54 protein-coding genes, 1 riboswitch and 1 other annotated feature (2 of these 56 only partly in view) are annotated in these 57,671 nt (G+C 48.4%); of the genes, 38 read left to right on the forward strand and 16 right to left on the reverse strand.

Features of this window, described 5'->3' with window-relative positions; translation table 11 throughout:
• On the forward strand, positions 1 to 22 hold the end of the coding sequence (locus C7R56_RS02145; protein WP_107994946.1) for a FecCD family ABC transporter permease. It extends 980 nt beyond the left edge of the window; 22 of the gene's 1,002 nt are visible here — the last part of the coding sequence; its start codon lies beyond the left edge, outside the window; its stop codon occupies positions 20 to 22.
• A 28-nt stretch (positions 23 to 50) separates the two neighbouring features.
• Positions 51 to 1,022 carry a FecCD family ABC transporter permease gene (locus tag C7R56_RS02150; protein WP_107994947.1) on the forward strand — a complete coding sequence of 324 codons (972 nt, stop codon included), beginning with the start codon at positions 51 to 53 and terminating at the stop codon, positions 1,020 to 1,022.
• A 221-nt stretch (positions 1,023 to 1,243) separates the two neighbouring features.
• Here the strand turns inward: C7R56_RS02150 and C7R56_RS02155 are convergent, their stop codons facing one another.
• The 3 genes from C7R56_RS02155 to C7R56_RS02165 are packed head-to-tail and all read right to left on the reverse strand — an operon-like array spanning position 1,244 to position 3,125.
• Positions 1,244 to 2,008 (reverse strand): ABC transporter permease, encoded by a 765-nt coding sequence (locus tag C7R56_RS02155; RefSeq protein ID WP_107994948.1) that lies wholly within the window; start codon positions 2,006 to 2,008, stop codon positions 1,244 to 1,246.
• Entirely contained in the window at positions 2,005 to 2,922 is a 918-nt protein-coding gene (locus tag C7R56_RS02160) for an ABC transporter ATP-binding protein (RefSeq protein ID WP_107994949.1), read from the reverse strand. The genes C7R56_RS02155 and C7R56_RS02160 overlap by 4 nt, the downstream gene beginning before the upstream one ends.
• Positions 2,922 to 3,125 (reverse strand): PLDc N-terminal domain-containing protein, encoded by a 204-nt coding sequence (locus tag C7R56_RS02165; protein WP_107994950.1) that lies wholly within the window; start codon positions 3,123 to 3,125, stop codon positions 2,922 to 2,924. Before C7R56_RS02165 ends, C7R56_RS02160 begins: the two co-directional genes overlap by 1 nt.
• A 266-nt stretch (positions 3,126 to 3,391) precedes the next feature.
• On the opposite strand from C7R56_RS02165, the gene C7R56_RS02170 reads away from it, so the two are divergent.
• From C7R56_RS02170 to C7R56_RS02180, 3 genes are read left to right on the forward strand one after another with little or no spacing between them, the layout of a single operon-like run.
• The gene (locus C7R56_RS02170) at positions 3,392 to 4,312 is read left to right on the forward strand and encodes an alpha/beta hydrolase (protein ID WP_107994951.1); all 921 of its coding nucleotides are present in this window, start codon (positions 3,392 to 3,394) and stop codon (positions 4,310 to 4,312) included.
• A 45-nt stretch (positions 4,313 to 4,357) separates the two neighbouring features.
• A complete protein-coding gene (locus C7R56_RS02175) occupies positions 4,358 to 5,743 on the forward strand; it encodes an alcohol acetyltransferase (RefSeq protein ID WP_234402545.1) in 1,386 nt (461 codons plus the stop codon).
• Positions 5,740 to 6,405 carry a DUF6320 domain-containing protein gene (locus C7R56_RS02180; protein WP_107994952.1) on the forward strand — a complete coding sequence of 222 codons (666 nt, stop codon included), beginning with the start codon at positions 5,740 to 5,742 and terminating at the stop codon, positions 6,403 to 6,405. The genes C7R56_RS02175 and C7R56_RS02180 overlap by 4 nt, the downstream gene beginning before the upstream one ends.
• A 146-nt stretch (positions 6,406 to 6,551) precedes the next feature.
• On the opposite strand, the gene C7R56_RS02185 is transcribed toward C7R56_RS02180, so the two are convergent.
• Complete coding sequence (locus tag C7R56_RS02185) at positions 6,552 to 7,193, reverse strand: fasciclin domain-containing protein (protein WP_107994953.1); 642 nt, start codon at positions 7,191 to 7,193, stop codon at positions 6,552 to 6,554.
• A gap of 127 nt (positions 7,194 to 7,320) precedes the next feature.
• On the opposite strand from C7R56_RS02185, the gene srtB reads away from it, so the two are divergent.
• Complete coding sequence (gene srtB / locus C7R56_RS02190) at positions 7,321 to 8,061, forward strand: class B sortase (RefSeq protein ID WP_159072126.1); 741 nt, start codon at positions 7,321 to 7,323, stop codon at positions 8,059 to 8,061.
• Positions 8,062 to 8,172: 111 nt separating this feature from the next.
• Here srtB and C7R56_RS02195 read toward each other — a convergent pair whose 3' ends face one another.
• Positions 8,173 to 8,514, reverse strand: a complete 342-nt coding sequence (locus C7R56_RS02195) for a YjgN family protein (RefSeq protein ID WP_107994955.1) — start codon at positions 8,512 to 8,514, stop codon at positions 8,173 to 8,175.
• Between the two features lie 167 nt (positions 8,515 to 8,681).
• Here C7R56_RS02195 and C7R56_RS02200 point away from each other — a divergent pair, with 167 nt between their 5' ends.
• Positions 8,682 to 9,446 carry an SDR family NAD(P)-dependent oxidoreductase gene (locus C7R56_RS02200; RefSeq protein WP_107994956.1) on the forward strand — a complete coding sequence of 255 codons (765 nt, stop codon included), beginning with the start codon at positions 8,682 to 8,684 and terminating at the stop codon, positions 9,444 to 9,446.
• Positions 9,447 to 9,710: 264 nt separating this feature from the next.
• On the opposite strand, the gene dapA is transcribed toward C7R56_RS02200, so the two are convergent.
• Complete coding sequence (gene dapA / locus C7R56_RS02210; RefSeq protein WP_107994958.1) at positions 9,711 to 10,598, reverse strand: 4-hydroxy-tetrahydrodipicolinate synthase; 888 nt, start codon at positions 10,596 to 10,598, stop codon at positions 9,711 to 9,713.
• A gap of 140 nt (positions 10,599 to 10,738) precedes the next feature.
• Positions 10,739 to 10,885, reverse strand: a riboswitch (Lysine riboswitch).
• Between the two features lie 486 nt (positions 10,886 to 11,371).
• Here dapA and C7R56_RS02215 point away from each other — a divergent pair.
• The 4 genes from C7R56_RS02215 (at position 11,372) to helD (ending at position 16,331) form a co-directional block, all read left to right on the forward strand.
• Positions 11,372 to 11,755 carry a VOC family protein gene (locus C7R56_RS02215; protein ID WP_107994959.1) on the forward strand — a complete coding sequence of 128 codons (384 nt, stop codon included), beginning with the start codon at positions 11,372 to 11,374 and terminating at the stop codon, positions 11,753 to 11,755.
• Positions 11,756 to 11,793: 38 nt separating this feature from the next.
• Entirely contained in the window at positions 11,794 to 12,456 is a 663-nt protein-coding gene (locus tag C7R56_RS02220) for a DUF1345 domain-containing protein (protein ID WP_234402546.1), read from the forward strand.
• A gap of 41 nt (positions 12,457 to 12,497) precedes the next feature.
• Positions 12,498 to 13,862 (forward strand): MBL fold metallo-hydrolase, encoded by a 1,365-nt coding sequence (locus C7R56_RS02225; protein ID WP_107994960.1) that lies wholly within the window; start codon positions 12,498 to 12,500, stop codon positions 13,860 to 13,862.
• Between the two features lie 225 nt (positions 13,863 to 14,087).
• A complete protein-coding gene (gene helD, locus C7R56_RS02230; RefSeq protein ID WP_234402547.1) occupies positions 14,088 to 16,331 on the forward strand; it encodes an RNA polymerase recycling motor HelD in 2,244 nt (747 codons plus the stop codon).
• Between the two features lie 80 nt (positions 16,332 to 16,411).
• On the opposite strand, the gene C7R56_RS02235 is transcribed toward helD, so the two are convergent.
• On the reverse strand, positions 16,412 to 17,845 hold the full coding sequence (locus C7R56_RS02235; RefSeq protein WP_107994962.1) for a bifunctional metallophosphatase/5'-nucleotidase: 1,434 nt from the start codon (positions 17,843 to 17,845) through the stop codon (positions 16,412 to 16,414).
• Positions 17,846 to 18,078: 233 nt separating this feature from the next.
• Between C7R56_RS02235 and C7R56_RS02240 the strand changes: the two genes are divergently transcribed.
• The gene (locus C7R56_RS02240; RefSeq protein ID WP_107994963.1) at positions 18,079 to 18,975 is read left to right on the forward strand and encodes an AEC family transporter; all 897 of its coding nucleotides are present in this window, start codon (positions 18,079 to 18,081) and stop codon (positions 18,973 to 18,975) included.
• A gap of 88 nt (positions 18,976 to 19,063) precedes the next feature.
• Here the strand turns inward: C7R56_RS02240 and C7R56_RS02245 are convergent, their stop codons facing one another.
• On the reverse strand, positions 19,064 to 19,561 hold the full coding sequence (locus tag C7R56_RS02245; protein ID WP_107994964.1) for an ECF transporter S component: 498 nt from the start codon (positions 19,559 to 19,561) through the stop codon (positions 19,064 to 19,066).
• A gap of 170 nt (positions 19,562 to 19,731) precedes the next feature.
• On the opposite strand from C7R56_RS02245, the gene C7R56_RS02250 reads away from it, so the two are divergent.
• The 9 genes from C7R56_RS02250 to C7R56_RS02295 all read left to right on the forward strand — a co-directional run bounded on the left by C7R56_RS02250 (position 19,732) and on the right by C7R56_RS02295 (position 28,495).
• On the forward strand, positions 19,732 to 20,595 hold the full coding sequence (locus C7R56_RS02250) for a pyridoxamine kinase (protein WP_107994965.1): 864 nt from the start codon (positions 19,732 to 19,734) through the stop codon (positions 20,593 to 20,595).
• Positions 20,596 to 20,636: 41 nt separating this feature from the next.
• Positions 20,637 to 21,554, forward strand: coding sequence for a ketopantoate reductase family protein (locus tag C7R56_RS02255; protein WP_107994966.1), 918 nt, complete (start codon positions 20,637 to 20,639; stop codon positions 21,552 to 21,554).
• A gap of 395 nt (positions 21,555 to 21,949) precedes the next feature.
• Entirely contained in the window at positions 21,950 to 23,758 is a 1,809-nt protein-coding gene (gene pepF / locus C7R56_RS02265; protein ID WP_107994968.1) for an oligoendopeptidase F, read from the forward strand.
• 13 nt (positions 23,759 to 23,771) lie between these two features.
• The gene (locus tag C7R56_RS02270; RefSeq protein ID WP_086626980.1) at positions 23,772 to 23,975 is read left to right on the forward strand and encodes a YwbE family protein; all 204 of its coding nucleotides are present in this window, start codon (positions 23,772 to 23,774) and stop codon (positions 23,973 to 23,975) included.
• A gap of 141 nt (positions 23,976 to 24,116) precedes the next feature.
• Positions 24,117 to 24,347, forward strand: a binding site (T-box leader).
• 73 nt (positions 24,348 to 24,420) lie between these two features.
• Positions 24,421 to 25,071 carry an amino acid ABC transporter permease gene (locus C7R56_RS02275; RefSeq protein ID WP_086987378.1) on the forward strand — a complete coding sequence of 217 codons (651 nt, stop codon included), beginning with the start codon at positions 24,421 to 24,423 and terminating at the stop codon, positions 25,069 to 25,071.
• Positions 25,064 to 25,786: an amino acid ABC transporter ATP-binding protein gene (locus tag C7R56_RS02280; RefSeq protein ID WP_107994969.1), complete on the forward strand. Its 723-nt coding sequence runs from the start codon at positions 25,064 to 25,066 to the stop codon at positions 25,784 to 25,786. The genes C7R56_RS02275 and C7R56_RS02280 overlap by 8 nt, the downstream gene beginning before the upstream one ends.
• 28 nt (positions 25,787 to 25,814) lie before the next feature.
• Positions 25,815 to 26,663 carry a transporter substrate-binding domain-containing protein gene (locus C7R56_RS02285; protein WP_159072128.1) on the forward strand — a complete coding sequence of 283 codons (849 nt, stop codon included), beginning with the start codon at positions 25,815 to 25,817 and terminating at the stop codon, positions 26,661 to 26,663.
• A gap of 78 nt (positions 26,664 to 26,741) precedes the next feature.
• Positions 26,742 to 27,578: a transporter substrate-binding domain-containing protein gene (locus C7R56_RS02290; protein WP_107994971.1), complete on the forward strand. Its 837-nt coding sequence runs from the start codon at positions 26,742 to 26,744 to the stop codon at positions 27,576 to 27,578.
• Between the two features lie 257 nt (positions 27,579 to 27,835).
• Positions 27,836 to 28,495, forward strand: coding sequence for an undecaprenyl diphosphate synthase family protein (locus C7R56_RS02295; protein ID WP_107994972.1), 660 nt, complete (start codon positions 27,836 to 27,838; stop codon positions 28,493 to 28,495).
• 127 nt (positions 28,496 to 28,622) lie between these two features.
• Here C7R56_RS02295 and C7R56_RS02300 read toward each other — a convergent pair whose 3' ends face one another.
• Both C7R56_RS02300 and C7R56_RS02305 read right to left on the reverse strand, forming a co-directional pair.
• Positions 28,623 to 29,603, reverse strand: a complete 981-nt coding sequence (locus C7R56_RS02300) for a hypothetical protein (protein WP_107994973.1) — start codon at positions 29,601 to 29,603, stop codon at positions 28,623 to 28,625.
• A 241-nt stretch (positions 29,604 to 29,844) separates the two neighbouring features.
• On the reverse strand, positions 29,845 to 30,285 hold the full coding sequence (locus tag C7R56_RS02305; RefSeq protein ID WP_107994974.1) for a hypothetical protein: 441 nt from the start codon (positions 30,283 to 30,285) through the stop codon (positions 29,845 to 29,847).
• Between the two features lie 544 nt (positions 30,286 to 30,829).
• On the opposite strand from C7R56_RS02305, the gene C7R56_RS02310 reads away from it, so the two are divergent.
• The 3 genes from C7R56_RS02310 to C7R56_RS02320 are packed head-to-tail and all read left to right on the forward strand — an operon-like array spanning position 30,830 to position 36,085.
• Entirely contained in the window at positions 30,830 to 32,689 is a 1,860-nt protein-coding gene (locus tag C7R56_RS02310; protein WP_159072129.1) for a tellurite resistance TerB C-terminal domain-containing protein, read from the forward strand.
• Positions 32,682 to 34,010: a BREX system ATP-binding domain-containing protein gene (locus C7R56_RS02315; protein ID WP_107994976.1), complete on the forward strand. Its 1,329-nt coding sequence runs from the start codon at positions 32,682 to 32,684 to the stop codon at positions 34,008 to 34,010. Before C7R56_RS02310 ends, C7R56_RS02315 begins: the two co-directional genes overlap by 8 nt.
• Entirely contained in the window at positions 34,010 to 36,085 is a 2,076-nt protein-coding gene (locus tag C7R56_RS02320) for a DEAD/DEAH box helicase (protein WP_107994977.1), read from the forward strand. The genes C7R56_RS02315 and C7R56_RS02320 overlap by 1 nt, the downstream gene beginning before the upstream one ends.
• Before the next feature lie 295 nt (positions 36,086 to 36,380).
• On the opposite strand, the gene C7R56_RS02325 is transcribed toward C7R56_RS02320, so the two are convergent.
• A complete protein-coding gene (locus tag C7R56_RS02325; RefSeq protein WP_107994978.1) occupies positions 36,381 to 37,316 on the reverse strand; it encodes an acetylxylan esterase in 936 nt (311 codons plus the stop codon).
• A 180-nt stretch (positions 37,317 to 37,496) separates the two neighbouring features.
• Here C7R56_RS02325 and C7R56_RS02330 point away from each other — a divergent pair, with 180 nt between their 5' ends.
• The 9 genes from C7R56_RS02330 to C7R56_RS02370 all read left to right on the forward strand — a co-directional run bounded on the left by C7R56_RS02330 (position 37,497) and on the right by C7R56_RS02370 (position 47,799).
• A complete protein-coding gene (locus C7R56_RS02330; RefSeq protein WP_107994979.1) occupies positions 37,497 to 38,426 on the forward strand; it encodes a glycoside hydrolase family 113 in 930 nt (309 codons plus the stop codon).
• Between the two features lie 87 nt (positions 38,427 to 38,513).
• Entirely contained in the window at positions 38,514 to 39,827 is a 1,314-nt protein-coding gene (locus C7R56_RS02335) for an ABC transporter substrate-binding protein (protein WP_107994980.1), read from the forward strand.
• Between the two features lie 59 nt (positions 39,828 to 39,886).
• Positions 39,887 to 40,765: a carbohydrate ABC transporter permease gene (locus C7R56_RS02340; RefSeq protein ID WP_107994981.1), complete on the forward strand. Its 879-nt coding sequence runs from the start codon at positions 39,887 to 39,889 to the stop codon at positions 40,763 to 40,765.
• A gap of 33 nt (positions 40,766 to 40,798) precedes the next feature.
• Positions 40,799 to 41,635, forward strand: coding sequence for a carbohydrate ABC transporter permease (locus C7R56_RS02345; protein WP_107995084.1), 837 nt, complete (start codon positions 40,799 to 40,801; stop codon positions 41,633 to 41,635).
• Positions 41,636 to 41,654: 19 nt separating this feature from the next.
• Positions 41,655 to 42,251: a hypothetical protein gene (locus C7R56_RS02350; RefSeq protein ID WP_107994982.1), complete on the forward strand. Its 597-nt coding sequence runs from the start codon at positions 41,655 to 41,657 to the stop codon at positions 42,249 to 42,251.
• Positions 42,252 to 42,297: 46 nt separating this feature from the next.
• Positions 42,298 to 44,550, forward strand: a complete 2,253-nt coding sequence (locus tag C7R56_RS02355; protein WP_234402548.1) for an alpha-galactosidase — start codon at positions 42,298 to 42,300, stop codon at positions 44,548 to 44,550.
• Complete coding sequence (locus C7R56_RS02360; RefSeq protein WP_107994983.1) at positions 44,550 to 46,010, forward strand: glycoside hydrolase family 1 protein; 1,461 nt, start codon at positions 44,550 to 44,552, stop codon at positions 46,008 to 46,010. The genes C7R56_RS02355 and C7R56_RS02360 overlap by 1 nt, the downstream gene beginning before the upstream one ends.
• Positions 46,011 to 46,136: 126 nt before the next feature.
• The gene (locus C7R56_RS02365) at positions 46,137 to 46,850 is read left to right on the forward strand and encodes a GntR family transcriptional regulator (protein WP_107994984.1); all 714 of its coding nucleotides are present in this window, start codon (positions 46,137 to 46,139) and stop codon (positions 46,848 to 46,850) included.
• A 70-nt stretch (positions 46,851 to 46,920) separates the two neighbouring features.
• Positions 46,921 to 47,799, forward strand: a complete 879-nt coding sequence (locus tag C7R56_RS02370; RefSeq protein WP_107994985.1) for an ROK family protein — start codon at positions 46,921 to 46,923, stop codon at positions 47,797 to 47,799.
• A 141-nt stretch (positions 47,800 to 47,940) separates the two neighbouring features.
• Here the strand turns inward: C7R56_RS02370 and C7R56_RS02375 are convergent, their stop codons facing one another.
• Together C7R56_RS02375 and C7R56_RS02380 are read right to left on the reverse strand one after the other, a co-directional pair.
• Positions 47,941 to 48,357, reverse strand: coding sequence for a bis(5'-nucleosyl)-tetraphosphatase (locus tag C7R56_RS02375; RefSeq protein WP_107994986.1), 417 nt, complete (start codon positions 48,355 to 48,357; stop codon positions 47,941 to 47,943).
• A gap of 28 nt (positions 48,358 to 48,385) precedes the next feature.
• Complete coding sequence (locus C7R56_RS02380; RefSeq protein WP_107994987.1) at positions 48,386 to 49,276, reverse strand: DegV family protein; 891 nt, start codon at positions 49,274 to 49,276, stop codon at positions 48,386 to 48,388.
• Between the two features lie 486 nt (positions 49,277 to 49,762).
• On the opposite strand from C7R56_RS02380, the gene C7R56_RS02385 reads away from it, so the two are divergent.
• A complete protein-coding gene (locus tag C7R56_RS02385; protein ID WP_107994988.1) occupies positions 49,763 to 51,076 on the forward strand; it encodes a uracil-xanthine permease family protein in 1,314 nt (437 codons plus the stop codon).
• Positions 51,077 to 51,207: 131 nt separating this feature from the next.
• Here C7R56_RS02385 and gloA read toward each other — a convergent pair whose 3' ends face one another.
• The 3 genes from gloA to guaD form a co-directional block, all read right to left on the reverse strand.
• A complete protein-coding gene (gloA, locus tag C7R56_RS02390) occupies positions 51,208 to 51,588 on the reverse strand; it encodes a lactoylglutathione lyase (RefSeq protein WP_106448868.1) in 381 nt (126 codons plus the stop codon).
• A gap of 132 nt (positions 51,589 to 51,720) precedes the next feature.
• Positions 51,721 to 51,993 carry a hypothetical protein gene (locus tag C7R56_RS09005; RefSeq protein WP_159072130.1) on the reverse strand — a complete coding sequence of 91 codons (273 nt, stop codon included), beginning with the start codon at positions 51,991 to 51,993 and terminating at the stop codon, positions 51,721 to 51,723.
• Positions 51,994 to 52,015: 22 nt separating this feature from the next.
• Positions 52,016 to 53,386 (reverse strand): guanine deaminase, encoded by a 1,371-nt coding sequence (gene guaD, locus C7R56_RS02395; protein WP_107994989.1) that lies wholly within the window; start codon positions 53,384 to 53,386, stop codon positions 52,016 to 52,018.
• Positions 53,387 to 53,517: 131 nt separating this feature from the next.
• Between guaD and C7R56_RS02400 the strand changes: the two genes are divergently transcribed.
• The 4 genes from C7R56_RS02400 to C7R56_RS02415 form a co-directional block, all read left to right on the forward strand.
• Positions 53,518 to 54,168: a pentapeptide repeat-containing protein gene (locus C7R56_RS02400; RefSeq protein ID WP_107994990.1), complete on the forward strand. Its 651-nt coding sequence runs from the start codon at positions 53,518 to 53,520 to the stop codon at positions 54,166 to 54,168.
• A gap of 31 nt (positions 54,169 to 54,199) precedes the next feature.
• Complete coding sequence (locus C7R56_RS02405; RefSeq protein WP_107994991.1) at positions 54,200 to 54,856, forward strand: YczE/YyaS/YitT family protein; 657 nt, start codon at positions 54,200 to 54,202, stop codon at positions 54,854 to 54,856.
• 460 nt (positions 54,857 to 55,316) lie between these two features.
• The gene (gene licT / locus C7R56_RS02410) at positions 55,317 to 56,156 is read left to right on the forward strand and encodes a BglG family transcription antiterminator LicT (RefSeq protein ID WP_107994992.1); all 840 of its coding nucleotides are present in this window, start codon (positions 55,317 to 55,319) and stop codon (positions 56,154 to 56,156) included.
• A 131-nt stretch (positions 56,157 to 56,287) separates the two neighbouring features.
• A protein-coding gene (locus C7R56_RS02415) for a beta-glucoside-specific PTS transporter subunit IIABC (protein WP_107994993.1) crosses the window boundary here: on the forward strand, positions 56,288 to 57,671 show its 5' portion. Its footprint extends 575 nt past the window's final position; only the first 1,384 of its 1,959 coding nucleotides appear in the window; the start codon lies at positions 56,288 to 56,290; the stop codon falls past the right edge of the window.

Consider the following 57,671-nt stretch of genomic DNA (forward strand, 5'->3'; position numbering starts at 1 on the left):
AGGGGGGATCAAAGCTGTTTAATGAATGGAATCCGACTTATCGGAAAAAATTGTGGCTATTCGTCTTTTTATTCGTGGCGGCTTTCATCGCGGCCTTGTCCATGGGTTATGCCTCGCTTCCGTTGGACCGCATCCTACAGGTGCTGTCCGGGAACGGGGCTTTTAGGGAAAACTACGTCTTTTACCAGATCCGCTTGCCCCGGGCTTTGATATTGGCGATGGCCGGCGCCTGCCTGGCTAGTGCGGGCATCATACTGCAGACCTTGAGCAACAACGACCTAGCCGATTCGGGTCTCCTGGGCATCAATTCCGGTGCCGGTCTCGGCGTGACGATCTTCTATCTGTTCGCAGGCGACAGCATACTGAAGTTTTCGGCGGCATTGCCGCTTATCGCCTTCATCAGCGCGCTGGTGGCCGCCTCCGCTGTTTATCTGCTCAGTTACAGCCGCAGCCATAAGCAGCATGCGATGCAATTGGTGGTCATCGGAGCGGGAATCTCCTCGGCCTTTTCGGGGTTGATCATCCTGCTGATGTCCTCCTCCGACCGGACCGACGTCAGCTTCATCACGGCTTGGATGTCGGGAAACATCTGGGGTTCGACCTGGCCGTTCGTGTTGACGATCCTGCCCGGGTGGCTGTTGGCAATGGGGATCCTCTTCCTGAAGGCCCCGACACTGAACATTTTGGCTCTGGGGGAGGAGACCGCTGCTGCATTGGGTTTGAAGCTCCGGAATGAAAAACTGCTCCTGCTGCTCTGCGCGGTCGCCATCGCTTCAGCGGCCATCTCTTTGACCGGCAACATCGGCTTCATCGGTCTGATGTCACCGCATATCGCCAGAAAACTGGTCGGCAAACGGCATGAACGCTACAGTTGGATTGCGCTGCTGATCGGCAGCATCATCCTGTTGAGCGCCGATGCGATCGGCCGCAAGGTGATGGATACCGCTTTTCCGACCGGCATCGTCGTTTCGCTGATCGGGGCGCCTTATTTCCTCTATTTGTTGTTAGGGCGGATGCGCTGAGGCTCGGTGCTGCTGTAGCTGCCGGACCGAACAATTGCTCTCCTCCTGCCAAGCGGTCGCCGCGGGAGCAGACGGTCTGGATCCGGCGGCACCTCCCGGGAAGGCTCTCTTGACCGGAGCTGAAGAAAAATAGCAAAAATCGATATTACCGAAAACTTCAAAAAACGCGCCATCAGCCGGGAAGGAGAACTCTTTCCCGGCTGATGGCGCGTTTTTTGAGGTCATAATGCAGTTTTGTTGAATATTCTTACAGCCGCGACAAGAGCTGTAGCGATCATCAGTCCCGTCGTCAGCAGCGGATTCCAAAGTTCCTCCAGCAGCAGTGTCCCCTGTAGCATATCCATGTTACGCGAAGCCAGCACCAACGGATTCCACTCAGTCGCTTCCGGGAACAGGTTCCACAAAAACAGCACCATCAGGAACGCACCGGTCAACAGCAACGGCCCGTAGGCATTTTTGAACAAGACAGCTCCGAGCAGCAGGATGGCAATCAACAGCACTCCGAACAGATAGAGACTGATGACGGACAGGACCAAGTTTTCGGTCGTGCCTTCAGGGAAGTAGTAAAGCGTATACCCCAAAGTGATGAAAAAGCAGAGCCAATAGCTGATTGTCCAAAGCAGCAAGGCGCCTGTGAATTTTGAAAAAAGAATGGTCCGGCGCGGCAGGCCTTTCGTGATCATATTGATGAGCGTGCCTTTTTCGTATTCTTTTGCCATCATACCACTCAATAAGATGACGATGATGAACAGGCCAATCTGGGTGCCGTTCTTGAAGAATTGGGTCCAGGAATCGAGGTTCGTCGGTTCCGCAATCAGGATCGTGATCCCTTCCGGCATGAAATTCCCCAACAAATCGGGCATAAATTTGGCTGTCAACGGATTCATGATGCCCAACAGCGCAAACAAGGTAATCGCCAGGAACAACTTGAAGTTGCGGGTATATTCGGTCAGTTCTTTTTTTGTGAAGGCAAGATACGCTCTCATCGGACCACCTCCAGGAAGATATCTTCCAGTTTGGGTTCGGCAGTTTCCAAACGGAGCGGTACCAACCCAGTTTCGCCCAGAATCTGGATGATCTGTGCCATGGTCTGTTCAGGGTCAGCGGATTGGATGCTAATGGAATGGCCTTTTGCACCCACCGAGGTGTTCAACAACGTGACCCGCGTATCGGCCTGGAACACAGCAGCATCCGTCGGCGTCCGGAAGGTGACCGTACAGGAATGTCTGGCGTGCGTGTTTTTCAGTTCCGAGACCGATCCGCTCAGGACGATTTTTCCTCCGTCAAGGATGCCCACCCAATCACAGATGGCTTCCACATCGGTCAGGACATGCGTTGAAAAGAGCACGGTTGTCTTCTCCTTCACTTTCAGAAGGATATCCAGGATTTCCTTGCGGCCGATTGGATCCAAGGCGGAAGTCGGTTCGTCGCAGATCAGTAGTCGCGGTTCGTTCAGCAAAGCCTGAGCGATGCCCAGCCGCTGCTTCATGCCGCGGGAAAACGTTCCGATGCGCTTTTTCACATCGGCCAACCCAACCAGCTCCAGGAGCTCTTCGGATTTGGTTTGGATGAGCGCGGCAGGCATGCCGGTGATTTCGCCGCACAGCTGCAGATATTCCTTTGCGATCATGAAACCGTAGAATTCGGGGACATCCGGCAGATAGCCGATGAAGCGGTTCGTCCGGGTATCGCCGTAATGCACTTTTTCGCCGCAGACGCTGATTTCGCCAAAGTCCGCCTGCAGCAAGCCCAAAACGATCTTCATTGTCGTCGTCTTTCCGGAGCCATTTTTGCCGATGAAACCATAAATTGAGCCTTCAGGGACGGAGAAGGACAATCCATCGAGTACGCCTTGGTTCCCAAAGGATTTCCCCAATCCGGCGATTGTGAGGATATCCATCACTCATCGCCCCTTCCAATCAGAAAATACAGGACCGGACCGACGATGTTCAGGAATATGATGATGAAGATCCAAAGATTTTTGCTGCCTATTTTTACTTGGGGATGCTTGTTCAGGTGGAGCAGGGCCGTGATCAACAGTATGATCTGGATCACGACCAAAGGGATCAGGATGGGTAAGTATGGCTGCAAATCAGCTATCATAAAAGCTCGCCTTCTTTCTTTTTTACACCTATTTTCTCATATCTTCATCTTACTTGTCCGATTGGTTTTCCATAACCCTAAACCTCCTGTTCGTTATATAACAAGTATAACACTGGTAGCGGAATTTGCAAGTCGGATGAGAGGCAAGACCCATCACGCAAGGAGGACTCGCAAAGGTTCACGTCTATATGGGACTGGTGCTGTCCTGTGCTATAATGAAGCAAAGATACCAGAACAGCCAACGCTGTCAGAGGAAGGACAGAAGGATGAATCCATTTTTTAAATTGATGCTTAAGTTGATGTCGTCACCAAAAATCAACATGCAGGAAGACTACGCCCGTGTCCGCAAAGTGCAGCAGATACTGGCTCCCAAGCCAAAAAAGGGCTATATCATCATGGACCACAAAATATATTCGGAAGACCGTTCCCATGACATTCCCGTGCGCGTCTTCCATCCGAGAGAGCGCCTGTATAAAGAACCGCTGCTGTTTTTCCATGGCGGCGGGTGGGTCATCGGTGACATCGAAACCTACACGAATGCCTGCATCCATATGGCGGATTTGACCGGCAGGACGGTCTATTCCGTCGATTATCGTTTGGCTCCGGAGCATCCGTATCCAGCCGGCCTCTATGATTGTTACCGGGTGGCGGAAGTATTGCTGAAGCATCTGGAAATGAGCGGCTTATCGGATGAAAAAGATTTGATTCTGATCGGCGATTCGGCGGGCGGAAACTTGGCTGCAGCCGTGTCTTTGCTGCTCCGCGATAGAGGCCAAGCGATTCCAATCAAACAGATTTTGCTGTATCCAGTCACTTATTGGGATCATTCGGAAGCATCTCCGTTTGAATCGATCCGCACGAATGGTCATGATTACGGCCTGACTGCAAAAAAAATGGAAGAATACATGGCGTTGTACCAACCCGATACCCAGCTGCGCAAGAATGGCTACGTTGCGCCTTTGATGGCGGAAGACCTGTCGAATCAACCGGAAACGTTGGTGATCACGGCCGAATTCGATCCATTGCGGGATGAAGGCGAAGCATACGCGGAAGCATTGCGGAATGCCGGCAACAAGGTACAAGCCCATCGCGTGAATGGCATCGTCCATGGCTTCATAACCTATCCGAAGACAGCTGAATCGGTTGTCGAAGCTTACGAAGTAATCAATGCGTTTCTGAATGCATAAGCCGAACGGGCTGTTCAATAGAATGATCGGAAAGGGGGAAAAGTAGTGAACCGAAAAAAGTGGGTACGTTTGGACAATGCCTCCAATATATTTTTGGCGGCCATGACGAGCAGCGATACGAAGGTCTTCCGTATGAGTGCGGAATTGACGGATGCGGTGGATCCGCACTTGCTGCAGCAGGCGCTTGATGAAGTCTACGAGAATTATGTGCTGTACCACAGTGTGCTCAGGCGTGGATTTTTCTGGTATTATCTGGAAGAAAGCGACCTGAAGCCGAAAGTGACGGCCGACGTGTTGCCGCCTTGTGCGCAGATCTATCATTTTGACCGGAGAGAACTCTTATTCCGGGTCTTTTATAATCAAAACCGGATTCACTTGGAACTCTTCCATGCCCTGTCCGATGGCACCGGTGCGTTATGGTTTTTCGAGGATCTGCTGAAGGCGTACATCATGCTGCGTCATCCCGAAGCGTTTGAAGGCCTTGATGCCGCCGCGCACGATCGTTTGAACCACCAACTGGAAGACAGTTTCGCGCATTATTTCCGCAAGGACAAGAAACAGAACTTTACGGATGCGGCTCAATCCGCCATCCGCTCCGTCGCGAAAGTCAGTCAATTGACAGGGAAAAGCCATACGCAAAAGAGTGCCTTGCCTGAGGAAAATAAACAAAAGCGCAAACGCCGCGTGCACCAGTTCCGCGGTAAAAAGACGCCGGACAATCGGCCGCACGTCATCGAATTGGAGATGCCGGTCAAGGATGTGCTTGCCTTGGCTCGGGAGCAACAGACTTCTTTGACCTTGTATCTGACCGCTGTGTACATGCTGGCCGTGCGCAAGGCCGGTCCCGATTTTCAACCCGGATCGGCTATGGCGGTTTCTGTTCCGGTAAACTTGCGCCAGTTTTTCCCTTCCAATTCTGCCAGGAATTTTTTCAGCACGACCCGCCTGATCTATACTACAGAAGAGAATGGAGAAGGGGATGACATTGCCGCAATCGGTCGCACGCTGAAAGAGCAGTTCCAGCAGCAGATTACGCCGGAAAGTCTGGAGGAAAAGTTGCGGACGTTGATCGCCTTCGAATACAGCCCCTTCACGCGGATGGTTTTTCGGCCGATCAAAGACTTCATTCTGAAGCTGGTCAATTACATCAGCAACCGGAATTTGACGATTGCGATCTCGAATTTGGGCAAGGTCACCTTTCCTGATCCGATCGACGGCTACATCGAAAAAATGTATTTCCATACTTCGGCCGTCCGTCCGCAATTTTGCGCCATCAGCCATGGGGAACATCTGACGGTCAGTTTCACTTCCCCCTTTGTCGAATCATCGGTCGAGGAGCAGTTTGTCAGGATTTTGACCGACGCGGGCGTGGCCGTAACCGTCGCAGCGAACAAGGTTTCGAGTGAAGATTTGGAAGGTGAGTTATCATGAGACACTGCAACCATTGCAACGCGACCATCAAGGGAGAGTGGGAACAATGCCCTTTGTGCCAAACGACCTTGAGTCAGGCCACCGATCCGATGCTGCCGGATCCCTATCCGAAGATTCCGTTACGGTTCAACAAGGAAATCGTCACGAAATACTTGACCTTGATTTCCTTTGTGCTAATCATCGCCTTTCTGCTGATCGAACTGATCTGGATCGGAAGGATGGAGAATGTGCAACTCGCCCTCTTCGGGATCTTGAGCATGTGGCTTTCCGTTTTGATCCTGATCCGGAAACGACGGAACATCGCAAAGGGCATCGTTTATCTGATCGTCTCCCTGTCGCTCCTATGCATTTATTTGGATTATCTATCTGGGTGGAGCGGCTGGTCCACCACCTATGCTGTGCCGATCATCTGCAGTTTTGCGATCGTATCCTTATACATTGCGGTGCGCCTTGTCAAATTGAGTGTCAGAGACTACGTGTTGTATCTTTTGACGGCTGCCATGCTGGGGCTGCTACCGGCGCTATTCCTGACCTTGGATTGGGTCACGACGTCTTTGCCTTCAAGCCTGTCGGTGATGATGAGCGCAGTCACCTTGGTCATCATCCTGCTCTATCATGGTGGAGAGATATGGCGCGAGTTGGAGAAACGGATGCATGTTTAAACCGGGGTATCTCAAAAATTTCGAAGGCAGTCAAAAAATTAGAAACCCGAAATAGCTGTATCTGGCTAAACAAAAAAGCTTTGAGAAATTTAAATTCTCAAAGCTTTTTATTTGTTTAATCGTTCAAAAGCATATGAAGTAAAACCTTAAACTGCTTTCTTCTTGAAGACAACGAGAAGGAGCAGGGTGCCTGTAACCAGGATGGAAACAAGGAGAAGGTTATTCCCTTCAACGCCTGTCTGAGCCACTTGGTCCGCCTCTAAGTCTGCTGCTTCCAACTTGAAGTTTGAAGGTACCATGACTGTATCGATGACATGGATGACCCCGTTGGTGGCTTCAATGTCGGTAGAGGTAATGTTGGATTTATTGACCATCGGCGCATCTGAAAGATCGAAAGTAAGATTTTCTCCGTTGAGGGTGTCTGCTTTCATTCCATCCGAGAGATCAGCCGCCAACACTTTCCCAGAAACGACATGGTAAGTAAGGACTTTCGCCAAGTCCGGCTGTGCAAGGAGCTCTTCCGCGGTAATGTCCAACTCGGCCAGCAACTTTTCAAAAGCGGCATTGGTAGGAGCGAACACTGTAAAAGGACCATCCCCTTGGAGATCATCCACAAGTTCTGCTTTTTGGAGTGCCGAAACAAGGATACTGAAATCTTCATTCCCGAGTGCAATGCCTACAATATCGTCGGAAGGTTCGCCGGTTGCAGCGGAAGCCAGAGGGGCGATAGTGAATGAGAGAAAAAGTAATGTAGCAAGTGAAAGTAAGCGGCGTATTAATTTTTTCATTTTACCCTACTCCTTTCAATAATGGAAAATCTTTTGTAATCTCTACTACAGGGTTTATAATAGCATCATGATGTAAGCGTTGTCAATTATGGGGATTCTTGTGGGAAAAAGAGGGGAGGAAGAATTCATGCGAAAAAATATATGGGTGCTGATCCTCTCCAGGGTACTCTTTCTGCAGATTATCCACTATGGAGTTCAAGAAATAGAGCAAAGAAAGGACGTGGTGGTACCCGAAAAGGCTTCTTCCACGGACTTCCGTTCGGAAACCATCTCTGCAGCGGATGTAGCGGTTCCTTTGGAAGAACTAACTTTTACTATTAATCCATCCACGAAATATTATCAGATTAATCCGGATTATGTAGGCTGGCTTTCTGTTAATGGCACCGTTATTGATTACCCGGTCGTCCGGGGGCAGGATAATGAAACGTATCTCACTCAGAATTTCTATCGGGCACCGGATATTTTCGGAGCCATTTTCATGGATTATCGGAATATCGGCATGGGAGTAGACAGGCATACTATCATTTATGGCCACTATACCCAGAATGGCCAGATGTTTGGGGAATTGGATAAATTCCTGAACGAAGATTTCCTGAAAGAGAATTTGGAGTTTACATTCGCTGATGCCTATGCGGAAAGACGTTACAGGATTTTTTCCGTCCATGTGGCTCCAGCTGATACACTTTTTCTGGATATTGATTTTGAGGGGAATGAGTACACTGAATTTCTGACCATGCTCAAGGACCTTTCCGTTTTTCCATCAGAAATCGAGGTGACAGAGGGAGATAACATTCTCACATTGATGACGTGTAACGATTCTGCAGAAAATGGCCGGCTCTTTATTCATGCTGTTGAAGTAACAGAATAGCAACAGCAAATGCTCAGCCGCACATCCCTCAATAGTCGACTTCAAAAAGCGCTGAAGTATCCCGGTGACAGAATGCCGAGGTACTTCAGCGCTTTTTGAACGGATAGATTTTCATTCGGTTCCGTAATATTCATCCCAATAACCGTATACATATGTGTTTTTTATGCGCCACTGCTGGAAGCGGATCGGCACGACAAAAGAATACAGTCCCAAAGTCAGGATCGAAAAAAGGGTCCATTTCAGCAAGGAAAGCCATAGATCAATAGTCTTCCCGACAAAATGCAACTGGTGTCCTTCTATGTAAGTATGCTTGGCGACCCATCTTTCCCGGTAACAAAAAGCCCAAGGCGCAGCCAGCCCGAAAGTGAAAAAGCCCGCGAGACCGCAGATGAGAAGAATGCCGAAATATTCCAATAGCGTTCCTGTGAAATAAGAATCATTATGATGGCGCAAAATATCACTCCTTTATATTTGCTTAATGATATAATACGATATAAATTTGGAATCCATCTATAAATATACTGATATCATTTGGCAAATGCACCTAAGGATTGCCCTTGAAGCGCAAATGCGATACGCTAAAGGCATCAATCATTTTAAGGAAACGCGAGGGACAGATAATGACAAACAAAATAGCGCTCATCACAGGCGCGAGTGCGGGCATAGGCAAAGAGTTCGCCAAAAAGCTCAGCGAACAAGGATACGATCTGATTCTGGTTGCGAGGCGTGAGGATCGGCTTGTTGAGCTCAGCAAACAATTGACGACCAAAAGCCAAATCATCACAGCGGACTTGGCGAAGACAGAGGAATGCTATCGTCTGTATGAAGAAACGAAGGACAAAAACATTTCCATGCTGATCAACTGTGCCGGTTTCGGTGATTTCGGCGCATTCACGACGACCAGTCTCGACAAGGAGCTGGAGATGATCGACGTCAACATCAAGGCGGTCCATATCTTGACCAAGAAATTTCTGCCGGATATGATCGCAAGGAATGAAGGTTACATCCTGAATGTGGCTTCGGTTGCCGGACTGATGCCGGCGGGGCCTTACATGGCTACCTATTATGCGACAAAAGCCTACGTCACGAGCTTCACTTCCGCGATTGCTGAGGAGTTGGAAGAGAAGAAGAGCAACGTTTATGTCGGTTCGCTGTGCCCGGGACCGGTCGATACGGAGTTCAACAAAGTGGCGGATGTGAAATTCAATCTGAAGGGCATCACTTCTGAATACTGCGTCAAGTATGCGTTGGACAAGATGTATAAGCGCAAGAAAATCATCGTTCCGACGATGTTACTGAAGGGCGCGCTCTTCTCGTCGAAATTGGCGCCACGCAACTTGGTTGTGCGCCTGACGAGCAGGCAGCAAAAGAAAAAACAAGGCTGATGAATGCGGGGGCCAGCTGTCGCAAGCGGTGCTGGCCAGAAAAACTGATCCAAAATCGCCGTTCTTTTCCGGCGAGGGTCAAGGAAGGAAAAGCCATGAAGTTGAGAGAATTCTATGTGAAACGAGCCATCGGTTTTGTCATCGTTATGCTTCTTGTACTGATTATTTTGTTGCTCAACAAGTATATGCTGCATCTTTTCTGAAAAATATAAAAACCGCCACCGAAAATTAAATAATTTCCGGTGGCGGTTTTTGGCACTGTTTCTAGATCAATCCAACTTTTTTCATGGCTGCGGCCAAACGGTCAATGACCGCTTGATCGGCATCCGTCAACGGTAAGCGCAACGGTCCGACATTGAAGCCCAGCAGTTGCATTCCGGCTTTTACAGGAATCGGATTCGGCTCCACGAACAGGCAGTCGATCAGTTCTTTGTACTCGGCTTGCATCGCGGCAGCTTTCTTGATGTCGCCATCCAGGAAGGCATGCGTCATTTCCGATGTAGCTTTCGGTGCGATATTGGCAAGGACAGAGATGACGCCTTTTGCGCCCAAACTCATCAATGGGATGATGGTGTCATCATTTCCAGAGTAGATGTCCAGACGATCGCCCAAAAGACTCAAATTGTCCACAGCCTGGCTGAAGTTGCCGGTGGCGTCCTTCAATGAAACGATGTTCTCGATTTTGGCAAGCTCCACAAGAGATTCAGGGGTAATGTTCTGGCCGGTGCGGCCCGGCACATTGTAAAGGACAATCGGAATTTTCACGCTGTTGGCGATGGCTTTGTAATGTTCAATCAAGCCTTTTTGCGATGTTTTGTTGTAATAAGGGGTGACGCTGAGGATCGCATCCACACCCGTTGCCTCTACCGCGCGCGTCAATCCGACTCCGTGGCGCGTGTCATTGCTCCCGGCACCGCCGATGACAGGGATACGGCCGTTGACTTTTTCGACAGTGAAACGAATGAGATGAAGTTGTTCTTCATCCGTAAGCGTGGAAGCTTCCCCGGTTGTGCCCGCGATGATGATCGAATCGGTGCCGTTCGCGATATGGAACTCGATCAGCTCTTCCAATACCTTGTAGTTGATTTCTTGGTTCTCCGTGTCTTTAAACGGCGTAACAATCGCAACGCCTGATCCTTCAAAAATAGCCATGCTTATCTTCCTCCTGAATTTTGTTTTTTATTTATGAATAGACAAAAAACGACTATGAGCAAATGGTCTCATAGTCGTTCAAAACAGGCTGCTTAAGCTGAAGCGTTGCATCCGTATAGTGAATTCCACCAATTTGCCCCAACGTGAGAAGCTCACCGGACAAAGCTGGGCGGCTTTGTCCGACAGTGCCAGATTTATTCAACCTTGGCCCCAATACAGAGTATTTCGGCAGCAACACCTTTCAGGGAATCCCTTACTGATTGTTAACCGCGACCTCTTCATCACATCGAATCGTATTTTGTTACTTCCACACTATCAAATACAAATCAGTCTGTCAATCATATTCTGAGTGGATGCTTAGAAATTCCTTTGAAAAAGATGGCAAAAAAGACACATACGTTTAAGGGAGGCAAGGCCGCAGCGGGCAGGCGGCCGAAAACCACAATGACCTCCGGTGAAGGCAAGCCCCGCCGGAGAAGGGAATCGTAAGCGAGTTGTCCTCCGGCCGGGTCAGTCTCTCCGGAGGACAGCAATAAAACGGAACAGCATCTCCGGCGAGGACCGCCTGGCCGGAGATGACGAACCCATACCGTTCCCGTAAACATCCGGATGCTTCAAGGAACGCATATGCGCCGGCAATGTGATAAAATCAAATTGAGGAAACGCTTTTAAGGCAAGTCCAGAAAGGGATTCCGGAATGTTTTTTTGCAGGCCATCCGCGCAGAGATTATCTCCAGCGCACCGGCGAGGATGATGAGAGGACGTGAATAGCGATGAAGATTGAACATGTTGCAGTGTGGGTGGACGATTTGGAGCTGATGCGCGATTTTTATGTTCGTTTTTTTGATGGAAAGGCCAATAAATTATACCGGAATCCTGAAAAAGACTTCCAATCTTATTTTATTACTTTCCGTGAAGGCGGGGCCCGTTTGGAGCTTATGAAAAGGATGGATGTCAATGAACGCTATCCCCTTGATATGCTAGGCTGGGCGCATCTGGCCATTTCTGTCGGCAACAAACAGAACGTCGATTATTTCACGGACAGGCTCATCAAAGCGGGGTACACATGCAAAAGCCAGCCGCGCATCACAGGAGATGGCTACTATGAAAGCATGTTCCTCGACCCGGAAAAAAACGTCATCGAAATCACCATCTGAAAGAACAGTTAGATCTAAAAAGCAGGGAGCGGACAGCCATGAAGAAAAGAATCCATCTAATTTCCAATCAAACGAAAGCGGGAAGGGATATGCGCAAAAAGAGAACGCGCTTCCTGATTGCTGGATTGATCGGGACAAGTATCGGTATTTGCGGTGGATTCTTATTGCGTTGGGAATTGGCCCCTTTGATCGGTTGGGATAGTGCCGCAATCATTTTGTTGTATTTGCTGTGGAAGGATTTTCATCCGCATGATGGGACGGAAACGGAGCGGATTGCGCAAGAAGAGGACATCCAATATTCGACAATCGATTTTTTTGTCCTGATGGCATGTCTGATCAGCATCGGGGCCGTCGCTTTGATGTTGACGACTCATGTACGCAGCTTCGGGACGATCGGATTTGGTCTGTTCAGCATCGTGCTCTCCTGGACGACGGTGCACAGCCTCTATATGCTGCGGTACGCGGAACTCTATTACCGTGATGTGAACGGCGGCGTCATCTTCGAGGGTACCGAAAAGCCTAATTTTTGGGACTTTGCTTATCTGGCGTTCACGATCGGGATGACTTACCAAGTCTCCGACACGACCTTCACAACGCCGGAATTCCGGAAGGCCGCGCTGGGCCATGCATTATTATCCTTCGTTTTCGGGACAGCCATCATCGCCACGACCATCAATTTTGTCGCAAGCCTGAGCAGATGAATCATATTGAAGTTTCGGCAGGATAAAGGAGGAGTTCATGCATGTTTTTTAAATCATTTTTCGATCCGCAAGTAGCGCAATTTTCCTATCTGGTGGGTTGCCAAAAAACCGGAGAAGCCATCATAATCGATCCATTGCGCAAGCTGGATGATTATATCTTGGCAGCCGAAGACGAAGGGCTGGTCATCACAGCGGCAACGGAAACGCATATCCATGCCGATTATGCATCCGGCCTGCGGGAAACCGGGAGGCGTTTAGGCGCCAAACTGTACGTCTCGGACATGGGCGGGGATGACTGGCGTTACCAGGATCTGCCGGAAGGAAGCGTGCTGCTGCAGGATGGGGACATCATTTCCCTAGGCAAGGTCAAACTTGATGTGCTGCACACACCTGGGCATACGCCGGAGAGTGTGTCCTTTCTGCTAACGGACATCGGCGGGGGTTCAGACATTCCGATGGGGCTGTTTACCGGCGATTTTATCTTTGTGGGTGACGTCGGCCGGCCGGACTTGCTGGAAGAGGCTGCGCATATGCAAGGCACCACCGAAATCGGAGCAAAACAGATGTTCCATTCTCTGAAGAAAATAGCTGACTATCCGGACCACCTGCAGATCTGGCCCGGACACGGTGCCGGCAGCGCCTGCGGGAAGTCGCTGGGCGCCGTACCGATGACCACTTTGGGCTACGAGAAAGACAACAACTGGGCTTTCCAGCATGACGAGGAAGCGAGTTTCATCGAAGCCCTGACGGATGACCAGCCTGAGCCGCCGAGCTATTTTGCCCAGATGAAGAAGATCAATAAATTGGATAGCGGTGCCTACGTCCCTTATCCGGTCTTCCCGCTTCAGCAGGCCGGTCCAAATGACAGGCTGATCGATCTGCGCGCGAAAGAAATGTATCAAGCCGGACACATCGAAAGAACGCTCAATATTCCGCTGAACAAAAAGTTTTTGAGTTACGCCGGTTGGTTCCTGGACTATGGAGGACAAGTGACGTTCATCGGAACCAAAAAAGACGCTGAGACGGCTACCCGTAAGCTACAGCTGATCGGGTTCGACCAAGTCAGAGGCTATCTGGATGCCGGCCAGATCAAGGACGAGAAGATGACCGAAACAATCACAGCAGCCGCATTCATCGCCTTGCGCCAAGAAAAAGATCTGCAGATATTGGACGTGCGTTCCGAAAGCGAGTGGGATAAAGGGCACTTGTCGGATGCCAAGCGTGTGCTCCTCGGCAAGCTTTTGGAGGAGCCGTTGTCGTTCAAACGGGATGAACCTCTTTACGTTCATTGTCAATCAGGAGTCCGTTCCGCCGTCGCCATCGGTGCGCTGGAGGATAGGGGATTCAAAAAGATTGTCAATATCCTAGGAGGATACACTGCGATTGAAAAAATCCTCAATGAATAGACACAAATGCACCAAAAACTGCAAAACGCAATCCCAACAACAAACTGAGCCGGAAGAAAGAGCTGCAACAGGCTTTTCCTTCCGGCTCTTTTTTGATTTGGAACGATTTAATAAAGGTACAAGGAATAGCCAGAATCCCTGTACGATGGTATACTACTAATTGTCGCATTTAGTGAAGTAGACCGAATAGTCCAAGAGTTTTCTTAAGAGAGAGGTGTCATTTGGTTGCATAAAGATTTAATGAAAGAACAGGAACGTGTCCATCGCGTTATTGAAGTCATCAACAACGAAAGAACGCGATTGGCCGAGCAAGTAGAAGAAAAAAGTGAAAAACAAAGACAGCAATTAAAGGAATCCAAAGAAATCAAAATCAGCCAAGGTTCTTCAGAGAGCGTCTGGGAATCGTCGGCTGAACTGCGGGCTTTCGAGCAGGAGCTGATGATCCGCAACAACGAATTGCAGAACAGCAACGAGCGTGTCGCTGTATTGGAAAAAATGCAGGATGAGCCTTACTTCGGCCGTATCGATTATCACGATGATTTCGGCAATGAAACAATCTACATCGGAATCGGATCCTTGTTCGAGAAAGATGAGAACCTGATCGTCGACTGGCGTTCGCCGATTGCATCGCTTTATTATGAAGGCAGCAAAGGCGAAAAAGTGAAGCTGATGATAGCCGATCAACCGATGTCCTACGGGGTTGACCTGAAAAGGCAATTTTTGATCAGACAGGCGGAAATCATCCGCATGATGGACACGGACAATGTCATGGGCGATCCGTATTTGCTGGAAGTGTTGGAAGGACCTTCATCCTATCAGATGGGCACGGTCGTATCCACCTTGCAAAAAGAGCAGAACCAAATCGTCAGGGAAACCAAAGCGGCTGTCACGCTGATAGAAGGGGTTGCCGGATCAGGAAAAACGGTTGTCCTGATGCAGAAAATCGCCTATCTGTTGTATGCTTTCCGAGACCAATTGAAGTCGGAAGAAGTCGTCCTGTTTTCCCCAAACAAAATATTCCAGGAATACGTCTCCCAAGTGTTGCCTGCATTGGGCGAACTGAACGTTGGCAACACGACCTTCAGCGAGTTCATGGAGCGGAAAGTGACCGGATTTTCTTTGCGCGTCGATCAAGAGGACAGCTTAGCCAAGGTTACGGTGCTGAAGGGCAGCTTGGTATTTTATGAGGCGTTACAGAAATACGGAATGATCCTGAAGAAACGCTATCTGAAATTCTCTGATATCCGTTTCCGTGATGATATCATCCTTTCGGAGAAGGAAATCGAGTCAGCCTTCTATAGCATCGACAGCCAAGGGTCATTGGCCAGCAAGTTGGATATTCTCAAAAGACACTTGTTGCAGCGCGTCGAGCGAATCCAACAGTCGCAAAAAGGCAAGCCTTGGGTCGAAAAAGAAATGATCGCCATGTCTGACCTGGACCTTTACCGTTATGAGAAAGAGACCCACAACCAAAAAGCGATGGAAGAGGCCATGACGGCGGATATCCTGGAGGACGCTTTCGAACCGATCGTCGCGAGGATTGAAGCGTTGGCCTTTATCCGCTATAAGAATCAATACATCCATTTCCTGCGGGCCGTTCCTAAATTGCTTTCATTGGATGCTTTCGGCTTGGATGAGGATGAATGGCGCACCCACATCGCAGTGGTTGCGGAACATATGGCAGAGAAGAGTGTGTTGCTGGAAGATCTGGATGCCTACTACAGTCTGCGTTTGTTGCTGAAGGGGCCATCCAGCGACATGAAATACCAATACATCTGTCTGGATGAGGTGCAGGATTTTTCACCATTCCAACTGCAGATGCTGCAGCATGCATACCCGAGCGCGCGCTTCATTCTGAGCGGCGACTTGAATCAGAATATCCTGAACAGACGCCTTTCCTTTGATGATCTCCGGACCATCTTTTCCGAAAGCACGTTCCGTTCGTACCGTCTGCTGACCAGCTACCGATCGACGAATGAAATCGTCCGCTTCTCGGAAAGCTTCATCGAAGGCGAAAAACCGGAAGGGACCTATATCCGTTCCGGCAAGAAACCGGAAGTGCTGCTGACCGACGATGGCGGGCTCGATATGGGCTACATCAAACAGAAGGTGGATGCGAGCGTCGCTGCCGGCATGCGCGTGGCTTTCATCAGCCGCAATGCGGAAGACGCGGAACGCATCAGCCAGGAACTGTCGGCTGCCGGCATCGACTTCAAACTCGTGCAGCAGGATACCGACAACAGCCATCATCCGGTATTGATCATGCCGGCCCGTTTGGCTAAAGGTCTGGAATTCGATGTCGTTTTTGCGATTTGCCACTATCCGGCAAAAGCTGCCCAAAATGAAATGCAGATCCTCTACACAATCTGCACCCGGGCGATGCACGAGCTTTATCTGACTGTTTCCGATAAGGAAGCCGGACTGATGGAACGCGTTGATCCGGATTATTATGACGTAAGAAAAATGTGAAACCTTAATAGCCCCGGCAGAAGCTGCAGTCCATAAGCAGATTCCGTCGGGGCTGTTTTATTTTTCATTGTGTTGGCGGATCAGACAATCTGATAGGTTCCGCGCAGTTCCTTTTCGTAAGGACCCATCTCGGCCAGATAATCCATCATCGCTTCAACCGCGTGCTTCTCCAGATTTTTGTGTTCTTTTCCGAATTTCTTCGGAACGCCCTGGTTGGTCACATAACTGACTGTGTATTCTTTATCCGGGATGACTTCTTCGCCGGCGATGAAAAGTTTTTGGACTCGGGTTCCTTTCGGATTCTCCAGTTTCAGATAAGCATGCAAGCCCATCGCGCGCTTTAGGTAGCCGCCCATCTGATCAAAGGGGTCTGCTGCGTAGGTGCTCTCGAGATTTTCTTCCAGCAGAGCCACTATTTCCGAACCGGTCAGGATAGCGGTGGAAATCGGCGGATTCATCGGGATGATCTGATACAATTCCCTCAAGGTTACAGGGCCTTTCAGGATCGGAACACCATAGCGCCAGCCGTTGGAGAAGGCCAGATCGGTTTTCGTGTGGAAAAGGATCGCATCCAAGAGGAAGTTGTCCATCGTCGTCTCAATGCTCCAGCCGCGGTGCAGCACTTTTTTAGTTTCACCAACTTGGCGACCCATTTTTTCGCGGTAAGGGGCTAAAGCTTCATCAATCGAAGCTTTCATGGCGGCATCTTCCGGGATGTTCTCCGTGACCGGAATGAGTTGATGTTCGATTTTTTGGATCACGCCGTCCTCAACGGTCAATTCGAGCGCGCCAAGGAAAGAGCCATGCGAGCCAGACTGGATGACTGCCGTTTCACCTACTGTGACGATGTGTTCCTGACGATTATGGGTGTGGCCACTCAGACAGATCGCCACACCTTCGACTTCGCTCATCAATTTCAGGTCCTGCGGGAAACCAAGATGGGACAGGACGATGATCAGATTGACCCCTTTTTCCTTCAGTTCCGCCACATAGCCGGGCAACTCCTCGCGCCCCAAAGTGAAAGAGAGTCCTTCGCTGAAATGGGGTGGCATCGTTTTGTCGATGATGTTGCAGGCGATACCGATCACACCAATCGAAATTTCCCCTACGGACAGGATTTTGTAAGGCTCGAATGCCAACTTGCCGCTTTCTTTTTCGTAGGCATTGATTGCGAGAATCGGATAATCCAACTGCTGGCCTATTTTTTTCAGATTGGCCGGCCCGAAGCCAGTGTCCCAGTGGAATGTCATGGCATCAAAACCGACTTCGTTCAGCACCGGCAGCATGTGCCAGCCCTTCGAATCAATCGCTTCGTATGTTCCGTGGATCGTGTCGCCGTTATCGAAAACGAGTGTTGGATTTTTGCTGCGGAAATCTTTGATAAGGCTTTGGAGACGAGCGTAGCCGCCAGCTTTACGGAACGCCAATTTTTCCTTTTCATAGAACAGTTCGTTGTGCAACTCCAAGTAGCTGTGTGTGTCGTTGATCTGAAGGATCGTCAATTTTTCCTGCATAGGGATCCACCTTTCTGGATGAAATGTGACAGTAGCATTCGTTATATTGTTGTTTCCATTCTAACACTCTGTGCGGAGGATACCGATTGATATGCCCTGGGACGAAGCGGTCGAATCGTGAAACTGAATCGAAAACGCAATTTCAGCGCAGAACTGTGTTAGACTTTGGATATATAAATGGATGGGACAGGGGAGGCGTTCGGGTTTTGGATGTAAGGGTTGTATTTGGTAGGATGATCATGCTGGTGTTGATCATGTTTGTGGGCTATCTCGCGACAGTCATGAAGGTTTTCGACAAGCACGCGAACGCCAATTTTGCGGCATTGATCACCTATGTTACGGTGCCGGCGCTTGTCATCGCATCGGTGGAAGGTGCAGGTGAGGTGGGTACGAAATCGGACACGCTCTTCGTCTTGTTGACGGCGACGCTGATGTATCTTTTCACGGTCGGATTAGCCAAGTTCAGTCCGAAACTCTTCCGCGCGGATAAAGAAACGGAAGGAATCATCGAGTTCCTGACCATCTTCACGAACAACGGCTTCATGGGGCTGCCGGTCGTTCAGGCCATTTTCGGCACAGGCGCGCTTTTTTATGCCTCGCTGTACGGCATTCCCAACAACCTGTTGATCTATTCTTTGGGTGTCTTCCTGATTGCCAAAGGCTCGAAAAAATCACGGGCGAGCTGGAAAGCAATCCTGCTGAATCCCGGCAACCTCGCTTCGCTGTTTGCGGTTTTCGTTTTCCTGTTCGACATCAAATTGCCGGCGTTGGTGATGGACACTGCCACCAGCATCGGTAATATCACGTCCCCATTGGCGATGATCATCATCGGCGCGTCATTGGCCGACATCGATATCCTTGGCGCCTTTAAAGAATGGAAAATCTATCTGTTTGCTTTCTATCGTATGATCGTGATTCCGTTGTTCCTTTGGTGGGCCACGAAGGGTATCCTGACGAACCCGACTATGCTGGGGATCCTCGTCATCATCTCGGCCATGCCCGGCCCGGCGATGGCTGTGGCGCTGTCGATGCAGTACGGAGGCAATACGGCCTTCTCAACGCGCTACGTCTTCATATCGACGCTGCTATCGGTATTCACGATCCCGCTGTTGGCTGCACTGCTTTTTTGAGCGGCATACATGCAGAAAGAACGCCCACTCCGCACGGTTCGCGGAATGGGCGTTCTTTCTGGTTTTGGATAATCGTTGCGCGCAGTCGTTATTTGAATTTCTTCGTGATGTAAGGGTTCAACCAGCGGTACAAGAGGGTGGACAAGAAGGCTCCGACGAGACCTTGCGCGATGTTCAACGGGAATGAAGCGATCGCGGCACCGAAGCCGAAAAGGATTGTGTCCCCGATGGCGTATCCGATCGCCATCCACACACCGGCAATCCCCGTGGCAAGCCATGGCTTTTTGTGATTCATTTTCTGGAACAACCAGCCGGCAAAGAATCCTTCCAAACCTTTTACGACAAAAGTGATCGGCGCATAGAAGGCATAACCGGCGAACAGGTCGGCCAACATGCTGCCGAGTGAGCCGACGAAGAAGCCTGCGCTGCCTCCGAAGGATAGACCGGCCAACAGGAGCACCATGTCTCCCAAATTAACGTAACCGTAAGGTATCGGGATGCGGAACAATAAGGTCATGACGACAGTAAGCGCCATAAATAAGGCCAAAACAACCAATCTATAAGTACTGTTTTTTTCAGTTTTCATGCAATTCGCCTCCAAGCATTATTTTTAATTATAGTCCTTATGCAAAAGTTTGCACTCTTTTTCTCATCGTTTTCACAATTATTTCCAAAATGATGGAAAATTGAGAAAATCCAATGAAAAGATGATAGAATGGGAATAATTGAGTTTCTAAAGTAAAGGGGTGCAAGCATTTGAGTCAACCGAGAGTACTGCTTATCCAAGATATTTCCGCCAGTTGCCGTATTTCTATGAACGTGGCGGTTCCTGTAGTGAGCTGCCTGGACAATTGGGTGAGCATCCTGCCGACTGCACTGTTGTCCACCCATACGGGTAAAGAATTTGAAGGCTATACCTTTTTGGATCTGACCCAGGAAATGGGCGGCATCCTGCAGCATTGGCAATCATTGGGCATCAAATTCGACGGCATCCTGATCGGCTATCTGGGTTCGCACCAGCAGATCGACATCGTGCGGGGGATCATCCATACGTTTGCGGCCGAAGATGCCCACATCGTTCTCGATCCGGCGATGGGCGATCAAGGCGTGCTCTATCCGGGTTTCACGTTGGAATATGTGGATGAAATGGCGGCGCTCTGCAATGAAGCGACGGTAATCACGCCGAACGTGACGGAAGCCTGCTTTTTGACCAAACGCCCCATGTTGAAGAAGCCTTACAAGGAAGCCGAGGTTGCGGAATTATTGGCTGATTTGCGGGTGTTGAATCCGAAGAGCGTCGTGCTGACGGGCGTTTCCTTGGAACCGGAAAAGATTGGTGCTGTCTGCGTCAGCCAAGACGAACCTGAAGCGCAGTATGCCTTCGCGAAATATTTTCCCGGCCATTATGACGGCGCGGGAGACTTGTTCACAAGTGTCGTTGGCGGTTTGCTTTTCCAGAACCTGTCGCTGACCGTGGCCACCGAAACTGCCGTTCGATACAACAGCATGGTGATTGAGCGTACGCTGAAAAGCGGACGCGAACTGCACTATGGCGTCCAATTCGAGACAGATCTGCCATATCTGATCGAACAGCTGCGCAAATACAAACCGGCTGAATAGAAGAAATTATGCAAGAATCTTTCGGAAAGAGGCGTGAACAAATGAAGATAGAAACTGTAGCCATCATCGGATTGGGTGCCCTGGGGATTCTTTACGGGCACCATTTCACAAAGGCCGTCGGAAAGGACCGCGTGCGCATCGTCGTCAACAAACAACGGATGGCGCGCTACCAGGAACAAGGCTTTACTTTCAACGGCGAGGCCTGCGATTTCCAATATGTCGACGAAACGGTTGCCAGCCTGGCGCCGGCGGATCTGGTCATTTTGGCCGTAAAAGGAACCCAGTTGGATGAAGCAATCGAAACCGCCCGCCACCAGGTCGGACCGGATACGACAATCATTTCGGTCCTGAACGGCATCTCCAGCGAGGAAGTCATCGGCGCGGCTTTCGGCGGTGAGAAGATCGTCCACTGCGTAGCCCAAGGGATGGACGCTCTCCGCACCGGCAACGATGTGAAGTCTGTCCATATCGGCGAACTGCGGATCGGCCTCGACGCTCCCGAAAAACAGGCGCGTTTGGATGCGGTGGCAGCTTTCTTCGAAGAAACCGCCTTGCCGCACGTGGTCGAAGCGGATATCCTGCACCGCATGTGGGCGAAATTTATGCTGAATGTCGGCGTGAACCAAGTGCTGATGGTGAAGGAAGGCACTTTCCGCGACATCCACGAAGCAGGACCAACCCGCGATCTGATGATTGCTGCCATGCGCGAAGTCCTGCCGATTGCCCAGAAGGAAGGCGTCAACCTGACCGAAACCGATCTGGAAAATGATTTGGCGATCATCGACGGACTTACGCCGTTGGGGATGCCATCGATGCGCCAGGACGGCATTGCGAAACGGCCTTCAGAAGTAGAGTTGTTTTCCGGCACCATACTGAAGAAAGCGAAAAAATACGGACTGCCTGCCCCGACGAACCAGTACCTCTACGACCAGGTCCAAGCCATCGAAGCAACTTACTGAGAGAACAGATTACCGGCCTTCGCGGGCGAAGGCATCAAGCCCTCGCATGCGGGGGCTTTAACGTTGTTGCTGAAGGTTCACGCAGCGCCGAATGATTTTTGGCGAGCCCAACTCCGGCGGGGCACTCCTCGCCGGAGCTAAGGCGAGCGCAAAGCCTTCACCTCCGACGAGCCCACGCTCGGCGGAGGACAGCCTGCGATTTCGCGCCCAGCTCCGGCCAACATTCGCTCACAGGAGCAGAGTAGATTACCGGAACCCCAACTCCGATAAGAAGGGCGCTCATCGGAGGAAAGCCGAGGCCAAGCTCGACACCTGACGCCGGCAGCATTTTTTTGTTATAATGGAAGCATTCATTTAACATTCGTCAAACACCACGAATAAAAGGAGCCACAACAATGACACAAGAACAACTGAAAAATCGCGCGGACGTCCCTGCGGCATTGACTTGGGATGTGACCGCCCTCTATAAAACACGAGCGGACTTCGAGGCCGCTTTAGCAGGACTGAAGCAGGCGACCGCAACCTTTAGCGTGACATACGAAGGCAAACTAACGGATGCCAAAACAATCCTTGCGGCAATCAAGGAATATGAAAAGCTCATCGAAACCGCAACCTTGGCGGATCACTATGCGATGATGCCGGAAGCGACCGACCTGACCGATCCGGACAATGTCGAGTTGTCCCGCCAAACAGCGAATGCGATGGCGGACATCAGCGCCCAACTGACCTTTTTTGAATCGGAACTGATCGGCTGCAACGCAGCTGTCCTTGATCAGGTCGTTTCGGAAGAAGCGCGGTTTGCTTCCTACATCCGCCACATCAAGAAAAACAAAAATATCCAGCTGGCGCCTGAAGTCGAAAAGGCATTGGCCCAGTTGGCTCCGACTCTGGATGCGCCGAGCGCCATCTATGAACAGGCCCGCCTTGGCGATATGGACTTCGGTACCTTCACGGTCGACGGGAAGGAATATCCGCTGAGCTTCGTGCTCTACGAAGATTACTACATGTACCATGACGACACGGAAATCCGTCGGGCGGCTTTCGACAAATTCTCGGCTGTCCTCAGCGATTATGAAAACGTGGTCGCAACTGCCTACTATATCCAGCTGCAGAAGGAAAAGACGATGGCGACGATGCGCGGTTTCGATTCCGTGATCGACTATCTGCTTTACGGGCAGGAAGTGACGCGCGATCTGTATGACCGCCAGATTGACACGATCATGAACGACCTAGCGCCGGTCATGCAGAAATACATCACCCATCTGAAGCAAATACGCGGACTGGACAAAATGACTTATGCCGACTTGAAGATCGCTCTGGATCCGGAATATTCTCCGCAGGTTTCGATTAATGAGTCGCAGGTGATGGTTCAGGATGCCATAGCGGTTTTGGGTCAGGATTATACCGACCGCATCATGCGGGCTTATCCGGAGCGTTGGATCGATTTCGCTCAGAACATCGGCAAATCAACCGGCGGATTCTGCACGAGCCCGTACGGAACGCACCCTTACATCCTGATGTCATGGGCGAATCAACTTTCGGACGTGTATACGCTGATCCATGAATTGGGCCATGCCGGGCAGATGATTCTGTCGAACGAAAACAACAGCATCCTTGGTTCGGAGCCATCGTTGTACCTGATCGAAGGCCCATCCACATTCAATGAACTGCTGTTGACGGAGTCATTGGCGCGCAAGAGTACGGATGCGCGCATGCAGCGCTTCGCTTTGACGAAGATGCTTTCCGACACCTATTTCCACAATTTCGTCACGCACTTGCTGGAAGCAGCCTATCAAAGGGAAGTCTACAACTTGATCGACGTAGGCAAGAGTTTCGATGCCGGAAAATTGAGCGAAATCAAACGGAACGTGCTGGAACGATTCTGGGGGGATGCTGTGGAAATCAACAACGGAGCGGAGCTGACATGGATGCGCCAGATCCATTACTACATGGGGCTGTATTCCTACACCTATTCGGCTGGCTTGACGATCGCGACGCAAGCCTTTCTTCGCGTCAAAACGGAGGGTGAACCGGCTGTCGGAAAATGGTTGGAATTCCTGGCGCTAGGGGACCAATTGGAAGCCGCGGAAGCCGCTGCCTTGGCCGGCGTAGACATCAAAACGGATCAGGCGCTGCAGGACACAATCCACTATTTGGACGAAGCGGTCGATCAAATCATCACACTAAGCAAAGAGCTTGCTTGAGAAAGAGGAATTTATGGACGGAAAACTCCGAAAAAACATCAAAATCGGCGCTTTGGTCGATATCGTCTTGAAGAAAGACCAACGCACCGGGAAATTGACGAGAGGGCATGTGAAACGCTTGTTGACCAACAGCCCCAATCATCCGCACGGCATCAAAGTCATGCTGGTTGAAGGCGATCAAGTCGGACGCGTGCAACAGATCGTGGACGAGGCATAAATTGGAACGAAAAATGAGAAAAAGATCGAGTGATCGCTACTTTTCTCAGAAAAAGGAATCATATGAAAATCCGATGATAGTTTTTTTGTTGACAGTTCTTTTCAAATCTTATATTATGATTTCATACCACAACTGAATATAACAAAGTCAGTGATGAAGAGAGTAGATCTGAATATTTTCTCCAGCGAGCCGGGACAGAGTGGAAGCCCAGCAGTAAAATATCAGATTGAAGCGCACTTCGGATGACGAAAAGGTGAACGTTCAGTAGCCTTTTACGCAATTTATGCGTTAATTTAATCGAGGTGGATTTGTTGTTTCACAGCAGATCAACTAGAGTGGTACCGCGGAATCAAACATTGACCCGTCTCTTGTAGCAATACAAGGGGCGGTTTTTTAGTACCCAGAGCACCACCAGCAAAAACATAAAAAAGGGGATTATATACAAATGGATTCAACTTTCTTTGAGACCTATATGCCGATCTATTTCCAAGGCGCAGGTTACACGATAGGCCTTTCAATCAGCGCGATCGTACTGGGCGTCATCTTGGGGACGGGATTGGCATTGATGAAAATGTCGCCCAACAAGTTCCTCAGCATATTAGCGAAAGGGTATATCCAAATTGTGCGGGGTACACCATTGTTGGTGCAATTATTCATCATTTATTACGGGTTGTACGTCATCAATATCGAACTGCCCGATTTCCTGTCCGGCGTCATCGCTGTATCCTTGAACTCGGCAGCCTACATCGCCGAAATCATCCGTTCCGGTATACAAGCGGTCGACAAAGGCCAAATGGAAGCCGCCCGCTCGATCGGGATGAGCAAATCAATGGCAATGCAAAAAATCATTTATCCACAAGCCATCAAGAATATCCTTCCGGCTTTGGGTAACGAATTCGTTACACTGATCAAAGAAACATCCATTGTTTCCGTGTTGGGCTTGCGCGACTTGATGTTCGCTGCTAATACGGTCCGCGGTGCGACATTCTTGCCATTCGGCCCCCTAGTGGTCGCTGCCGTGATGTACTTCATCATGACATCAATCGTCTCTAAATTAGTGGACATTCTAGAAATGAGGTTGAAACAAAGTGATTAAAACAGAAAAACTTACGAAATCTTTCGGCGACAAACAAGTACTGAAAGGCATCGATGAACAAATCAACTCGGGCGAAGTGGTCGTTATCATCGGACCATCGGGATCGGGCAAAAGTACGTTTCTGCGCTGCATGAATCTGCTTGAGGAACCGACAACCGGCAAAGTGATCTTCGAAGGACAAGAGATCAACAAAAAAGGTGTCGATATTGATTCCATCCGCACAAAAATGGGTATGGTGTTCCAAAGTTTCAATCTTTTCCCGCATCTGACGGTATTGGATAACATCATGATTGGACCGCAGCAAGTCAAAAAAATACCGAAAGACAAAGCCGAAGCAATCGCCAGAAAACTGTTGACGCGTATGGGCATGACCGAGAAAGCCGATGTTTATCCACAATCCTTATCGGGCGGACAGAAACAACGGATCGCAATCGCGCGGGCCTTGGCGATGGAGCCGGATATGATGCTGTTCGATGAACCGACATCGGCGCTTGACCCGGAAATGGTCGGCGAAGTATTGCAAGTAATGAAAAATCTTGCGTTGGAAGGCATGACGATGGTAGTCGTGACCCACGAAATGGGCTTCGCGAAAGAAGTCGGCGACCGCATCCTTTTCATGGATGACGGCCAAGTGATGGAACAAGGAACACCGGATGAGATTTTCAATCATCCTAAAAGTGAGCGGACAAAGGATTTCCTATCGAAAGTCCTATAAAATAAAAAAGAAATTTGGAGGGGTTAAGATGAAAAAAGGATTATTGAAATTAGCTTTGGGTGCAATGAGCATTCTTGCTTTGGCGGCATGTGGTAATACAAGCGAGACAGCGGACAGCTCCGCAACAGATTCAGCAGCTACAACAACGGATAAATTGCAGGAAATCAAGGACAGCGGCAAATTGGTGATGGGTACATCAGCGGATTATCCTCCATACGAATGGCACCTTGTGAAAGACGGCAAAGATACAGTAGTCGGTTTCGACATCGATATCGCGCAAGCAATCGCTGATGAATTAGGCGTTGAGTTGGAAGTCAAAGACATGGACTTTGACGGCTTGATTCCGGCTTTATCCACAGGCAAAATCGATATGATCATCGCCGGCATGAACCCGACTGAAGAAAGAAAACAAAGCGTTGACTTCACTGACATCTACTACACACAAAAAGACGTATTGGTGATTAGAACTGAAGATGCTGCAACCATCACATCTGAAGATTCATTGAAAACAGCTGCATTAGCTACGCAAAAAGCGACAATCCAAGAAGACTACCTGTTGGAAAACTTCCCGGATGCTGAAATCCAATCCGTACCAAAATGGAACACAGCAATCATGTCTCTAACAACCGGAAAAGTGGATGCTATCTTGATGGTTGAAACGGTTGCGAAGCAGTTTGTTTCCCAAAATGATACATTGATGATCGCTGAATTTGATGTACAAAGTGACCCGAATGAATCAGCAATCGCAGTCGCTAAAGACGGCGGCGCATTCCTGGAAACTGTCAACAACATCTTGACAGAAATGAAAGACAGCGGCAAAATCGAAGAATTGATCCAAATCAATACACAATTGATGGAAGACAACACAGCAGAATAACAGCAATAAAAGTGCAAGGGGTGCTCTGAAAAGGGCATCCTTTTTTTGAGACAAGGAAAGAATGCGGAGGAATCACGATTGAAAAAAGGGTTTATGAAAATGATTTTGGGAACGATGAGCCTCTTGGGTTTGGCAGCATGCGGAAACACGAGCGGAACTGCGAACAGCGCTGCGACGGATGGAAGCAGCGCCTTGCAGGAAATCAAAGACAGCGGCAAATTGGTCGTCGGAACTTGTGCGGATTATCCTCCGTATGAGTGGCATCTTGTGCAGGACGGAGAAGACAAAATCATCGGTTTCGACATCGATATTGCCCAAGCCATCGCGGATGAACTGGGGGTTGAGCTGGAAGTCCTGGATATGGATTTCGACGGCCTGATTCCGGCATTGTCCACAGGCAAGGTTAATATGATCATCGCCGGCATGAACCCTACGGAAGAAAGAAAACAAAGCGTCGATTTCACGGATATCTACTATACTCAAAAGGATGCGTTGGTGATCAAGTCGGAGGATGCGAAGAATATCCAATCGGAAAACGACCTGAAGAAGTCCAGCCTGACGACGCAAAAAGCGACGATCCAAGAGGAGTACTTGCTGGAGAATTTCCCGGATGCTGAAATTCAGTCCGTCCCGAAATGGAACACGGCCATCCTGTACTTGGTGACCGGCAAAGCGGATGCGGTATTGATGGTGGAGACTGTTGCGAGGCGATACGTGGAAGAGAACGAAGGCCTTGAAATCGCCGACTTCGACGTCGCCAGCACGCCGAACGAATCAGCCATCGCCGTCGCGAAAGACAGCGAAGATTTTCTGGATGCGGTGAACGACATTTTGGATGAGATGGAAGACAGCGGGGAAATCGAAGAGCTGATCCGCACGAACATTGAGATCATGGATGAGAACACCGGGATTTAGCTGGATAGCAAAAAGAAGAGAAGGAACAGTCAGCCGCGGAGGTGAGTGTTCCTTCTCTTTTTGGTTTATTTTTGGAGGCTTTATCCTTCGCAAACTCACCGATCGACAGCAGTTTCTCTTACGTTTCGTCCTGGGTGGCGTAGAAGTAGGGTTAGTAATAGATATTTGAAATTATATGAATTATTCCGGTATATGATTACTTATTCAGCAAGAATTCAGGTACAATAATAAGGAGCTAACTTAAAGGGGGGAATCAAATGGCAGCATATAAACGTTTGCCTAAGCATATTGGGATTATTCCAGATGGCAATAGACGATGGGCTCAAGAACATGGTCTTGAGAAACAAGAAGGTTACAAATTTGGTATAGAACCTGGATTGGAACTGTACCATCTTTGTTTAGAGTTAGGCATTGAGGAATTGACCTTTTATGGTTTCACAGTAGATAATACCAAACGTCCAGCGGAACAAACACAAGCATTTCAAAAAGCCTGCGTAGATGCAGTTAATAAATTGAAAGATAGAGATGCAGATTTACTTGTTATTGGAAATACTGATTCCCCGCTGTTTCCAAAAGAATTACTGCCTTACACTAAAAGAACTGCATTTGGTAAGGGTTTAATTAAGATTAACTTCTTAGTAAATTACGGTTGGAATTGGGATTTGAACTATGGGATAAAACAAGCAGATTTTAACCCTAAAGATGACAGTACCAAAAAAATTGCTTCTTCAGATATCTCACGAATGGATTTAATTATTCGCTGGGGCGGCAGAAGAAGGTTAAGCGGCTTTTTACCGATTCAATCGATTTATTCTGATTTTTATGTAGCCGAAGAAATGTGGCCAGATTACAATATCGATCAAGTACATGCAGCATTGCAATGGTACCAAGATCAAGATATTACATTAGGTGGTTAACAGATCTAGCGTGAAACTTAATTAGAGAAAAATAAAGTAAGTCTAATCCACCATTAGCTGGATAATAAAAAAAGAGAAGGGAATTGCCGGTAGGTCCGGGTTTCCTTCTCTTTTTTGTCCCACAGAATTACTTTTTCTTCTTCAAATCCGCGTAGCCGTTGTACACCGTTGCGAAGATGCCGAAGAGGATGCCCACAATCGGAAAGATGATCCAGGCGCTCCCCCAAGCGTAATAAACGAAGCCGGCAATCAAATAGATTGCGGCTGCCAGCGGGAAGACGACACCCGCGACGATACCGACTACTTTATTTTTTTCGGCTTTATCCTTCGCAAACTCTCCGATCGACAGCAGTTTCTCGTACGTTTCGTCCTGGATGCCGTAGAAGATAAACAGGAAGACGCCGATTGCGATGAAGCTGAGCAGGAACACAAGAGACAGACCGTTTTCCTCACCGAGCAGGACAACGGAAAGCAGCATGGAGACGGGCGCTAGGATGCAGAGGGCGACCCCAGTAGCAACTGCGACAGCCAACCGCGGCCGGAAGGCTTTGTGTTCAGCTTTCAGGCGAGAGTAGGTCGTGGAGTCGAGCTTGATCCGTTTCTCCTCCAGTTCAAATTGCTGTTCCTTCATTCCGTAAAGAATGAACAACGCAACACCGGCTGCGACAAAGATGAACAGCGGCACAAGCGTCAGTATGTCCAGCATTTCACTCGTACGGCCTCCCTGGCCATCTCGGTATCCAGCAAGGTACTGACCAAGAAACAGGCTGGCTGGACCCATGATGCACAAGAAAACACCTGTCGCCATCGCCCAGGCGAAATGATGACGATGATCGATATATTCATCCACTTGTTCGGGAGTAAGGTAGACTTCATTTTGGAGATGTTCTGCAGGTGTAAACGGTATGTCCGGCACTGTGAAGTCATCAATATTGCCGTGAGCCGCTATGGCACCGCTGATTGCTTCGTGCTCGCTTTTGCCGTCTGACTTCAGCTGTTGGTACTTGTTTTGCATTTTTCTTAGCATGGCGTTCTTTTGTTCCAATACTTCCGGAGTCTTTAGCAGGTTAGCAAAGACGGAATCTACATAGTTTTTGAGCGTATCCATAGGTTTCTCTCCATTCCTGATGGTAAATCAAATTCGGCAGTTATTGTGAATGCCCGATGTGAAACTTACATATCTGAGATCAATAAGTGCTTTTGTATCAACTAAAGTGTAGCACTTTTGGATGAGACGGGGAAATGATATGAGTGGAGTGGTATTTCAGCCGATTTTGTATGGGAAATGTTACAGAAATCCACAAAAAGGAGCAGACTATGACCTGCTCCTTATGGGAAAGCTCTACTGTTTAGGCATGTTTGTGACGGTTTATGAAACGCATAACATAATCAGTCGGAAAGAGCCTTTCCTTATACATTAATGCCAGGGAAAGGGCGACCTGGATGCAGGCAATCACAAAGGTCACCACATGCAGCACCTCAATGGTCCGGATCATCAGGACCTGAACGAGTAGCCAAATCAGCAACACTCCGCCGGTGACAAAGCTGACATAGGCCTGATAGCGCGAGCGGAAGAGCTTAAAGGCGGCAGCAAACAATTGCCCTAGGCCAATGACAATAAAAAGCAGCAATCCGGGGATCAAAAAAGTCTCAAAAGGGGAATTGGCTAGCATATCGGTAGATATGCCAAACGGGTCCGTAGGTCGCGAGATGGCAGCCCAGCCGCCAAGAAAGGCGAAGATAGCCACAAACAAATGGGATATCGACAATGAAACTTTTAAAATTTTCATGGTACTCCCCTCCTTCAGGGAAGCGTATTGCCAAAGTTTAGCTCTGAGATACGTTGAATATTGTCTTTTTTTTATTTGACAGGAATAACAACAAAGACAGATGGTAAAGCAGCGAGAACGGGAGACAAGTGAAAAAAGAGGGTGCTTTTAGGTGGTTTTGGTTCGCCTTCATTTTATCATAAATAGTCTTCTGTATAAATTTATCAAGAAAATCCAAAGTTCGTGGAAATTTGCATAGTTGTATATTAGATAAATTTGCAAGGATGTGATTTCTCTGACTTTTTTGAATTTTGACGATAGAAATTCGAGAGAAAGTCCGGTTTCTTCGGCGATCATCACAGAGATTCTAGCGTGACGATGTTCCGTAATATAATCGATGAGCTTGTTAATTACTTCTTATAAATTCCATTCGCGTCTACGATACGGAAAAGAGGATATGCGGTATGTCCCACACTGCATAGAACAAGCGTTCTTGAATATGTACGCCAATAGACGTATACTTAGGACGTATCTTTACAGTGAATGGGGAAGGGGGACCTCCAAAATGTTCGAATTCATAAATAAAATATTCAAAAATAAGCGGTTGACCGAAGAAGAAAAGATATCGATCATTGAATTGGTTCATACTGAGGAATCTTTCATCAATCCACGAGAGCTCATTGCCGAACAGGAGCGTCAAAAAAGAGCTCAAAAGAAAGTCGAGAAAAAAGCTTGGATCAGCTACGTTTCTCCGCCGGTAAGGTTGAATGACAATTTTACAAGGCAAATTGAAGAAGTGGTGGGTGCATTATTTGAAAGATTATGCGCCATCGTCGATGTGGAATTGAAGAAGAAGCGTAAAAACATCAAACATATGAAATATGAGCGTTACTATTATCATGTGACCGCTTTTGACGAAATCTATCGGCTATCCAGAGAGGTGGTCTATTCGTTTTACAGACAGGATAACATGCACCCAGAAGCCTTTTTTTCCTATGACCTGCAAGCCATGTTGTCCAGGGATATCCAAAAAATCCTTACGCAAGAGGTAGATGCGTACCGGAAAAATTTACCCTTTCCGGATGAGGAGACCAGAATAAAATTTGGCTTGACGCAATTCGGTACCAAAATCGTTTGGTGGGATCCGTCCGGAATGTTGCGCGACAAGCAAATATTTGACGGGATCGAAATGGCATATTTCGATCAACTAAGGAAAAGGGCGACGAGGTTTACTGAAGTACCGTCTGTCATGGCCCATTGTTTGGGGAAATACGCAGACCTCATGCAGATTGTGTTGCATGACCTTGAGGATGGATCCATCAAATGGAAGATCAAACCAAATAATTATTTCAGGAAATATTTCCATTTGCCGCTGGATGATGATCGTATCTGGGCGGAAACGTTCCGTCTGCCGGCAGACCTTTATCTCCTGTCCGAAAACATGATCCGCCGGGAGGTCGAGGGTCTCCGGGTGCTGCCTGAGGAGGAAAGCCTGCAGAATCTGCAAAAATATTTGCCGGATGAAACGTTCCTGAAGATTCAAACATATCTGAGCCAAAAAGTTGAGCTGGAGCTGGATTATCAAGCCATCTCAGCCTTGCGGAACGTGAATAAGACCGTTTGGCATGAGGCCGCCAATCTGCTCATCAGCCAACCGTTGGAGCGAATCAACGGCTTGCTTCGTGAAGTTGCAGAGGATCCGGATTTGAAAAAGATAGCCACGAAGGTGATCAAGCAAAGCGAGGATTCGGATAAGCGCATCATTTTTATTTTTTTGATGGAAAAGGCAGCTTTGCCGGTAGCAAAAGCGTTGCAAAAAGAACGGGATGGCTTCATTCATCCAACCAGACAGGCTGATTATCAGCAGTTGTTGCTTGATGAAAATCTCCTTATGGAAAGTTTGCCGGAGCTTCTAAATGACTGTACGCAACCGGTACGCAGGGAAATCAAGCTGGATACTGCCTTAATCACCGCATCACATTCTGCTCTGGATACGATTATTGATATGGTTGACACTTACCTGAGTGAGGAGAAAGCCGATGAAGGGCTGGATGCTGCTTTGAGTCTGAACTTTTTTGCCGAGATTGAGATGTCGCAGGCAGCGGAGCAAAGTGAAGCAGAAAGTGTGGTCTCCACATCGGTATCTGCTACCGTAACTATTATAGAAGAACCGGAAAATCCGCACAGTGAGCAGGAACCTGAGCATATGCAATTCTTCAAACAGTTGGTGGCAGGCAACGGGATATCTTTGGATGATTTTAAAGAACACGCAAAAAATAAAGGCAAACTCCATCAGGCTTACCTGACCGAATTGAACGAAGTGCTGTATGAAATATTTGACGATCAAGTACTGGTGATCAGCCAGCAACAGGTCATCATCGAAGAGGATTTTATGGAAGAAATGAGGGGATGGATAGATGGCTGAAATCAAGCTGAGAAAGAAGGATGCCCAAACGATTATTGCCTCACTTGAGGCGGGCGTTGTGCCGGTAAAAGGGGTACAGCATGTATTGGTGGGCAGGAGCAATGAAGTCAAGGAAATCATCGACACCTTGCAAAAATTGGAGGATGGCAACAGTGATCTGCGGTTTTGGGTAGGCGATTTTGGGTCGGGCAAAAGTTTTGTTTTGCGGACGATCGAATCGCTGGCGCTGCAAAAGAATTTCGTGGTCTCCACGATCGACTTGACTCCGACGCGCCGTTTCTATGATTCATCCGGGAAAGCGTTGGCATTGTACAATGAAGTCGTCAATAAAATCGTCATCAAAAATAACCGCGATGGGAATGCCATCGAGACGATCGTCCAGCAATGGATTCAGGTTCTGCTCGAGCAGATTTCCGTGGAAAACAGCCTCACCGTTCCCGTTTTGATGGAAAAGGCCCATTGGAAATTGGTGGAGAACGCCATCCTGAAGACCACGAATTCCTTCTATTCATCGGGGCTTTCCTATGAATTCGGGCAAGCGCTGATGAAATATTTCGAAGGGATTGCCGGCGACAATATGTCCCTTCAGATTGAAGCGATTCGTTGGATCCGCGGGGATATCACGACAAAAACGGAAGCCTCCAAAGAATTGGGCATCAAGAACGTCATCAACGATGCAAACTATCTCATCGCATTGAAAAATCTGGCGGAATTATTCTTGAAGATCGGCTACAAGGGATTTGTCATAAACTTTGATGAGTCAGTCAATCTGTATAAATTACCGCGTTCCTTGACCCGTGAAAAAAATTATGAAATGATCCTCAATCTGTATAACGAAACGAAAACCAATGAAGCTAAAGGCCTGTTCATCAATTTTGGCGCAACGAAGCACACGGTTTATGACGAACGAAGAGGATTGGCCAGCTACGGCGCTTTGAAAACACGCTTCGGGAACGAATTGATGAAAAATAAAGACTATGTCAATGTGAACAGTACTGTCATCGATCTGAAGCCGCTGAGCCCGGAAGAGATTTTTATCCTTTTGACCAAGCTGTTGGAAATATACAACACGGCCTATCAAACGACGCTGATGGTGAAGGACAGCGAAATACAGCAATACATGGAAGACCAGTTGAACCGTCCGGGAGCTGCGGCATTTTTGACGCCGCGGTCCGTCATCAAGGATTATATCGAAATACTGTCCTTACAGCGCCAGAACCCGGATCATTCTTTCAGCCATATCCTCGCCGATCGGTTCGGCAGGAGGACTTCCGTTGTGGCGAAGGATGCAGATGACCACGATGAAATAGAGGTTTACTGATGCAGGCATTTGATAGTCTCAGCAGAGACATCCAGCAGTACATCTATGATAAAGGGTGGCCAAGCCTGACGAACATTCAAAGTGCTGCCATCAAACAGGTCGCCAACACCGATCATAATCTCATTCTGTCCGCTCCGACTGCCTCAGGGAAAACGGAAGCAGCCTTCATCCCGGCGCTGAACAGTGTGGAGGATTGGGAAACGGGGCTGAAGGTACTGTACATTTCGCCCTTGAAAGCCCTGATCAATGATCAATTTCAGCGCATAAGGGAACTCAGTGCGTATTTGGATATACCGATCACGCCTTGGCATGGTGAAGTTTCCAAGGCCCAGAAAAAGAAAGTTGTGAACCAACCGAAAGGAATTCTGTTGATCACACCGGAATCGATTGAGGGCATGTTGGTGAATCGTCCTGGCGAAGCGCAACACCTCTTTAAAGGGGTGGAATGGATCATCATCGATGAACTGCACAGTTTTCTGGGGACGGAACGGGGTATTCACTTGCAATCGTTGCTGCAACGGATCAGCCAATTCATGCAATCGCCACGTTTCATCGCGATGAGTGCAACCTTAAACATGAAGGATTTCGGTTATGCGAAAGCCTTCTTCGGTAGCCCCCGGGACACGGATATTCTCGTGGACCGTGATAAGAATGATCTGCTCATCACGATAGACTACACGAGTGGCGAGGCAGGCCCATTCGTCGCGCGGGAATCCTTGGATGCGATCTACCAGTATTCCAAAACGGAAACGATGCTGATTTTTCCGAATTCCCGCAACAGGGTGGAAGAGATCACCCATAAATTGGATAAGATGGCAAAAAAAGAGAACGCACCTATCAGCTATTTTGCCCATCATTCTTCGGTGGACAAACTGTTGCGTGAAGAAGTGGAATTTTTTGCCAAAAACAACGAGGATCAGCTGTTCACAATCACCTGTACCTCCACCTTGGAATTGGGAATAGACATCGGATCGGTGGACAGCGTGGTGCAGTATGGTTCCCCTCCGTCCACTTCTTCGCTCAGCCAAAGATTGGGGCGCAGCGGACGGAGAACCCATCAAAGCATCCTGCACATTGTGGAGGACGATTCCTGGGAAATGCTGCAGACCTATGCCGCACTGGATTTGCTGGAGCGGGGTGAAATGGATGCGACGGAAATGATCGAGACTCCCTACAATGCTTTGGCGCATCAAGTGATGGCGATCCTTTTCCAAAAGGTCAGTATACCGATGACGCAATTGCTGCAGCTGAATAAAACCTTTCCGGTCTGGAGAGCAATTTCGGATGTTGATTTGTCGCTATTGATTGATTACATGGTGGAAATGGATTTCATCGAAATCATGGATGATGAGGCGATTGTCGGTTTGGAGGGGGAACGACTGCTGCGTTCCAGGGATTTCTACGCGTTGTTTTTCACGACCAGTGATTTTTCTGTCCATTACCAACACGAGCGCATCGGCAGTCTGCCGTTCACACCCGATATCCAAATCGAAAGCAAAATCCTGTTGGCGGGCAGGGTGTGGATCGTGAAAGACATCGATGTCAAAGCCAAGCGCATCATGGTGGAAATGACGAAAGAAGGAAGACCCCCGAAATTCATCAGCGATGAAGGCTTCGTTTCCAACGAAGTGCGTGAAAATATGGAAAAACTGTTGCGAACTGGAGAGTATCTGAACCTGAACAATGATAAGATCACACGCGATTTTGACTTTCTCAAGAGTACACTATACTTCGATGACGGTAATTATTGGTATGAGGACAATCAGACGAATATAGGCATTGTGACATTCAGAGGGACTAAGTTCAATATCGCATTGCTGCTGCTCATAAAGAGCATCGCCGCTGAGGGAGAAAAATATCAACTGCATGACAAACACTCCTTGATCACGGGTCCCGACATAAAAAAAATGGTGGAACGACTCGCTGGAGCGGATGTTTCCCTGGATACTGTCGTGGCGTATCTGGAGAAAAATGAGAAGGCCATCGAAGAGTTGACGGCCCATCAAAAATTCATGCAACTGGTCCCCACAAACTTGAAAATCAAATGGATTTTGAATAACTTTTTTTCGGTTTGAATGTGGGCGCGCTCCACATCACTGTGCTCCTGCGAAAGGAGGCTTCGCCGGGGTTGGGCAGACATTTGAGGTGGCCTGCTCCGATGACCAAGGCTTCGTCGGAGGTGCGGCCGAAGGTTACCGATGAACTCCGGCGAGCAGGGCCTCACCGGAGCAGGTGTTATGTTGGGAATCCCGTCATACCAAATACATCAACAAAAATCCGCCGATCTGATAGCTCAGTGTCTGGCGGATTTTTTTGTCTTGCTGCGGCGGGCGGTAATCACCGCACAGTTTTTAGCTTTATATTTTTCTGTTACTCTACAAAATACCCTCTCAATTCATCACTCACCTTTGGCAAATACTCATGCCCGTATTCCGGCAGCTCAATCAGCTGTTTTTTTGCATTGATCTTGTTGTAGGTAGCCATTTGCGTAATCGGAGGGACGACGGCATCCTGCAGGCCGACGACCCAACAGACTTCGGCTTGGATGCGCGGGGCGAAATGCTGGATATCGATGTATTCCAGGGTATCAAAGACTTCCTTTTCGCGTTTGTGGAGCGGATCGCGGAATTGGAACCAATATGGAATCTCCTCGAATGCCGAAGTCTGGGCTCCGAGCGCATAGGCTTTACGGTAGTCGGAAAGGAACGGGTAGGTGACGTAGACGCGATGAAGGTCGGGCACCAATCCGGCGCAGGCGATCGTCAGACCGCCTCCTTGTGAAGCGCCTTGCGCATAGATCTTGGTTTCATCCACAAAATCCAATGATTTGAGGATGCGCGCGGCGTGGGCCGTATCCAAGAACACCTGACGGTAATAGAGGTTTTCTTTGCCTTCCTCCAATCCGCGGATGATCAGTCCCTTCATGACGCCTCCTTTTGTCTTGGTACAGTCTTCGGAAAGCCCGCCTTGTCCTCTGGCATCCAATGCCAAGACGACGAACCCTTCCGCCACCCAACCGATTTTATCCTGAAAATCCCCCGAATCGCCATGGTACCCATGAAATTGCAGCATCCCTTTTAATTTCTGTCCTCCCGTAAACTTGGGGGTGACAAGCTGGCAATGCACTTCCGCGCCACCAACACCGATGAACGTTAGATGATAGAAGGTGGCGACTTGTGAGGGGATAGCCGCAATCTCCAACTTGTATTCCAACGGCAGACTCTCCATTTCACGCAAACCCTCTTCCCAAAACGCATCAAAATCCTGCGGGCGTATCCCACTTCCCTGATAATCCTTATAATCCATCCTGTATCCTCCCATTATTTTTACCAGCAATAGCTGAAATTTTTCAAACGCATCATGTACCCAAAAGTTAGACACATCAGTTCTTTACAAACCTGTCATTATGATGAATAATGATGATGCCGCATACATTAATAAATATATACTTTTAATTTTATATGTCAATATGTAGAGGAGGATATTATGGATTTCATTAACGGGGTCACGTTCGGATTTATGAGTCAGCGCGGGGAATGGGAGGATGAAGAGGCGTTCAAATCCTTGCGGCTGCTGAAGGAGCGGTGTGCAATCGACCATGTGATTTTGGCAGTGGTTGTCGAACAGCCGACCATCCATTCCACAGAAATTGAATGGCAGGCGGATTCCGTCTTATCGGATCGGGAAGTGATGGGGGTGATTGATTATGCCCATGAACTGGGGTTGAAGGTCATTTTGAAGCCGATGCTCAACGTAAGCAATGGCATATGGCGCGCACATATCAATTTTTTTGATCACGATGTTCCTTGCGAGCCGAAATGGTCGGACTGGTTCGCTTCCTATACCGATTTCATCAGCCATTACGCGGTTTTAGCGGAAGAGACAAAGTGCGAAATGTTCGTCATCGGTTGCGAACTGGTCAACAGCGATCGAAGGGAGCGGCAGTGGCGCGAAGTTATCGCTGCTGTGCGGAAAGAATATCAGGGTGAAATCACCTATAACTGTGACAAGTATCAGGAAAATCATATCGCCTGGTGGGACGCGGTCGATGTCATCTCATCTTCTGGCTACTATCCAATCGATAGGTGGGAACAGGAATTGCAGCGTATCGGACAGGTGGTTGAAAAGTACAACAAGCCGTTTTTCTTCTGCGAAGCGGGCTGTGCCAGTCGGACCGGGGCCAAGTGGTTGCCCAACAACTGGGAGCTGGATGGCAGCGTTGATTTGATGGAACAGAAAGAATGGTATGAAGAAATGTTCAAACAGACTTCACGGCATAAATGGGTCGGAGGATTTGGGCTATGGGACTGGAAAGCGCACCTGTATCAATTGGAAGAGTCCAACAAAGACAGCGATTATGCGCTTTTCGGGAAGCCGGCAGAGGAAACGGTAAGGAATTATTTTAAAAACAAATAATTTTATTTATAAAAGTATATACATTTAAAATTAAAAGTGATAATATGTATCCGTAAACGCTTACTAAAATTTGAGGAGGATTTAAAGATGAGAAGAAATACAATTTTTGGCAAAGCAGGTTTGACGATCGCATCATTGTTGGTATTGGCTGCTTGTGGCAGTGCAGCTTCGGAATCGGGCAGTAATGAAGAAGGTGTCGAAACAATCACGTTCATCAACCATAAAACGGACTGGGAAGAAAACGGCAAATGGGATGAGTACATGGCAGCTTTCAATGAAAAATATCCGGATATAAAAGTAGAAATCGAAACGATGACCGATTATGCAGGACAGATGAAAACGCGTATGAACACGGAAGAATACGGCGATTTGTTGATGCTGCCGGCTGATATTTCACCGACCGATTTCGAGCTGTTCTTTGAACCTTTGGGTGATAAAACAGAGTTGAGCGAGACCTATATGGGCTTGAACGATCGCTCCTTCGAAGGCGTACAATACGGTATTCCTACGCAGTTGAATGCCACTGGGATGGCCGTCAACATGAAAGTGTTCGAAGATGCTGGCATCACCGAATTCCCGAAAACACCGGAAGCTTTCGTTGCAGCTTTGGAAACGATCAAAGAATCCAATCCTGAAGTGACGCCTTTATATACGAATTACTCGGCAGGCTGGACGCTTTCCAACTGGGACTTCACCCGGACTGGGGTATCCGGCGATCCGGATGTGACGACGAAGATGGCGGAAGATTCAGCTCCGTTCGAAGTGGGCGACACTATGAACACGATTTATGATGTGCTTTTCCAAGTCGCTGAAAAAGGATTGATCGAAGAGGATCCTACGACATCGGATTGGGAACAATCAAAACTGGATTTGGCAAACGGTAACGTTGCAGTCATGGTTCTGGGAAGCTGGGCTGTGCCTCAGATCCAGGAATTAGCCGAAGGGCATGAAGAAGACATCACTTTCCAAACTTTCCCTGTCACAGCAGCTGACGGCAAGCAATATATGGGTGTCGGCGGTGACTATAACCTAGCCATCAACGTCAACAGTGAGCATAAGGAAGCAGCGCGTACGCTGTTGGACTGGTTGATCAATGAATCGGATTATGCCGTGGACAACGGTGGGTTGCAAGCAGTCAAAGGCGGCGACTATCCAGCTTCACTGAAAGCCAGCCAAGAAGCAGGGGTTGTCCTGTTGGAAGAAAACGCTGCTCCTGAAGGCAAAGAATCCTTGTTCTCTGACGTAAATAACATGTCTGAATTGGGCGTGGGTGCGACCGACTTGGAGAAACAACGCATCATCGATGCAGCCATCGGAAATACGAATGAAACTTTTGAAGAAATCATGGAAGACTTTAATGCACGTTGGGCTGACGCCATCAAAGAAGTCAGCGGTAACTGATTGATGGAAGCAGGCGCCCTGGATAGGGGCGCTTGTTTTATAAATGGAGGGGAAAAACTGTGCAAAGAATTAATTTAAGCCAAAAAGCTGAGAAAAAATTACTCATCTTTTTATTTACGATCGTTCCGGTTTCTTTACTGCTGCTGTTTTCATATTATCCGTTGGTGAAGATGTTCCAGTACAGCCTGACCGATTGGAACGGGATTACGCCCGATCCGAATTTTGTCGGTTTGGATAATTACCGGACCGTTTTGACAAATCCAAAGTATTTTTCCGTATTCAAAACCAGTTTCTATTATTTCACCGCTACTTTCTTCCAATTGGGCATTGCGCTATTGTTCGCTACGATCCTATCCTTCAAAGTAAAATTTGCGAATTTTTGGAAAGGGATTTTGTTTTTCCCTTATCTGTTGAACGGAGTGGCAATCGGCTTCATCTTCCTCTATTTCTATAAAGGTGGGGGGACATTGGATACGGTCCTGACGTTCTTTGGATTGGAGGATCAGATCCAATTATGGTTGGGGAACCGTTCCATCAATAATATCTCGCTGGCTTTCACCTCCGTTTGGCGCTATACCGGTTTCAACTTTCTGGTTTTCCTAGGAGCAATCCAATCGGTCAATCCGGAAATTTATGAGGCAGCTGAAATCGACGGGGCCAACCAATGGGATAAATTCCGTTACATAATTGTCCCGAGCATCAAGAAAATCATTTTTTTGAACATCATTCTCGGAATCAGCGGCTCTCTCAGCGTATTCGATATCCCATACATCATGACGGGCGGATCGAACGGAACGACAACTTTCGTCATCCAAACGATCGCTACCGCATTCAAATATAACAAAACCGGTTTGGCATCCGCGATGGGTATCATCCTGCTTGGAATCGTGATTGTGGTCACGGTTGTCCAGAAACTGGCTATTAAGGAGGATAGATAGGCGATGGAAATGACAGAGATAACGCAGAAAATCATGAAAAAAGGCCGGAAATCGGGTTGGACAATCGGGAGTTTTTTCAAATATACCATCCTCTTGGTCGGGGCGATTGCGGCGGTGCTTCCTTTGTTGGTCGTCCTGATTGGATCGTTCAAATCCAATGAAGAATTCTTGACGACTGGCGTTTTGGCTTTGCCGCAGCAGCTGGATTTCTCCAATTATGTCACAGCGTTTGTGAACGGGCAGATGCTGACGGGCTTCAAAAATACGTTTTTCATCTTCATCGTCAGCATGGTCGGCAAATTGACGCTCGGATCGATGTTTGCCTACGTGATGAACCGCTTCGAGTTCCGCTACAAGAAGCTGATCCTTACCTTGTTCATGACAGCGATGCTGATACCAGGCATCACAAGCCAAGTCGCCACTTTCCAGATCATCGAAAGCATGGGTTTGTTCAACACAATCTGGTCGGTCATCGTCCTCAATTTGGGTACGGATGTCATCTCCATCTACATCTTTATGCAGTATCTGGACGAAATTCCGGTATCGCTCGACGAATCAGCCTATCTTGATGGGGCTTCGCATTTCCAAATTTTCTGGAAAATCATTTTGCCCAATCTGAAGGCGCCGATTGTGACTATGCTGATCATCAGTGGGGTGGGCGTCTACAACGACTTCTACAACCCTTTCCTATACATGCCGGCACGCGAGCTGAAGGTCATTTCCACTGCGTTGTTTGCCTTCAAAGGGCCATACGGAACCAATTGGCCGGTCATTCTGGCTGGCGTCATGATCGTGATCGTCCCGATCCTGATTTTGTTCGTCAGCCTGCAGAAATACATTTACAACGGCGTAGCAGGATCCGTGAAGTAAAGCCGAAAGGAGCAAGAAGATGGGAAAACAGTCAAGAATCGTACGCTTTGTCGAGCAGGTGTACCGTTTGGTTACCGGGTCGCTCCTCTATTGGAAGACACTCATCTTTTCAGGGGGCTTGTATGGTTTCGTGGACGCTGCCGACAGGCTGATGGCGTTCCTTTCATCGGCTGAGCCAACCAGAGCAGGAAAAACAGAAAGTTTGCCGCACAGAAAACTTCTTTCATTCACCTGGTGTGTGTTGTTCAGTATCGTTTTGGCTGGCTACCTGCACATCGGCAATGGCAAAAGGACCGAGATGACTCTGTTTCTCTGGATAACGGCCAGCACAGCATTCTTGTTGTATCATATTTTCTTGGTGACACTCGTCGTGTTGGGTAAGGAGAATGAGCCGCGGTTGTCGAATCGTATGCGCTACGCTCAAACTCTAGACCATATGTTCCGCAACCCGACGAAGGGCCTGTACATCCTGGTGCTTTCAGGCAGTGCGGTGTTGGTTGGTTTCTTCAATCTCATTCTGTTTGTTTTCCTTGTTCCGAGTCTCTACTGGTGGTTTTTGACCAAAGGAATGGGGCAACAGAAAAAGCGGCCAATGAGTGCGGCTGGTTCATCCTAATCCGAGGAACTGACCACTTGCCATCAATTTAAACAGGAGGTCCAATGTGACAAACTACATCCATATCAATGAAAACAACAAAGAATTCCATCTGACGAACGGGAAAATCAGCTACATCTTCCGCGTGATGGAACAGACAAACATCCTGGAACAGCTGTATGCAGGGAAGGCGATCAAGCACCGCGAATCGTTCGCGCACCTGATCGAAAGGGAAGTGCGGCCGTCGAACAATCAGGTGACGGGCGATCATACGACTTCCCTGGAGCACGTCAAACAGGAAATGCCTGTTTACGGAACGACTGATTTCCGCTATCCGGGTTTGGAAATCCGCTATCCTGACGGCGACCGCATCAGCCAATTCGAGTACCGATCCTATCAGGTTGAAAAAGAGAAAAAGAAATTGACTGATCTGCCGGCAACTTTCGCGGGTGCGGATGAAGCGACGACCCTGAGCATCCTGCTGAAGGATCGCTATTCCGGTCTTATGCTGACGTTGTCCTACACGATTTTCCATGAGCTCAGCGCGCTGACACGCCATGCCGAAATCACGAACACCGGCGAGGAGACTTTCCTGCTGGAACGGTTGATGAGCCTGAATGTGGATCTGCCGACGGATGATTATGATTTCATCCATCTGCACGGCGCTTGGGCGCGGGAGGCGCAACTGGAACGCAAACCGCTCATGACTGGCGTGCAGAGCGTATCGAGCACACGCGGCGCCAGCAGCCATGTGCACAATCCTTTCTTTGCCTTGGCGAAGAAAAATACGGACGAAAAGCAAGGGGAAGTGTTCGGGTTCAGCTTCGTCTACAGCGGGAACTTTTTGGCGCAGGTGGAAGTCGACCCGTATCATGTCACCCGGGCGATGCTGGGGATCAACCCGCATCAGTTCGGGTGGGAATTGGAGCCGGGCAGTGAATTTGTGACTCCTGAAGCGGTGATGGTATACAGCGATGCCGGTCTGAACGGGATGAGCCGAACTTTCCACGACCTCTACCGCAAGCACTTGATCAGTCCGAAATGGTCAGGCAAGAAGCGGCCGATCCTGATTAACAACTGGGAAGCGACGTATTTTGATTTCAACGAAGAAAAAATACTGGAGCTGGCAGCCGATGCCAAAACGTTGGGAATCGAACTGTTCGTTCTGGATGACGGCTGGTTCGGAGAGCGGGACAATGATGCCAGTTCCTTAGGGAATTGGACGACCGATCCGAAGAAACTGCCTAACGGAGTGGAAGGTTTGGCCGATAAAATCCACGAAATGGGTCTTCAGTTCGGACTCTGGTTCGAGCCGGAGATGGTATCGGTCGGCACACCGATCCATGAGGACCATCCGGATTGGAAAATCGGCCATCCGGATAAGATCATCTCGCATGGCCGCAATCAATTTGTGCTTGATTTTTCGCGTCCGCAAGTGGTGGAGAACATCTTCCAGCAGATGGATGCGCTCCTTTCGAGCAAGACGATCGACTATGTCAAATGGGACATGAACCGTTACATTTCCGAAGCCTACTCACAATCCTTGGCCGCGACAAAACAAGGGGAAGTGATGCACCGCTATATTCTGGGCGTCTATGCGCTTTACGAAAAAATCCTTGAGAAGTACCCGGACTTGCTGATCGAATCCTGTGCCGGCGGGGGCGGGCGCTTCGATCCGGGCTTGCTGTATTACGCACCACAGACTTGGGCCAGTGATGACACGGATGCAGTTGAGCGTTTGAAGATTCAATACGGCACGTCTATGGTCTACCCGTTGTCGGCAATCGGCAGCCATGTTTCAGCGGTGCCGAATCATCAGGTCGCCCGCATGACTTCCTTGAAGATGCGCGGCGATGTAGCCGCTTTCGGGACGTTCGGCTATGAATTGAACAGCACAAAACTTTCTGAGGTAGAAAAAGAAATCGTCCGTGAACAGGTTGCGCAGGTTAAACGTTGGCAGCCGCTGATCCATCAGGGCGATTTCTACAGACTTGAAAGTCCATTTGCAGGCAATACGACTGCCTGGATGGTTGTTGCTTCCGACAAATCGGAGGCTTTGGTCGGTGTCTACCATGTATTGGCGAAGCCGAACCCGGCCTATGAGCGGATTTTGCTGGAAGGACTGGATAGGGATGCTTTGTACCAAATCAATGGAGCAGCGCTTGCCCGTTATGGAGATGATCTGATGCAGATCGGCCTTTTGCTCGGCGGGAACTATATCGGGCGTGCGCAGGATTATTGGAGCCGCACGATGCCGGGCGATTTTTCAAGCCAGCTTTATCATTTACAAAAAATAGACAAGAGCGAGGATGACGGATAATGAAAATTGATTTTCCGAAAGATTTTTGGTGGGGAGCAGCTACATCAGGTCCCCAAAGTGAAGGGCGTTTCAACAAGTCCCATGCCAATGTGTTCGATCATTGGTATGAAGTGGAGCCGGATGCTTTTTACGATCAGGTAGGGCCTGATACGGCTTCAAATTTTTACAACAGCTACAAAGAGGACATCGCGATGCTGAAAGAAATCGGCCTAAATTCTTTCCGCACATCGATTCAATGGACGCGTCTGATCGATGATTTGGAGGAAGGAACTGTCAATGAGGATGCGGTCCGTTTCTACAATGCCGTCATCGACGAATGTCTGGTTCAAGGCATCAAACCGGTAATAAATTTGTTCCATTTCGACATGCCGATTGCATTGCAAAACAAATACGGTGGTTGGGAATCGAAGCATGTGGTGGATCTGTTCGCGAAGTTTGCCGCGCAGTGTTTCCGTTTGTTCGGAGACAGAGTGGAGGACTGGTTTACGTTCAATGAGCCGCTAGTGGTAGTGGATGGCGCCTATCTGTATCAGTTCCATTATCCAAAAATCGTCGACGGTAAAAAAGCCGTGCAGGTGGCCTATAATATCGCCTTGGCATCGGCCAAAGCAATCGCAGCTTTCAGGGAAATAAACACGAATCAGGCCGGGAAAATCGGCGTCATCCTGAATTTGACGCCATCCTATCCCGCGACTGAAGAGCCGGAAGATCTGGCTGCCGCCTGTTTTGCCAATCTTTGGATGAACGATATGTTTCTGGATGCGGCGGTTAAAGGCGCTTTCCCGCAGGAATTGGTGGCTACTTTCGAAAAGGATGGCGTCTTATGGGATGCGACACGAGAAGAGTTGCAGTTGATCGGTGAAAACACGATTGATGTGCTCGGCGTCAATTTTTACCATCCGAACCGTGTCCAACGTCCGTCCGTCTCCGCAGACAGTTTAGCGGTGGACTGGATGCCTTCGCGATATTTTGAGGAGTATGCGATGCCCGGTCGCCGGATGAATGTGGACAAGGGCTGGGAAATCTACCCGCAGGCCTTGTACGACATTGCTTTAAATATTCGAGACAATTACGGCAATATCCCTTGGTTCGTATCGGAAAACGGAATGGGTGTTTCCAGAGAAGAACGCTATTTGAATGCGGAAGGCGTCATTGAGGATGACTACCGCATCCAATTCATCCAAGAGCATCTTTACTGGGTGGCCAAAGGGATCGAAGAAGGCTCAAACTGTTTCGGTTATCATCTATGGACACCAATCGACTGCTGGTCTTGGGGAAATGCTTACCGTAATCGCTATGGTTTCATCTCTAACAATATCCACACGCAGGTGAAGACAATCAAAAAGTCCGGGCGCTGGTTTAGACAAGTCGCCGATACTGGCCGCCTCGATGTGCCCGATAGTATCGTAGAAAAGTGGGACGAACCTGCATTGGATTTTAACGCTGCACAATTGGCTTAGTAAATAATGAAAGATTGTCAGAAAGTCATGTTTTCGTTATACTAAAAATATAGACTTTTTGTGCGGAAATCTACTTTTTTTGGTGTTTCTCACGAAAGCTGTTATCGAGAGGAGCAGTGCGAAAATATGCAAAAATATATCATCATTTCCAATGATATTCGGAATAAAATTTTGAAAGGGGAATATGTTGCCAACCAACAGATGCCTTTTGAAAAAGATTTGTGTGTCCATTATGGTTCCAGCAAAATGACGGTCAAAAAAGCATTGGACATTTTGGTGACGGAAGGTCTGATCATAAAAAGAAGAGGCTCCGGTACGTTTGTGAAGGACCTGAACCCGGAAGAAATCGAACGGGTTGCTATGGCGAACCAATTCCGCGGTACAACAGCCCTCTATGCCGGGCAAAAAGTCGTCAGCAAAATCCTGAACTTTTCAGTTGTTAAGGTGCCGGAGCATGCTGCCAAAAAACTCAATATTGCCCCCGATAGTTTCGTCTACGATATTCATCGTGTCCGCTATGTGGATGATGAACCTTTTGTGATGGAAAAAATGTATATGCCGATCGACCTTATCCCGAACATCAAAGAAAAAAACATCAAGGGGTCGATTTACGAGTATATCGAAAAAGATCTTCATCTGAATATTCAAAGTGCCCATCGGACAGTATCGGTCCGCAAAGCCACGGATTTTGAAGCGGAGGAGCTCGGCTTGGAGAAAGGAGATCCTGTCGCGGTTGCCGAACAGAGGGGCTATCTGGACACCGGCAGTGCTTTCGAGTTTTCCACTTCCATCCATCGCTATGATAAATTTTCCGTCGAAATCGTTTTGACACGGAATTGATCGCTTGTCTTGCTGAAGAAATTGGGCACACATTCAGAATAGTATCATCAAGTAAACGGAGCGTGTGTGTATGAGTATAGTTGTGTTTGATATCGGCGGTTCCGCCGTGAAATTTGGATTATGGCAAGAGGATGCGTTAAGCGGCAAGGGCTATTTTGAGACGCCGAAAACATGGAATGAACTGAAAGCCGAGATGAAGTCAGTTTTTGATGGCTATGCGGCTAGTGTTTCGGTTGATGGCGTCGCGATCAGTTCGCCGGGCGCTGTCGACAGCGGTGCGGGAATCATCGGCGGCATCAGTGCGGTTCAGTACATCCATCATTTTTCAATCAGAACAGAATGGGAAATGTTGTTCGGCGTTCCCGTTTCTGTGGAAAATGATGCCAACTGCGCAGCCTTGGCCGAAGTGTGGTTGGGTGCTGCACGAGATGTGCAAAATGCGTTGTTCATCGTCATTGGATCCGGTATCGGCGGAGCGGTGATCGTGAATCGGCAATTGTTTAAAGGAAAAAATCTCTTCGGCGGCGAGTTCGGCTACATGCTGTTGGATGGGGAGAATACGCTGAGCAGATTGGGCAGTCCTGTCCAAGTCGCCGAGCGCTATGGAAAGGCGATGGAAATGCCTGATGGAGTGGTCGACGGGAAGTATCTGTTCGAAAGAGCGGAAGAATGCGAACCGGTGGCTGTAGCGTATGTGGATGGCATGATCGATGCTTTGGCGCGGGGTATTTATAACCTCTCAGTCAGTTTCAATCCAGATCGGGTCATCATTGGTGGCGGCGTTTCCGTCCGTGAAGACCTAATCGCGCGCATCCGGGAGCGGACAGCCTACCACCTGAAAGCGCATGGCGCGGAATCCGTCGATCCGGACATACAAGTCTGCACTTTCCGAAATGACGCGAACCTTATCGGCGCTGTTGCGCACTTTCGGCAGACGGAAGGTTTGTAGGAGTTGTAGGATCTGTTACGACTCGGCGGTTCGGTGGCTTGAACTCCGGTGAAGCCGTCGTTCGTCGGAGAAGCAGACATAATTTTGAATTTTAAGTGCAGAAGGGTGGCCTCATTTTGAGGCGGCCCTTCTTTACTTTTATCAGTTTTTCATGCCTTCGATGAAATCGATGGCGGAGTGCAGGATGCTTTTGTCGTTGTCGTAGGTGATGGCCTGCAAAGCTTCGTTGAACGGCATCCAGGCGAAATCGGTGACTTCGGCATCCTGTTTTTCAATCGTTTCCGTGTGGGCGAAGGCGATGAAGTAGACGACTTCTTTGATTACGCCGGGAGCCGGGGAGTAGCTGACGGATTTCCGGAAGGTGGTGCTTAGATCTGTGCTCAAGCCGGTTTCTTCCTTGATTTCCCTCAATGCTGTTTCGACTTCCGTTTCGCCTTCCTCAACATGGCCTTTCGGGAATGCCCAATGGCCGCCGTTTTCATGTTTGATCAATAATACTTTTCGGTTGGTGTTATCTGGGGAGAGCACGATGGCTCCGCATGATTTTTCTGATTTCATAGTTTATGCTCCATTCATTTGTTTCATTTTACTTTTTCAAAAACGCAGGGCGTCTATCATATCTTTCCGGCAATTGAGATAAGGCGAAGACACCGACACCACCGATACCGAGATGAACGCCCAGAACCGCGCTTACCCTTAATAAGACAAAGGAAGCATCCGGCAAGACCTCGCTCAGCATTGCTTTGAGTGTTTGTGCGATTTCTGGATCGCCCACATGGCTGATGGCAACGAGTTGATCTTGATAGGGACCGATATGGTCGACCGTTTTTTTGATGATACGTTTGTAGACACGGTTATGTCCGCGCAGTAGTTGGTCCATCACGATTTTGCCGGCCTTAACGGTCAACAAAGGCTTGATGTTCAGATTGTCACCGATGACGCTTGTTACTTTATTGATGCGGCCACCTTTCTGGAGCCAGTCCAGATTGGCGATTGTGAAGGAATAGGAAGTATACGCAACGATTTCTTGGATGGTTTGTGCAACTTCATCATGGGGATAGCCATTATCCAACAAGCTCAGGGCTTGGATGGCAGCCAAGCTAGCACCGCCGCAACCGCCTTGCGAGTCAATCAAGGTTAGCTTCATCTCCGGGAATTCTTCCCGGTACATCTCAAATACTTGGTGGGCTACTGCATGTGTTCCAGACATTGCGCTTGAGAAAGACAAATAAATCAGATCTTCGTTGGCTTTGCGATTGCGGTCCAATATTTCCAACAGGCTGGCGATGTCAATCTGTGAAGTCTGTGGCATCTCTCCTTTGCGCATCACTTCGTAGACGCGTTCCAAATCGATTTCGATGCCGTCCTTGTAGCTTTCGCCATCGATGATGATGTTTAACGGCAGGTACTCCAGTTTGGGATGCTTGCGCATCGCTTCGTTTAGGTCACATGTTGAATCTATTATTAATTTCGTCAAAATCTCACTCCTTATTTTCAGCAATAACTACCTGATCTGATTTGAGGCCCAACCGCTATGCGTTACGCTTAGATGAACAGCGGGGCCGCCGGTTTCATGCTTGATCAGGAGAACGTTTCGGTTGCCGTTATCGCTGGAAAGAACAATAGCTCCGCATGATTTTTCTGTTTTCATTGCTTATGCTCCATTCATCTGTTTCGTTTAAATATAGTATAACAAAAAATCGGACTACATCGCACCCGTATCTGACAATAATCTATAAGCCATAATTCGTTATTTCAATACAAATACCCGGAAAATATCCAAAACGTTCGTCTTTAACCCTGATAAATCCCTGAAATGTGAATTTTCTCATAATGAAAGCCCTTGTAATTCGGTATTTACACTTTACAATTGTATGTGATATCGATATAATTTTATTTGTCGTTAATAAACGAATTATATTTTGTTTTGCAATCATTAATGTTCGTTATCAGGAGGAGAAGCATGGAAGAGAAAGTACATACAGGCCTGACTTACGGTGTGGAAGACAAACCGGATTTAGGCACGACAATCGTTTTAGGGTTTCAGAACGTCATCACCGCTTTCGGTGGTTTAGTGGCAGTACCGCTTATCATTGCCGGAATCGCAGGTTTCGGGGTTGAGGATACTGCTTATATGGTCAGCGCGGCGCTTTTAGCTTCGGGCATCGTTTCAATTATTCAATCAAAAGGTTTCGGTCCGAAATGGTTCCGCGTCGGAGCAGGTTTGCCAACTATCATGGGAACTGACTTTGCTTTTGTGGCGCCAGCTGCTGCTGTCATCGGAGCGGGCGGCATCACTGCCTATCTTGGCGGAACGATGCTAGGTGCTTTATTGGAAATTATTTTAAGTTATTTCGTAAAACCGTTATTAAAATTTTTCCCCCCAGTCGTTACCGGATCAGTTATCTCCTTGATGGGGATGACGCTGATGTCCGTTGCGATGGGCTGGGCAGGTGGCGGTTTTGGATCTGAAGATTTCGGTAATCCTAGGAATATCGGTATCGCAGTGCTTGTGTTCCTGATTATCGCTTTGATCAACCATTACGGACCAAGTAAAATCGCGCCAGCTGCTGTATTGATCGGTGCCGCAATCGGCTATGTCGTCTGCATTCCGTTGGGGATGGTCGACTTCGGCCAAGTCGTTGCCGCTGAATGGTTCGCCTTACCACAATTCTTCAAATTCGGAGTTCCAGATTTCAAGCTTGAATACGCGATTCCTTTCGTATCCGGCTATCTGGTAACGGTCATTGAAACAGTCGGCGTTATGCAGACGTTGGGTGCCGTTACGGAAACAAAACTTACTGATGAAAGAATCGCTGCCGGCGTCCGTGCGGATGGTTTCGGATCGTTCATCGCGCCTTTCATCGGGTCCGGTCCAGCCGCTACATTCAGCCAAAATGCTGGATTGATTCCGTTGACCCGCAATGCTTCACGTAAAGTAGCCATCATGGGCGGTATCATCATGATCGTGATGAGTCTTTTCCCTAAATTTGCTACGCTGATTTCAATCATGCCGCAACCTGTATTGGGTGGTGCCGGCATCTTGATGTTCGGTACGGTTGCTGCTGCCGGTGTGCAATCACTGTCACGCGTTGAATTCAACAACCGCAACATGATCATCGTCGCTTCTGCATTGGGTGTCGGTCTGGGTGTTTCCTTTGTTCCGGATACTGTGGCGCAATTGCCGGGCATCTTGAGCGGCTTGTTCTCTTCCGGTATTTCTGCAGGTACAATCGTTGCGTTGGTGTTGAACATCATTTTGAAAGAAAAAGTCTAAACCTACGCTGCTTGAGCAGCTTGAATGAAAAGAAACACGTAAGCATCCGCTTGGCTGCTTGCGTGTTTCTTTTTGGATAAATGAAAGCATATTGAAAAGACGATATGCTTTTATTTAAAATATTCGAAAAATTATTTTGCGCGCTTTACTTCAATTCGATAGCCATCAGGGTCCGTCACAAAGAAATAGGTGGGTGTGCCGCCTGAAAGTCCTTTTAACTCACCTGTTTCGTAAGCAGAAGCTTTACAAACTTCATGCATTTTTTCTAAGTCACTGACAGTCACACCTAAATGACTGAAGCCATTTCCTACATTATATGGCTCGGCATCGTAATTGTAAGTGAGTTCAATTTGTACAGAAGAACCGGGAGAATTCAGATAAACTAAATCAAACTTATCTTCAGGGAATTTTCTGTGGCTGGCAACTTCAAAATCAAATAGATCAGTATAGAAGTTTAAAGTAGCATCAATATCTCTGACACGCAGGCAAATTTCAACGAGTTTTTGGTTCACAATAACATCCTCCAATAGTTTCTTATTTTCATTCTAACATGAATAGATCATATAGGCATTTTATTCGCCCCATGTTATCTTCTATATTGCTTTCTAATATATCGTTAGGAAAAAAGCACAGAGTTTAATCTGTTAATACGAGCATTCATGGACAAAATTGTCCGATAACCCGGAAGAATCGGACAACCAATCCGTAAATTGATAGGAGGTTGTCCGATAACCGGAAAGAATCGGACAACCAGAGCCCAGCTTACGATGCGGTTGTCCGATAATCCGAAAGAATCGGACAACCAGGCCCTGGACGATGATGCGGTTGTCCGATAACCCGAAGGAATCGGACACTCCGCCCGTAATTTGATAGGAGGCTGTCCGATAACCCGGAAGAATCGGACAACCAACGTCCATGACCAAGATATCGAATGCACGGTTATGTCCGTTTGTGGACGCATTCGCCCTGGACCCACACCTCGCGGATGTTTTCCGGACGGCTCAAGAAGAGGATTTTGTGCAACAGATTTTCCATGGAAATCCCTTCATCGAACAAAGGCAATTTGGCGTTCGGCGCGTTGACGTCGATCACTTGGACATCCCAGATGTAGTTTTCTTCCAAGCGCCCGATCGGCAGGCTCAAACTCTGCCCTCCGCCGGCAGTCGCATAGTAGAACGCTTCGTTGGCGGAAATGCGCGATTGTGGCAGGCCGCGTTCCGGAGCCACTAGCGACGGATCTACGCCTTCCTCCAGCATTCTCGAGGAGATGACTGCCTGGCGGATGTTGTCGAAAAGACTAGGGGAGAAGCCGCCGGAGACGTCCGTGCCCAAACCGATGTCTATCTCTTTCCGAGTGAAACGGGCCGCGGGAAGGACACCATTTGAGAAGCAGACATTCGAAATCGGACAATGCGCAATCGCGGTGCCGGTTTCGGCAAACAAATCGGCATCCTCATCCGAAAGGAAGACGGCGTGTGCCATGACCGCTTTATCCTGAAGAAGGCCCATCTCATGGAGCGCAAACGTGTCGCTCTTGTGCATCCGTTCGTGGACATAATTGTGCTCCCAATCGCTTTCGCTGCAATGCGATTGGATGTGCGTGCCATATTTTTTCGCCAACTCGCCGAGACCCGCCAATGCTTCGTCCGTGCAGCTCGGGATAAAGCGGGGAGTCACGACCGGGTAGACGCCTTGTTTGGTCGTCTTGTTCAATTCCTGGACTAGCTGGATGAAACTTTCCGTGTCCGCCAAAGCGGCTTCCGTGCTTTCATCCCGGTAATACGCTGGATTCTCTTCCTTATCGTCCATGACCACTTTCCCGACCAACCCGCGTTGACCCTTGTCGGCGCAAATCTGGGCCAACAGATAACTGGATTCTTTGTGGACGGTCGCAAAATAGAGTGCAGTCGTCGTTCCATTCGCCAACAATGTAGCGACAAGATCTTGGTAGACTTTGCGGGCGAAATCCAGATCGGAGAATTTCGATTCCAGCGGGAAGGTATAGGTGTCCAGCCAATCATGCAAAGGGATATCCATGGCTGTCCCGGCCTGCGCCCATTGCGGAGCATGGATGTGCAGATCGATGAACCCCGGCAGAAAATATTTCCCCTCAGCAAGCTCGTGGAATTTTTCTGTTCCGCTGTAGGCAGCCATGACCGTTCCGTAATCAGGTTCTTGCGGCTTCAGGATGCGCCGGATCACGCCTTCCTCATCCAGACAAAACAAACAATCATCCAATGCGCTCACTTCCTGGGGCGACCTGCTCGTGAAAGCCGCCCCCCGAAACACTTTAGCATATGCGTAATCCATCCTGATTCCCCCTAATCCTGTTTCCTTTCCTCCATTATATCACTCAAGACGAAAGAGCAGATCACGAAAGCAATCATATCTAAGCGCCGATTATTCAGGTATACTAAAAGAAAGAGAGTCATCAGGAAGGAATGAAGCAAGTGCCCGCCAAGATCATGGAACCCATTCTGCCAAAAGATTTACTTGAAGTAAATTTCGCCGACTGTTTCGATCCGGATGAACCATACATAGAGCATGCCCTTTTCAAAGATACTGCCATCGACCTTGGCGACAGACGAGGAGTGGAGTTCACCGAAGTCAGATTTCAGAACGTGACTTTCAGCGAAGCGACAGTGCCGCAATTGTACTTGCGGGATGTCGTCTTCGAAAGCTGCGATTTCGCCAATGTGCAGCTGGATGAGGTGACGATGAAACGGGTCCGCTTCGTGAATTGCCGCCTTATCGGCACCTCGATGACCGAAGGAGTCTTCGAGGATGTGCTTTTCCGCGAATGTAACCTGCAGATGGCGGCTTTGGGATTCAGCAAGCAGAAGAATGTCCGTTACGAAAACTGCCGTCTGAATGAAGCCGATTTTTATACCTGCAAACTGAAGAAAGTCGATTTTTCGGAGTGCGAGCTGTCCGGAATCAATTTCACGGGAACGCCTTTGAAGGCCATTGACATCAGCAGCTGCCGCTTCGAGCGCATCAGCGTTACACTTGAGGACCTCAAAGGCGCAATCGTCAATGAGGAACAGGCGTTGGACTTTGTCGTGATGCTCGGGCTAGTCATCAAAAAATAAAAAATGTGAAGGATAGAATAAGGAGGACGATATGGAGAAAAAAGTATTGGCAAGTGAACTTGCTTTGGCTATGGGCGTGCTGTGTAACGCCATTGCCGTGTCGTTGATGATCAAGAGTGAATTAGGAGTGTCTACGATTTCATCCGTGCCGGTGGTGTTGAATGAAATGTTTGCCCACGTGACGATCGGCAGCTGGAACTTTCTCTTCCAAGTTGTCCTTGTGGTGGTGATGGCTCTGATTACGCGGAAGTTTTTGGGATATGTCTTTTCGATTGCATTGGCATTGCTGTTTGGCTACCTGCTGGATTTCTTTGAATTGCTTTTTTCGGGCATCGTCGCAAACATGCCGCTGCGGATCGTGTTCTTTTTCACCGGATTTTTCATGTTGTCGCTTGGGATTAGCCTAATGCTGAATTGTCGTTTGCCAGCCCTTCCGTTCGACTTGTTTGTGCGAGAGATGTCCGAGCATTTCGGTCTCACCGTGAAACAGATGAAGACTGGATTCGACGCCACTTGCGTCGGGTTGAGCGTTGTCTTCTCGTTGTTGTTTCTGGAAGGAATCGCTGGAGTCGGGCTCGGGACCATATTCGCCATGCTGTTCACCGGCACGGTGACGCAGCATTTCGCGAACCTGTTGAACAACCGCTATGTTTTCCGTAAAATGATGACAACCAAAGAACGTGCCTAACGCAGTGGCTGCCTCCTAGCGAGGCAGCCTCTTTTGTCATCAGAAGTCAAAATGTCGTCCAAAAGGATGAATAAAAACAAAGAATCCATCTTTTTGATGCGGCGTACGGCCAAAAAGATGAATAACTAAAAAGAATTCATCTTTTCGGCGCGAAACGTGATCAAAAACATGAATAAACGCAAACAATCCATCTTTTTATCGCGGGATGCTGCTCCGCAGCACGCTAGTCATAAACCGAATAACATTCGTTTTCAAAAAAATGCTGTTCCATCAACGCACCAAATGAAAATGAGATTTTTTTAAGGAAAGGGCTTGCATCTTTTTGTTGGAAGTGCTAACATGTTGTTCATAGGATTGTTACTGGTTGTGCAGGCAAAACCTAAATTGATACGAGATGATGTGCACATCATTTGGTGTTAGTTTAGGTTTTTTTTAATGGAAGGGGGAATGGGGATAATCGATGAAGATTGAAAAAGTCTACAATAACAACGTGGTGCTGGCGAAAGCCGGAGATTCATCCGAAGTCATTGTGATGGGAAAAGGGATCGGTTTCCAGAAAAGATCAGGAGACGTTTTCGACAAGTCTTTGATCGAGAAGACCTTCGTCATCCAGGAAAATGATTCAGCAGATCAATTCAAGGCCATTTATCAGGATTTACCGCAAGAAGAATCAGATGCCATTTTTAAGATCATACAAGAGGCCGAGACAAGGCTGAATCATATCTTCCAAGCAAACGTCTACCTGACGCTTGCCGACCATATCCATTACGCCATCCAGCGGACAAAGGAAGGGATCGTTTTGACCAACCCTTTGGCCTTCGAAGTGAAGAAGTTCTATCGACGGGAATACGAGCTCGGCAAAATTGGGCTTGAACTTATCGCGGAGCATACAGGTGTCATGATGGCACCCGATGAAGCAACATCTATCGCGCTTCATTTCGTGAATGCGCAGAAGGAAGGGCAAATGATCGAAGAGACGATGAAAGTGACCCGGATCGTTCAGGACATCCTGAACATCGTCCGCTTGCATTTCGGAGTCGCTTTCGATGAAGAATCGATTTCCTATAATCGTTTCTACACTCATCTTCAGTACTTTGCGCAGCGGGTCGTCATGGGAGAAGTTTTCCAGACGGCTCCGGACACCTTCTTGGTGGAGCAAGTGAAGGCAAACTATCCGGCTGCCTATACGTGTGCCAACAAAATATCGACCTATGTCGGAGCTGCCCACCATTTTCAAGTCGGGACCGACGAACTTGTTTACCTCACGATCCATATCCATCGGGTCGTGCAGCAAAAGTAAATACTTAAATGCTCTCAAGAGGATTGTTACTGGTAAAGCAGGCAAAACCTAAGTAGACAGCGGGGAAGAAATTCCCATGCTCTCTATTTAGGTTTTTTTTATAAAAAATAATAGAAAAAGAGGGATATAACATGAAATATGAAGAATTAGCAAAAGACATTTTGGCTCATGTGGGCGGCAAAGAAAACGTCCGTAGCTTGGCTCACTGCATCACGCGTCTGCGTTTCAAATTGGTTGACGAAAGTAAGGCGGACACTGATTATTTGAAGAAGCTCGAAGGCATCGTTACCGTCATCCAAAGCGGCGGACAGTATCAAGTCGTCATCGGCAATCACGTACCGGACGTATACGCAGCAGTCAACGCAGTCGGCGGATTGAATGGCGGCGGCGAAGTGGAAGCAGAGGATGAAGGTCCGAAAGGCAGCCTATTCAATCAGTTCATCGATATGATCTCGAAAATTTTCCAACCGATCCTGGGACCATTGGCTGCTACGGGGATGTTGAAAGGTGTGGCCGCAATTTTGGTGGCTGCGGGCATATCAACTACCGATGGGGCATATGTCCTGATTCAAGCAGCAGGTGACGGATTCTTCAACTTCCTGCCGATTTTCCTTGCCTTCACCGCCAGCAAACATTTCAAAATGAACAGCTTTACGGCGATGGCAGTCGCAACTGCAATGGTCTATCCAGGCTTGGTCAATCCTGCTGGAATCGATCCATTGTACACTTTATTCGCTGGTTCCATTTTTGAATCGCCGATCTACATGACATTCTTGGGCTTGCCGGTCATCATGATGAGCTACGCTTCATCGGTTGTGCCGATTCTGTTGGCCGTCTTCTTGGGTTCCAAAGTCGAAAAGGTCTTGAAAAAAATCATTCCGGATGTCGTGAAATTGTTCATGGTGCCTTTCTTCACCTTGTTGATCGTCGTTCCATTGACTATCTTGTTTGTCGGACCGCTTGCCACATGGGCTGCAACGTTGCTTGGCGCAGGCGTATCCTGGATCTATAACTTGAGCCCGATCGTTGCAGGCGCTGTATTGGGCGGTGGCTGGCAAGTATTCGTCATGTTCGGTTTGCATTGGGGCTTGGTGCCGATCGCAATCAATAACTTGGCGACACAGGGTTATGATCAACTATTGTCTACTGTATTAGGTGTTTCTTTCGCTCAGACAGGTGCAGTATTGGCTATTTTGTTGAAAACGAAAGAAGCAAAAGTGAAACAATTGAGCATTCCAGCTTTCATTTCCGGCTTGTTCGGAGTAACTGAGCCTGCTATCTACGGTATCACTTTACCGATGAAACGTCCGTTCCAATTGAGCTGCATTGCTGGTGCCATCTCCGGTATCGTGGCAGGTATCTTCAAATTGACAAGCTACCGTATGGGCGGTATGGGCGTCTTCTCATTCCCTAGCTACTTGGAAGCAAACGGATCAATGACCTTCAACTTCTGGGCTTCCATCATCGTATGTGCAGTAGGTTTTGTTGCCGGCTTCATCCTTGTCTTCTTCTCAA

Origin of the sequence: Trichococcus paludicola (assembly GCF_003052295.1) — a bacterium.
Taxonomy (GTDB): domain Bacteria; phylum Bacillota; class Bacilli; order Lactobacillales; family Aerococcaceae; genus Trichococcus; species Trichococcus paludicola.

Coding starts and splice junctions, on each gene's coding strand:
- C7R56_RS02165 (WP_107994950.1), bottom strand. CDS start 3,125: ATGATAGCTGATTTGCAGCCATACTTACCCATCCTGATCCCTTTGGTC.
- C7R56_RS02200 (WP_107994956.1), top strand. CDS start 8,682: ATGACAAACAAAATAGCGCTCATCACAGGCGCGAGTGCGGGCATAGGC.
- guaD (WP_107994989.1), bottom strand. CDS start 53,386: ATGGATTACGCATATGCTAAAGTGTTTCGGGGGGCGGCTTTCACGAGC.
- C7R56_RS02320 (WP_107994977.1), top strand. CDS start 34,010: ATGCAGGCATTTGATAGTCTCAGCAGAGACATCCAGCAGTACATCTAT.
- C7R56_RS02305 (WP_107994974.1), bottom strand. CDS start 30,285: ATGAAAATTTTAAAAGTTTCATTGTCGATATCCCATTTGTTTGTGGCT.
- C7R56_RS02215 (WP_107994959.1), top strand. CDS start 11,372: ATGAAGATTGAACATGTTGCAGTGTGGGTGGACGATTTGGAGCTGATG.
- C7R56_RS02255 (WP_107994966.1), top strand. CDS start 20,637: ATGAAGATAGAAACTGTAGCCATCATCGGATTGGGTGCCCTGGGGATT.
- C7R56_RS02240 (WP_107994963.1), top strand. CDS start 18,079: ATGATCATGCTGGTGTTGATCATGTTTGTGGGCTATCTCGCGACAGTC.
- C7R56_RS02225 (WP_107994960.1), top strand. CDS start 12,498: ATGTTTTTTAAATCATTTTTCGATCCGCAAGTAGCGCAATTTTCCTAT.
- dapA (WP_107994958.1), bottom strand. CDS start 10,598: ATGGCTATTTTTGAAGGATCAGGCGTTGCGATTGTTACGCCGTTTAAA.
- C7R56_RS02270 (WP_086626980.1), top strand. CDS start 23,772: ATGGACGGAAAACTCCGAAAAAACATCAAAATCGGCGCTTTGGTCGAT.
- C7R56_RS02300 (WP_107994973.1), bottom strand. CDS start 29,603: ATGGATACGCTCAAAAACTATGTAGATTCCGTCTTTGCTAACCTGCTA.
- C7R56_RS02180 (WP_107994952.1), top strand. CDS start 5,740: ATGAGACACTGCAACCATTGCAACGCGACCATCAAGGGAGAGTGGGAA.
- C7R56_RS02160 (WP_107994949.1), bottom strand. CDS start 2,922: ATGGATATCCTCACAATCGCCGGATTGGGGAAATCCTTTGGGAACCAA.
- C7R56_RS02385 (WP_107994988.1), top strand. CDS start 49,763: ATGGAAGAGAAAGTACATACAGGCCTGACTTACGGTGTGGAAGACAAA.
- C7R56_RS02360 (WP_107994983.1), top strand. CDS start 44,550: ATGAAAATTGATTTTCCGAAAGATTTTTGGTGGGGAGCAGCTACATCA.
- C7R56_RS02315 (WP_107994976.1), top strand. CDS start 32,682: ATGGCTGAAATCAAGCTGAGAAAGAAGGATGCCCAAACGATTATTGCC.
- pepF (WP_107994968.1), top strand. CDS start 21,950: ATGACACAAGAACAACTGAAAAATCGCGCGGACGTCCCTGCGGCATTG.
- C7R56_RS02310 (WP_159072129.1), top strand. CDS start 30,830: ATGTTCGAATTCATAAATAAAATATTCAAAAATAAGCGGTTGACCGAA.
- C7R56_RS02375 (WP_107994986.1), bottom strand. CDS start 48,357: ATGAAATCAGAAAAATCATGCGGAGCCATCGTGCTCTCCCCAGATAAC.
- C7R56_RS09005 (WP_159072130.1), bottom strand. CDS start 51,993: ATGGACGTTGGTTGTCCGATTCTTCCGGGTTATCGGACAGCCTCCTAT.
- C7R56_RS02400 (WP_107994990.1), top strand. CDS start 53,518: ATGAAGCAAGTGCCCGCCAAGATCATGGAACCCATTCTGCCAAAAGAT.
- C7R56_RS02345 (WP_107995084.1), top strand. CDS start 40,799: ATGAAAAAAGGCCGGAAATCGGGTTGGACAATCGGGAGTTTTTTCAAA.
- C7R56_RS02245 (WP_107994964.1), bottom strand. CDS start 19,561: ATGAAAACTGAAAAAAACAGTACTTATAGATTGGTTGTTTTGGCCTTA.
- C7R56_RS02155 (WP_107994948.1), bottom strand. CDS start 2,008: ATGAGAGCGTATCTTGCCTTCACAAAAAAAGAACTGACCGAATATACC.
- C7R56_RS02235 (WP_107994962.1), bottom strand. CDS start 17,845: ATGCAGGAAAAATTGACGATCCTTCAGATCAACGACACACACAGCTAC.
- C7R56_RS02330 (WP_107994979.1), top strand. CDS start 37,497: ATGGATTTCATTAACGGGGTCACGTTCGGATTTATGAGTCAGCGCGGG.
- C7R56_RS02220 (WP_234402546.1), top strand. CDS start 11,794: ATGAAGAAAAGAATCCATCTAATTTCCAATCAAACGAAAGCGGGAAGG.
- C7R56_RS02370 (WP_107994985.1), top strand. CDS start 46,921: ATGAGTATAGTTGTGTTTGATATCGGCGGTTCCGCCGTGAAATTTGGA.
- C7R56_RS02285 (WP_159072128.1), top strand. CDS start 25,815: ATGAAAAAAGGATTATTGAAATTAGCTTTGGGTGCAATGAGCATTCTT.
- C7R56_RS02350 (WP_107994982.1), top strand. CDS start 41,655: ATGGGAAAACAGTCAAGAATCGTACGCTTTGTCGAGCAGGTGTACCGT.
- C7R56_RS02170 (WP_107994951.1), top strand. CDS start 3,392: ATGAATCCATTTTTTAAATTGATGCTTAAGTTGATGTCGTCACCAAAA.
- C7R56_RS02275 (WP_086987378.1), top strand. CDS start 24,421: ATGGATTCAACTTTCTTTGAGACCTATATGCCGATCTATTTCCAAGGC.
- C7R56_RS02365 (WP_107994984.1), top strand. CDS start 46,137: ATGCAAAAATATATCATCATTTCCAATGATATTCGGAATAAAATTTTG.
- C7R56_RS02185 (WP_107994953.1), bottom strand. CDS start 7,193: ATGAAAAAATTAATACGCCGCTTACTTTCACTTGCTACATTACTTTTT.
- C7R56_RS02295 (WP_107994972.1), top strand. CDS start 27,836: ATGGCAGCATATAAACGTTTGCCTAAGCATATTGGGATTATTCCAGAT.
- srtB (WP_159072126.1), top strand. CDS start 7,321: ATGCGAAAAAATATATGGGTGCTGATCCTCTCCAGGGTACTCTTTCTG.
- licT (WP_107994992.1), top strand. CDS start 55,317: ATGAAGATTGAAAAAGTCTACAATAACAACGTGGTGCTGGCGAAAGCC.
- C7R56_RS02325 (WP_107994978.1), bottom strand. CDS start 37,316: ATGGATTATAAGGATTATCAGGGAAGTGGGATACGCCCGCAGGATTTT.
- C7R56_RS02335 (WP_107994980.1), top strand. CDS start 38,514: ATGAGAAGAAATACAATTTTTGGCAAAGCAGGTTTGACGATCGCATCA.
- C7R56_RS02405 (WP_107994991.1), top strand. CDS start 54,200: ATGGAGAAAAAAGTATTGGCAAGTGAACTTGCTTTGGCTATGGGCGTG.